The organism is Stenotrophomonas sp. YJH_SMC_135, assembly GCF_059372355.1.
Window position 1 is genome coordinate 222,988 of record NZ_JCAFVN010000001.1, and the last position, 52,821, is coordinate 275,808.

General features: G+C 67.7%; 60 protein-coding genes and 1 pseudogene (2 of these 61 cut by a window edge). 19 read left to right on the plus strand and 42 right to left on the minus strand.

Annotation, left to right across the window (positions count from 1 at the left end):
- Window positions 1–240 carry the start of a YggS family pyridoxal phosphate-dependent enzyme gene (locus tag AC5P98_RS01205; protein ID WP_495229825.1) on the minus strand. The gene continues 438 nt to the left of window position 1, outside the view, so 240 of the gene's 678 nt are visible here — the first part of the coding sequence; it begins with the start codon at window positions 238–240; the stop codon falls past the left edge of the window.
- Between the two features lie 87 nt (window positions 241–327).
- Between AC5P98_RS01205 and AC5P98_RS01210 the strand changes: the two genes are divergently transcribed.
- From AC5P98_RS01210 to AC5P98_RS01220, 3 genes are all read left to right on the plus strand, one after another.
- Window positions 328–1,365: a type IV pilus twitching motility protein PilT gene (locus AC5P98_RS01210; RefSeq protein ID WP_004147099.1), complete on the plus strand. Its 1,038-nt coding sequence runs from the start codon at window positions 328–330 to the stop codon at window positions 1,363–1,365.
- 78 nt (window positions 1,366–1,443) lie between these two features.
- Window positions 1,444–2,607, plus strand: a complete 1,164-nt coding sequence (locus tag AC5P98_RS01215) for a PilT/PilU family type 4a pilus ATPase (RefSeq protein WP_042358565.1) — start codon at window positions 1,444–1,446, stop codon at window positions 2,605–2,607.
- A 121-nt stretch (window positions 2,608–2,728) separates the two neighbouring features.
- The gene (locus AC5P98_RS01220) at window positions 2,729–3,712 is read left to right on the plus strand and encodes an aldo/keto reductase (protein WP_495229826.1); all 984 of its coding nucleotides are present in this window, start codon (window positions 2,729–2,731) and stop codon (window positions 3,710–3,712) included.
- Between the two features lie 59 nt (window positions 3,713–3,771).
- Here the strand turns inward: AC5P98_RS01220 and AC5P98_RS01225 are convergent, their stop codons facing one another.
- A complete protein-coding gene (locus AC5P98_RS01225) occupies window positions 3,772–4,668 on the minus strand; it encodes a LysR family transcriptional regulator (protein ID WP_014646219.1) in 897 nt (298 codons plus the stop codon).
- Window positions 4,669–4,966: 298 nt separating this feature from the next.
- Here AC5P98_RS01225 and AC5P98_RS01230 point away from each other — a divergent pair, with 298 nt between their 5' ends.
- From AC5P98_RS01230 to AC5P98_RS01240, 3 genes are all read left to right on the plus strand, one after another.
- Window positions 4,967–5,179, plus strand: coding sequence for a DUF4287 domain-containing protein (locus AC5P98_RS01230; protein ID WP_014646220.1), 213 nt, complete (start codon window positions 4,967–4,969; stop codon window positions 5,177–5,179).
- Window positions 5,180–5,274: 95 nt separating this feature from the next.
- The gene (locus AC5P98_RS01235) at window positions 5,275–5,724 is read left to right on the plus strand and encodes a GNAT family N-acetyltransferase (protein WP_032958497.1); all 450 of its coding nucleotides are present in this window, start codon (window positions 5,275–5,277) and stop codon (window positions 5,722–5,724) included.
- 92 nt (window positions 5,725–5,816) lie between these two features.
- Window positions 5,817–6,524, plus strand: coding sequence for a YitT family protein (locus AC5P98_RS01240; RefSeq protein ID WP_014036228.1), 708 nt, complete (start codon window positions 5,817–5,819; stop codon window positions 6,522–6,524).
- Between the two features lie 60 nt (window positions 6,525–6,584).
- Here the strand turns inward: AC5P98_RS01240 and AC5P98_RS01245 are convergent, their stop codons facing one another.
- Both AC5P98_RS01245 and AC5P98_RS01250 read right to left on the minus strand, forming a co-directional pair.
- On the minus strand, window positions 6,585–7,130 hold the full coding sequence (locus AC5P98_RS01245) for a DNA-3-methyladenine glycosylase I (protein WP_049405325.1): 546 nt from the start codon (window positions 7,128–7,130) through the stop codon (window positions 6,585–6,587).
- Window positions 7,127–8,914, minus strand: coding sequence for a DUF4153 domain-containing protein (locus AC5P98_RS01250; protein ID WP_032958493.1), 1,788 nt, complete (start codon window positions 8,912–8,914; stop codon window positions 7,127–7,129). Before AC5P98_RS01250 ends, AC5P98_RS01245 begins: the two co-directional genes overlap by 4 nt.
- 91 nt (window positions 8,915–9,005) lie before the next feature.
- On the opposite strand from AC5P98_RS01250, the gene AC5P98_RS01255 reads away from it, so the two are divergent.
- From AC5P98_RS01255 to AC5P98_RS01265, 3 genes are read left to right on the plus strand one after another with little or no spacing between them, the layout of a single operon-like run.
- Window positions 9,006–9,572, plus strand: a complete 567-nt coding sequence (locus AC5P98_RS01255; RefSeq protein WP_014646224.1) for a YqgE/AlgH family protein — start codon at window positions 9,006–9,008, stop codon at window positions 9,570–9,572.
- Window positions 9,565–10,059 (plus strand): Holliday junction resolvase RuvX, encoded by a 495-nt coding sequence (gene ruvX / locus AC5P98_RS01260; RefSeq protein ID WP_046429259.1) that lies wholly within the window; start codon window positions 9,565–9,567, stop codon window positions 10,057–10,059. The genes AC5P98_RS01255 and ruvX overlap by 8 nt, the downstream gene beginning before the upstream one ends.
- Window positions 10,060–10,074: 15 nt before the next feature.
- Window positions 10,075–11,025 (plus strand): aspartate carbamoyltransferase catalytic subunit, encoded by a 951-nt coding sequence (locus AC5P98_RS01265; RefSeq protein WP_014646226.1) that lies wholly within the window; start codon window positions 10,075–10,077, stop codon window positions 11,023–11,025.
- 92 nt (window positions 11,026–11,117) lie between these two features.
- On the opposite strand, the gene AC5P98_RS01270 is transcribed toward AC5P98_RS01265, so the two are convergent.
- The 17 genes from AC5P98_RS01270 to AC5P98_RS01350 all read right to left on the minus strand — a co-directional run bounded on the left by AC5P98_RS01270 (window position 11,118) and on the right by AC5P98_RS01350 (window position 25,094).
- Window positions 11,118–11,609, minus strand: a complete 492-nt coding sequence (locus AC5P98_RS01270) for an REP-associated tyrosine transposase (RefSeq protein ID WP_049405329.1) — start codon at window positions 11,607–11,609, stop codon at window positions 11,118–11,120.
- A gap of 171 nt (window positions 11,610–11,780) precedes the next feature.
- Complete coding sequence (locus tag AC5P98_RS01275) at window positions 11,781–12,581, minus strand: carboxylesterase family protein (RefSeq protein WP_080354503.1); 801 nt, start codon at window positions 12,579–12,581, stop codon at window positions 11,781–11,783.
- A 71-nt stretch (window positions 12,582–12,652) separates the two neighbouring features.
- Window positions 12,653–12,919, minus strand: coding sequence for a hypothetical protein (locus tag AC5P98_RS01280; protein ID WP_049405333.1), 267 nt, complete (start codon window positions 12,917–12,919; stop codon window positions 12,653–12,655).
- Window positions 12,920–13,024: 105 nt separating this feature from the next.
- Window positions 13,025–14,386 (minus strand): magnesium transporter, encoded by a 1,362-nt coding sequence (gene mgtE, locus AC5P98_RS01285; protein ID WP_008266103.1) that lies wholly within the window; start codon window positions 14,384–14,386, stop codon window positions 13,025–13,027.
- Window positions 14,387–14,614: 228 nt separating this feature from the next.
- A complete protein-coding gene (gene ptsP / locus AC5P98_RS01290; RefSeq protein ID WP_032958484.1) occupies window positions 14,615–16,384 on the minus strand; it encodes a phosphoenolpyruvate--protein phosphotransferase in 1,770 nt (589 codons plus the stop codon).
- A 2-nt stretch (window positions 16,385–16,386) separates the two neighbouring features.
- Complete coding sequence (locus AC5P98_RS01295) at window positions 16,387–16,656, minus strand: HPr family phosphocarrier protein (RefSeq protein WP_005408385.1); 270 nt, start codon at window positions 16,654–16,656, stop codon at window positions 16,387–16,389.
- Window positions 16,649–17,041, minus strand: coding sequence for a PTS sugar transporter subunit IIA (locus AC5P98_RS01300; protein WP_032958481.1), 393 nt, complete (start codon window positions 17,039–17,041; stop codon window positions 16,649–16,651). Before AC5P98_RS01300 ends, AC5P98_RS01295 begins: the two co-directional genes overlap by 8 nt.
- A 305-nt stretch (window positions 17,042–17,346) precedes the next feature.
- A complete protein-coding gene (gene rapZ, locus AC5P98_RS01305) occupies window positions 17,347–18,231 on the minus strand; it encodes an RNase adapter RapZ (RefSeq protein WP_049408261.1) in 885 nt (294 codons plus the stop codon).
- 27 nt (window positions 18,232–18,258) lie between these two features.
- A complete protein-coding gene (gene hprK, locus AC5P98_RS01310) occupies window positions 18,259–19,209 on the minus strand; it encodes an HPr(Ser) kinase/phosphatase (protein ID WP_005408388.1) in 951 nt (316 codons plus the stop codon).
- On the minus strand, window positions 19,206–19,658 hold the full coding sequence (locus AC5P98_RS01315) for a PTS sugar transporter subunit IIA (RefSeq protein WP_032130191.1): 453 nt from the start codon (window positions 19,656–19,658) through the stop codon (window positions 19,206–19,208). The genes hprK and AC5P98_RS01315 overlap by 4 nt, the downstream gene beginning before the upstream one ends.
- A 21-nt stretch (window positions 19,659–19,679) precedes the next feature.
- Window positions 19,680–19,997: a ribosome hibernation-promoting factor, HPF/YfiA family gene (gene hpf / locus AC5P98_RS01320; RefSeq protein WP_005415556.1), complete on the minus strand. Its 318-nt coding sequence runs from the start codon at window positions 19,995–19,997 to the stop codon at window positions 19,680–19,682.
- A 58-nt stretch (window positions 19,998–20,055) separates the two neighbouring features.
- Window positions 20,056–21,477: an RNA polymerase factor sigma-54 gene (locus AC5P98_RS01325; protein ID WP_014646233.1), complete on the minus strand. Its 1,422-nt coding sequence runs from the start codon at window positions 21,475–21,477 to the stop codon at window positions 20,056–20,058.
- Window positions 21,478–21,517: 40 nt separating this feature from the next.
- Window positions 21,518–22,237 (minus strand): LPS export ABC transporter ATP-binding protein, encoded by a 720-nt coding sequence (gene lptB, locus AC5P98_RS01330; RefSeq protein WP_005415558.1) that lies wholly within the window; start codon window positions 22,235–22,237, stop codon window positions 21,518–21,520.
- Window positions 22,237–22,803, minus strand: a complete 567-nt coding sequence (lptA, locus tag AC5P98_RS01335; RefSeq protein ID WP_032959333.1) for a lipopolysaccharide transport periplasmic protein LptA — start codon at window positions 22,801–22,803, stop codon at window positions 22,237–22,239. Before lptA ends, lptB begins: the two co-directional genes overlap by 1 nt.
- Window positions 22,804–22,904: 101 nt before the next feature.
- The gene (lptC, locus tag AC5P98_RS01340) at window positions 22,905–23,480 is read right to left on the minus strand and encodes an LPS export ABC transporter periplasmic protein LptC (RefSeq protein ID WP_014646235.1); all 576 of its coding nucleotides are present in this window, start codon (window positions 23,478–23,480) and stop codon (window positions 22,905–22,907) included.
- The gene (locus AC5P98_RS01345; protein ID WP_049405389.1) at window positions 23,477–24,025 is read right to left on the minus strand and encodes a KdsC family phosphatase; all 549 of its coding nucleotides are present in this window, start codon (window positions 24,023–24,025) and stop codon (window positions 23,477–23,479) included. The genes lptC and AC5P98_RS01345 overlap by 4 nt, the downstream gene beginning before the upstream one ends.
- 67 nt (window positions 24,026–24,092) lie before the next feature.
- Entirely contained in the window at window positions 24,093–25,094 is a 1,002-nt protein-coding gene (locus AC5P98_RS01350; protein ID WP_014646236.1) for a KpsF/GutQ family sugar-phosphate isomerase, read from the minus strand.
- Between the two features lie 54 nt (window positions 25,095–25,148).
- On the opposite strand from AC5P98_RS01350, the gene AC5P98_RS01355 reads away from it, so the two are divergent.
- Genes AC5P98_RS01355 through AC5P98_RS01365 form a run of 3 tightly spaced genes read left to right on the plus strand, consistent with a single transcriptional unit; the run spans window position 25,149 to window position 26,986 of the window.
- A complete protein-coding gene (locus AC5P98_RS01355; protein WP_005408396.1) occupies window positions 25,149–25,379 on the plus strand; it encodes a BolA family protein in 231 nt (76 codons plus the stop codon).
- 21 nt (window positions 25,380–25,400) lie between these two features.
- Window positions 25,401–26,672 (plus strand): UDP-N-acetylglucosamine 1-carboxyvinyltransferase, encoded by a 1,272-nt coding sequence (gene murA / locus AC5P98_RS01360; RefSeq protein ID WP_049405387.1) that lies wholly within the window; start codon window positions 25,401–25,403, stop codon window positions 26,670–26,672.
- Complete coding sequence (locus AC5P98_RS01365; RefSeq protein WP_032957609.1) at window positions 26,669–26,986, plus strand: hypothetical protein; 318 nt, start codon at window positions 26,669–26,671, stop codon at window positions 26,984–26,986. Before murA ends, AC5P98_RS01365 begins: the two co-directional genes overlap by 4 nt.
- Before the next feature lie 139 nt (window positions 26,987–27,125).
- On the opposite strand, the gene AC5P98_RS01370 is transcribed toward AC5P98_RS01365, so the two are convergent.
- The 7 genes from AC5P98_RS01370 to purM form a co-directional block, all read right to left on the minus strand.
- The gene (locus tag AC5P98_RS01370) at window positions 27,126–27,809 is read right to left on the minus strand and encodes a DUF3108 domain-containing protein (protein WP_014036249.1); all 684 of its coding nucleotides are present in this window, start codon (window positions 27,807–27,809) and stop codon (window positions 27,126–27,128) included.
- Between the two features lie 2 nt (window positions 27,810–27,811).
- Window positions 27,812–28,639: a DUF3108 domain-containing protein gene (locus AC5P98_RS01375; RefSeq protein WP_049405384.1), complete on the minus strand. Its 828-nt coding sequence runs from the start codon at window positions 28,637–28,639 to the stop codon at window positions 27,812–27,814.
- 68 nt (window positions 28,640–28,707) lie between these two features.
- A complete protein-coding gene (purN, locus tag AC5P98_RS01380; RefSeq protein ID WP_049405382.1) occupies window positions 28,708–29,367 on the minus strand; it encodes a phosphoribosylglycinamide formyltransferase in 660 nt (219 codons plus the stop codon).
- A complete protein-coding gene (locus AC5P98_RS01385) occupies window positions 29,364–30,026 on the minus strand; it encodes a DUF2238 domain-containing protein (protein ID WP_032957613.1) in 663 nt (220 codons plus the stop codon). The genes purN and AC5P98_RS01385 overlap by 4 nt, the downstream gene beginning before the upstream one ends.
- A gap of 41 nt (window positions 30,027–30,067) precedes the next feature.
- Window positions 30,068–30,490: a hypothetical protein gene (locus tag AC5P98_RS01390; RefSeq protein WP_049405380.1), complete on the minus strand. Its 423-nt coding sequence runs from the start codon at window positions 30,488–30,490 to the stop codon at window positions 30,068–30,070.
- Window positions 30,487–30,975, minus strand: coding sequence for a hypothetical protein (locus tag AC5P98_RS01395; RefSeq protein ID WP_032957615.1), 489 nt, complete (start codon window positions 30,973–30,975; stop codon window positions 30,487–30,489). Before AC5P98_RS01395 ends, AC5P98_RS01390 begins: the two co-directional genes overlap by 4 nt.
- A 21-nt stretch (window positions 30,976–30,996) precedes the next feature.
- On the minus strand, window positions 30,997–32,055 hold the full coding sequence (gene purM / locus AC5P98_RS01400; RefSeq protein WP_049405378.1) for a phosphoribosylformylglycinamidine cyclo-ligase: 1,059 nt from the start codon (window positions 32,053–32,055) through the stop codon (window positions 30,997–30,999).
- Window positions 32,056–32,154: 99 nt separating this feature from the next.
- Here purM and AC5P98_RS01405 point away from each other — a divergent pair, with 99 nt between their 5' ends.
- The 3 genes from AC5P98_RS01405 to hda are packed head-to-tail and all read left to right on the plus strand — an operon-like array spanning window position 32,155 to window position 35,167.
- Window positions 32,155–33,294 carry a DUF2066 domain-containing protein gene (locus AC5P98_RS01405; RefSeq protein WP_032957235.1) on the plus strand — a complete coding sequence of 380 codons (1,140 nt, stop codon included), beginning with the start codon at window positions 32,155–32,157 and terminating at the stop codon, window positions 33,292–33,294.
- A complete protein-coding gene (locus AC5P98_RS01410) occupies window positions 33,291–34,460 on the plus strand; it encodes an AI-2E family transporter (RefSeq protein WP_014646246.1) in 1,170 nt (389 codons plus the stop codon). Before AC5P98_RS01405 ends, AC5P98_RS01410 begins: the two co-directional genes overlap by 4 nt.
- Window positions 34,460–35,167, plus strand: a complete 708-nt coding sequence (hda, locus tag AC5P98_RS01415) for a DnaA regulatory inactivator Hda (protein WP_014646247.1) — start codon at window positions 34,460–34,462, stop codon at window positions 35,165–35,167. The genes AC5P98_RS01410 and hda overlap by 1 nt, the downstream gene beginning before the upstream one ends.
- A gap of 551 nt (window positions 35,168–35,718) precedes the next feature.
- Here hda and murU read toward each other — a convergent pair.
- The 4 genes from murU to AC5P98_RS01435 form a co-directional block, all read right to left on the minus strand.
- Window positions 35,719–36,429 carry an N-acetylmuramate alpha-1-phosphate uridylyltransferase MurU gene (gene murU, locus AC5P98_RS01420; RefSeq protein ID WP_049408158.1) on the minus strand — a complete coding sequence of 237 codons (711 nt, stop codon included), beginning with the start codon at window positions 36,427–36,429 and terminating at the stop codon, window positions 35,719–35,721.
- Window positions 36,426–37,451, minus strand: coding sequence for an aminoglycoside phosphotransferase family protein (locus tag AC5P98_RS01425; RefSeq protein ID WP_014646249.1), 1,026 nt, complete (start codon window positions 37,449–37,451; stop codon window positions 36,426–36,428). Before AC5P98_RS01425 ends, murU begins: the two co-directional genes overlap by 4 nt.
- 64 nt (window positions 37,452–37,515) lie before the next feature.
- Window positions 37,516–37,785 (minus strand): GlsB/YeaQ/YmgE family stress response membrane protein, encoded by a 270-nt coding sequence (locus AC5P98_RS01430; protein ID WP_005415577.1) that lies wholly within the window; start codon window positions 37,783–37,785, stop codon window positions 37,516–37,518.
- 69 nt (window positions 37,786–37,854) lie between these two features.
- Window positions 37,855–39,348 carry a M20 family metallopeptidase gene (locus AC5P98_RS01435; RefSeq protein WP_049477321.1) on the minus strand — a complete coding sequence of 498 codons (1,494 nt, stop codon included), beginning with the start codon at window positions 39,346–39,348 and terminating at the stop codon, window positions 37,855–37,857.
- 199 nt (window positions 39,349–39,547) lie between these two features.
- Between AC5P98_RS01435 and AC5P98_RS01440 the strand changes: the two genes are divergently transcribed.
- The 4 genes and pseudogenes from AC5P98_RS01440 (at window position 39,548) to AC5P98_RS01455 (ending at window position 42,693) form a co-directional block, all read left to right on the plus strand.
- A complete protein-coding gene (locus AC5P98_RS01440) occupies window positions 39,548–39,874 on the plus strand; it encodes a ComEA family DNA-binding protein (RefSeq protein ID WP_014036262.1) in 327 nt (108 codons plus the stop codon).
- A 351-nt stretch (window positions 39,875–40,225) separates the two neighbouring features.
- A complete protein-coding gene (locus AC5P98_RS01445; RefSeq protein ID WP_049405600.1) occupies window positions 40,226–41,308 on the plus strand; it encodes a L,D-transpeptidase in 1,083 nt (360 codons plus the stop codon).
- 17 nt (window positions 41,309–41,325) lie between these two features.
- A pseudogene (locus tag AC5P98_RS01450) lies at window positions 41,326–42,050 on the plus strand (murein L,D-transpeptidase catalytic domain family protein).
- Between the two features lie 34 nt (window positions 42,051–42,084).
- On the plus strand, window positions 42,085–42,693 hold the full coding sequence (locus AC5P98_RS01455) for a HutD/Ves family protein (protein ID WP_049405598.1): 609 nt from the start codon (window positions 42,085–42,087) through the stop codon (window positions 42,691–42,693).
- A 147-nt stretch (window positions 42,694–42,840) separates the two neighbouring features.
- On the opposite strand, the gene AC5P98_RS01460 is transcribed toward AC5P98_RS01455, so the two are convergent.
- The 10 genes from AC5P98_RS01460 to AC5P98_RS01505 all read right to left on the minus strand — a co-directional run.
- Window positions 42,841–44,445, minus strand: a complete 1,605-nt coding sequence (locus AC5P98_RS01460) for a sulfite reductase subunit alpha (RefSeq protein WP_049405596.1) — start codon at window positions 44,443–44,445, stop codon at window positions 42,841–42,843.
- Window positions 44,442–45,413 carry an FAD:protein FMN transferase gene (locus AC5P98_RS01465; protein WP_049405604.1) on the minus strand — a complete coding sequence of 324 codons (972 nt, stop codon included), beginning with the start codon at window positions 45,411–45,413 and terminating at the stop codon, window positions 44,442–44,444. Before AC5P98_RS01465 ends, AC5P98_RS01460 begins: the two co-directional genes overlap by 4 nt.
- 52 nt (window positions 45,414–45,465) lie before the next feature.
- Window positions 45,466–46,269, minus strand: coding sequence for a DUF4198 domain-containing protein (locus tag AC5P98_RS01470; protein WP_049405594.1), 804 nt, complete (start codon window positions 46,267–46,269; stop codon window positions 45,466–45,468).
- 122 nt (window positions 46,270–46,391) lie between these two features.
- Entirely contained in the window at window positions 46,392–46,910 is a 519-nt protein-coding gene (locus AC5P98_RS01475) for a DUF2271 domain-containing protein (RefSeq protein WP_005408420.1), read from the minus strand.
- 26 nt (window positions 46,911–46,936) lie between these two features.
- Window positions 46,937–47,575: a PepSY-associated TM helix domain-containing protein gene (locus AC5P98_RS01480; RefSeq protein WP_014646258.1), complete on the minus strand. Its 639-nt coding sequence runs from the start codon at window positions 47,573–47,575 to the stop codon at window positions 46,937–46,939.
- A gap of 191 nt (window positions 47,576–47,766) precedes the next feature.
- Window positions 47,767–50,187, minus strand: coding sequence for a TonB-dependent receptor domain-containing protein (locus tag AC5P98_RS01485; protein WP_049405591.1), 2,421 nt, complete (start codon window positions 50,185–50,187; stop codon window positions 47,767–47,769).
- A gap of 145 nt (window positions 50,188–50,332) precedes the next feature.
- The gene (locus AC5P98_RS01490; protein ID WP_049405589.1) at window positions 50,333–50,734 is read right to left on the minus strand and encodes a hypothetical protein; all 402 of its coding nucleotides are present in this window, start codon (window positions 50,732–50,734) and stop codon (window positions 50,333–50,335) included.
- Between the two features lie 163 nt (window positions 50,735–50,897).
- Complete coding sequence (locus tag AC5P98_RS01495; protein WP_049405587.1) at window positions 50,898–51,575, minus strand: Fe2+-dependent dioxygenase; 678 nt, start codon at window positions 51,573–51,575, stop codon at window positions 50,898–50,900.
- A gap of 10 nt (window positions 51,576–51,585) precedes the next feature.
- The gene (locus AC5P98_RS01500) at window positions 51,586–52,305 is read right to left on the minus strand and encodes a tetratricopeptide repeat protein (RefSeq protein ID WP_014646262.1); all 720 of its coding nucleotides are present in this window, start codon (window positions 52,303–52,305) and stop codon (window positions 51,586–51,588) included.
- 68 nt (window positions 52,306–52,373) lie between these two features.
- Window positions 52,374–52,821: the 3' end of a TonB-dependent receptor gene (locus tag AC5P98_RS01505; protein WP_049405585.1), read on the minus strand. Its footprint extends 1,847 nt past the window's final position; only the last 448 of its 2,295 coding nucleotides appear in the window; its start codon lies off the right edge, out of view — the gene reads right to left on this strand; its stop codon occupies window positions 52,374–52,376.

The following is a 52,821-nucleotide window of genomic DNA, read 5'->3' on the forward strand; positions in this document are numbered from 1 at the left end:
GTTCGACTGCAGGTGGCCGATCAGGTGCCACTCCAGCGCCAGGTGCTGCAGCGCCTGCATCTTCGCCAGCGCTTCCTGCACATAGTTCTCGCCGAAGGCCTGCTGGCCCTGCGCGGCCAGCGCGGCCACGGCCTCGGCCGGTTGGGTCTTGGAAACGGCCAGCAGGCGCGGATCAGGCCGGCCGGCCGCCTCGGCGGCGGCATGCAGGTTGCTCAGGATCTGGGGCAGGGGAGTGGCCACGTAACGCGTTCCGTTGAATCAGGAGGCTATACTGCCGCCCGGGGAAAGATCCTTCCAGTCGAAGCCGTTATTGGGGAGTAGCCGCTCATGGATATCGCCGAACTGCTGGCGTTTTCCGTAAAGAACAAAGCGTCCGACCTGCACCTGTCCGCAGGCCTGCCGCCGATGATCCGCGTGGACGGCGACGTTCGCCGGATCAACATCCCGGCCCTGGACCACAAGCAGGTCCATGCGCTGGTGTACGACATCATGTCCGACAAGCAGCGCCGCGATTACGAGGAATTCCTCGAAGTGGACTTCTCCTTCGAGATCCCGTCGCTGGCGCGCTTCCGTGTGAACGCGTTCAACCAGAACCGTGGCGCCGGTGCGGTGTTCCGTACCATTCCGTCCGAGGTGCTCACCCTCGAGGACCTGGCCTGCCCGCCGCTGTTCCGCGAGGTGATCCAGCAGCCGCAGGGCCTGATCCTGGTGACCGGCCCGACCGGTTCGGGCAAGTCGACCACGCTGGCGGCGATGATCGACTACATCAACAAGAACGAATACGGCCACATCCTCACCGTCGAGGATCCGATCGAATTCGTGCACACCTCGCAGAAGTGCCTGATCAACCAGCGCGAAGTGCACCGCGATACGCATGGTTTCAACGAAGCGCTGCGCTCGGCACTGCGCGAGGACCCGGACATCATCCTGGTCGGCGAACTTCGCGACCTGGAAACCATTCGCCTGGCGCTGACCGCCGCGGAAACCGGCCACCTGGTGTTCGGCACCCTGCACACCAGCTCGGCGGCCAAGACCATCGACCGCATCATCGACGTGTTCCCGGCCGGCGAAAAGCCGATGGTGCGTTCGATGCTGTCCGAGTCGCTGCGTGCGGTGATCTCGCAGGCGCTGCTGAAGAAGGTTGGCGGCGGTCGTACCGCAGCGTGGGAAATCATGGTCGGCACCCCGGCCATCCGCAACCTGATCCGCGAAGACAAGGTGGCGCAGATGTACTCGGCCATCCAGACCGGCCAGCAGTACGGCATGATGACCCTGGACCAGCACCTGCAGGACCTGGTCAAGCGCAGCCTGATCACCCGCAACCAGGCCCGCGAGTACGCCAAGGACAAGCGCCTGTTCGAGTAAGGCGGGACAACCACGGGCGGCGTGCACCAGTGCGGCGCCGTCTCCGTGCCGTTTCCTCCACCGACCGTTTCCTGGTACATGCCCTCTTGGGAGCCCGCCGTGAACAGCACCGCGACCACCATCGATTTCACTTCGTTCCTCAAGCTGATGGCGCACCAGCGCGCCTCGGACCTGTTCATCACGGCCGGCATGCCGCCGGCGATGAAGGTCAACGGCAAGATCTCGCCGATCACCCAGACCCCGCTCACGCCGCAGCAGAGCCGCGACCTGGTCCTCAACGTGATGACCCCGGCGCAGCGCGAGGAATTCGAGAAGACGCACGAATGCAACTTCGCCATCGGCCTGTCCGGCGTCGGCCGCTTCCGCGTCAGCTGCTTCTACCAGCGCAACCAGGTCGGCATGGTGCTGCGTCGCATCGAGACGCGCATTCCGACCGTGGAAGAACTGAGCCTGCCGCCGATCATCAAGACGCTGGCGATGACCAAGCGCGGCATCATCCTGTTCGTCGGCGCCACCGGTACCGGTAAATCGACCTCGCTGGCAGCGATGATCGGTTACCGCAACCAGAACTCGACCGGCCACATCATCACCATCGAAGACCCGATCGAGTTCGTGCACAAGCACGAGGGCTGCATCATCACCCAGCGCGAAGTCGGCATCGATACCGACAGCTGGGAAGCCGCGCTGAAGAACACCCTGCGCCAGGCGCCGGACGTGATCATGATCGGCGAGGTGCGTACCCGCGAAGGCATGGATCACGCCATCGCGTTCGCCGAAACCGGCCACCTGGTGCTGTGCACCCTGCATGCGAACAACGCCAACCAGGCGATGGACCGCATCGTCAACTTCTTCCCGGAAGACCGCCGCAACCAGCTGCTGATGGACCTGTCGCTGAATCTCAAGGGCGTGGTCGCGCAACAGCTGGTGCCATCGCCCGATGGCCGCTCGCGCAAGGTGGCGATGGAGATCCTGCTGGGCACGCCGCTGGTGCAGGACTACATCCGCGACGGCGAGATCCACAAGCTGAAGGAAGTGATGAAGGACTCGGTCCAGCTGGGCATGAAGACCTTCGACCAGAGCCTGTTCGAGCTGTACCAGGCCGGCGAGATCAGCTACGAGGACGCGCTGCGCTACGCCGATTCGCAGAACGAGGTGCGCCTGCGCATCAAGCTCAGCCAGGGCGGCGACGCACGTACCCTGTCGCAGGGGCTGGACGGCGTGGAGATCTCCGAGATCCGTTGACCTGGCCGGCATCGGTCGTGGCTGGATTGATGAATTCCGGTCATGACCGACTGCGGCCGGGCTGGCTCAATCCAGCGCCACGACAGGCGTATCGTCATCACTCCCCCTCTGGAGCACGACGATGCAGACACGCGAACTGGGCCGCAGTGGCCTGAAGGTTTCCGCCCTCGGCCTGGGCTGCATGGGCCTGACCCATGCCTACGGTCAGCCGGTGGAGCAGGGCCAGGGCATCGCCCTGCTGCAGGCCGCCGTCGAGCGCGGCGTGACCTTCTTCGACACCGCCGAGGTGTATGGTCCGTACACCAACGAAGACCTGCTCGGCCGCGCGCTGGCGCCCTACCGCGACAGGCTGGTGATTGCCACCAAGTTCGGATTCAAGGGCGCGCGCACCGATGATGGCCTGGACAGCCGTCCCGAGAATATCCGTGCCGTTGCCGAAGCCAGCCTCAAGCGCCTGCGCACCGACCATATCGACCTGTTCTACCAGCACCGCGTCGACCCGAACGTGCCGATCGAGGATGTGGCTGGCACCGTGCGCGACCTGATCGCCGAAGGCAAGGTCGGCCACTTCGGGCTGTCCGAGGCGAGCGCTGCCACCGTGCGTCGCGCGCATGCGGTGCAGCCGGTTGCCGCCGTGCAGAGTGAGTACTCGCTATGGTGGCGCGAACCGGAGCGCGAGTTGTTGCCGACGCTGCAGGAGCTGGGCATCGGCTTCGTGCCATTCAGCCCGCTTGGCCGCGGCTTCCTCACCGGCACGATCAACGCCGACACCACCTTCGACGCCAACGATTTCCGCAACAGCGTTCCGCGTTTCGAAGTGGAGGCGCGCCGCGCCAACCAGGCGCTGGTGGATCGCATCAGTACGATTGCCGCAACACGGGACGCGACGCCGGCGCAGGTGGCGCTGGCCTGGCTGCTGGCACAGGCGCCGTGGATCGTGCCGATCCCAGGCACCACCAAGATCCATCGCCTGGAAGAAAACCTGGGCGCGGCCGACCTGCAGCTGGCACCGGAGGAGCTGCAACGCATCGCACAAGCGCTGGACGAAGTGTCGATCGTCGGCGAGCGCTACAACGCGCAGCGCGCCGCCCAGGCCAAGGGCTGATCACCAGCTGGGTGCGGACCGTTGGTGGGTGCGCACCGTTGGTCCGCACGCCTTGCCCCTCACCCCAGCGGCCCGCGCAGCGCATCAAGCACCGTGCGCATCGCCACGGTGACGTGGCGGCGCGACGGGTAGTACGCGTAGTAGCCATCGAAGTGCGGGCACCAGTCGTCCAGCACCGACTGCAGGCGGCCATCGTCCAGCATCGGCTGCACCTGGTCTTCCGGCAGCCAGGCCAGTCCGCTGCCGGCCAGCGCAGCGGCGCGGGTCATGCCCATGGTGTTGAACGTCCATTGCCCGCCAACGCGCACACTCAGTTCGTTGCCATCCTGGCCGAAATCCCACGGCATCAGTCCCCCATGCGTAGGCAGGCGCAGGGTCACGCAGTTGTGCTTGGCCAGGTCGTCCGGATGCTGCGGCACCACGTGCTGGCGGAAGTAGCTGGGTGCACCGACCACGCGCATGCGCAGCGGCGGGCTGATCGGCACCGCGACCATGTCGCGCGCCAGGCGCTCGCCGAGGCGGATGCCGATGTCGTAGCGCTCGGCGACGATGTCGGCCAGGCCGTAGTCGGTGGTCAGTTCCACCTTCAGGTCCGGATAACGCTGCAACAACGGCGCCAGCCGCGGCCAGGCGATGTACTCGGCGGCATGGCCGGTGGCATTGATGCGGATGGTGCCGGCCGGGCGTTCGCGGTACTCGGCCAGTGCGGCCAGCCCGTCCTCGATCTCGGCCAGGCGTGGGCCCAGGGTGTCGAGCAGGCGGGCACCGGCTTCGGTGGTCGATACGCTGCGGGTGGTACGGGTCAGCAGGCGCACGCCCAGGCGCTGTTCCAGGCCGCGCATGGCATGGCTGAGCGCGGACTGGGACACGCCCAGCTGGGCGGCGGCCCGGGTGAAGCTGCCCTCGCGGGCAACGTGGACGAAGGCCTGCAGGTCGTTGAGGTTTTCGCGGGGCATGCTGGAATGATACGGCCGGGCTGCGCCCGGCACCTGCCGAAGCAACGTCAACGGCCACGTCAACTTCAAAAACTGGCTATCCGTGAGATGGCGGGGTGGGCCCGGTTGAGGGGGACGCCGTAAACCCATCCATGGGGGCTTGGTCGCGGCATCCATGCCGCTCACACCCCCTCAACCGGACCCACCCCGCCTTCGACAGTTGGCTGCGGCCTGTCGGGCGAGGCGGGGTCGGACGTTTGGGTGTGTCGATTTCTGCGTCTGTGGTTCGTCGAATGAATGACTTCAACGGGAGCTGCACATGAGCACTGACACCAAGCCGAAAGGCCCGGCCTCGTATTTCCCCTCCATCGAGAAGACCTACGGGCAGCCGGTGGCGCACTGGTTCGGGTTGCTGGCCGGGAAGAAGGGCCTGAAACACATGGAACTGGTCAGCTTCCTGAAGAGTGAACATGGCTTGGGCCATGGCCATGCCAACGCACTGGTGGCTCACCATCTGGCCGGCAAGGGCTGAGCAGGCAACCCCGCGCTGAACGGTTGTCGGCGGCCTTGCTCCACCGGATGCAGGGGCGGGCAGACTGGGCGTCCATCCCCAGGCAGGACGCCCGCATGCAGGTCACGCTGGAAGCGATCACCCCCGACAACTACGAAGCGGTGTGCGACCTCGACGTCAGCGATGCGCAGCAGGGCTTCGTGGCCAGCAATACCTGGTCGCTGGTGCAGGCGGCGTTTCATCCCGGCTACCAGACCCGCGCCATCCAGGCCGATGGCGAGCTGGTCGGGTTCTTCATGTGGGTGCCGGAGACGCCGCAGCGGATGTCGATCTGGCGCTTCATGGTCGATCAACACTGGCAGGGCCGTGGCATCGGTCGACGCGCGCTGGAACTCGCGCTGGCGCAGATCCGGGCCACGCCCGGTCTGGCCGAGATCGAGATCTGCTACAACCCGCGCAATCCGGTGGCCGGCGCCTTCTACGGCAGCTTCGGGTTCGTCGAGACCGGGATGGACGACGACGGAGAGGACATGCTGGCCGTGCTGCCTGTAGCGGTCCCGGGATAACCTGAATGGGCGAATCTGACTGAACGATTTCATCTGCAACTGTCATGCAGATCGTGTCTAATACCGCTCCCCACCCGCTGTTCCCCACCCGCATGTCCCTTCCTTCCCATGGCCCCGCGCCGTGCGACGACGCTGACGGCCACCTGGTCACCGCCGGTCCGCTGACCCCGCCGCCCGACAGTGCTGGCACCACCGCCGACGAAAAAGCGCTGCGTCACTCGATCGCCGAGGACGTGCAGGGCATGGTGCTGGCCACGATGGTGGCCTCGCTGGGCTTGGCCATCTTCGCCAAGGGCGGGCTGATGATCGGCGGCATGGCGGGCATGGCCTTCCTGCTGCACTACGCGATGGGCTGGAACTTCGGCCTGGTGTTCGTGCTGGTCAACCTGCCGTTCTACTGGGTGGCGCTGCGGCGCATGGGCTGGGAATTCACCCTGAAGACCTTCGCCGCGGTCACCGCCTGTGGCGTGCTGACCGACCTGCTGCCGCGCTGGATCGACTTCTCGCACATCAACCCGCTGTATTCGGCGATCGTCGGCGGTGCGTTGTCCGGCCTGGGTATCCTGTTCTTCATCCGCCATCGTGCCAGTCTCGGCGGCATCGGCATCCTGGCGGTGTACCTGCAGCGCACCCGCGGCTGGAGCGCGGGCAAGGTGCAGATGTCCTACGACGCCTGCCTGATGGTGGCCGCGTTCTTCGTGTTGTCGCCGTCGAAGGTGCTGTACTCGGCCATCGGCGCGGTGGTGCTCAGCCTGGTGCTGATGTTCAACCACCGCCCCGGCCGCTACATGGGCGTGTGACCGTTCAACGGGGTTGCCGGCCAGCGGCCGGCACTACCGGCATCCACGCGCGGAGATCCCTCAGCGGACGGCGGCCTGCAACCACGGCGGCGACAGCTTCAGCAGCCGCGCATGCACCGGGCAATCCTCGGCGTGCGCGCCGGGCAGGTAGCCCAGGCTCATCAGGAACTCGCCGGTGATCTCGCCACCGGTGAAGCGGAAGGTCTTCTTGAACAGCTTCACCCAGTCGGCCTTGCTGCGCGGGTGATGCGCATCCAGCCACGCCGCGAAGCTGCCATGACTGGCCCGCAGCTGCTGGATCACCTGCGCGTTGTGGATGGCGGCCAGTACCTTCAGCCGGTTGCGGATGATGCCCGCGTCCGATAGCAGGCGCTCGATGTCCTGCTCGGCATAGGCCGCCACGCGGTCGACATCGAAGCCGTCATAGGCCGCGCGGAAGCCCTCGCGCTTTTTCAGGATCGTCTCCCAGCTCAGCCCGGCCTGGTTGATTTCCAGCACCAGCCGCTCGAACAGTTCGCGCTCGTCACGCTGCGGGAAGCCGTACTCGTTGGCGTGGTAGTAGTCGTGCACCGGATGGCCCGGGGCGATGAGGCAGTAGCCGCTCATGGGGAAGACTCGCTGGATTCGGGTTCGGGATCGATGGCCACTGCGGGGCGCCCACCGATGGACAGCATCGGCCAGCGTGGCGGTTCGAGAGTGAGTTTGCCATCACGCAGCGCCTGGTTGATCGCCTCGGCCTGGCCGCTGGCGGTGCCGAACAGCGAACCGGCCCGGCGCCAGTGGTTGTCCCTGCCACGTGCGTACAGCACGCAGTCCGGCCCACGGATGGTGTACAGCTCGCACAGCAGCACTTCGCCGGTACCATCGCCGTCCAGGTCGCGATGCACGATCAGGCAGTCGCGCTCGCTCTGGGCGCAGGATTCGCCATCGATCGCGCGCGTGGCCAGTGCCTGCCACCAGTCGTCCGGTGGTGAGCTGGATCCCTTGGCCAGCTTCAGCGCGCGCTGCAGGGCCACGACGTCCTGCGGCCCCTTGTCGAGGCGCTGGCCGTCATCCCAGCGCGAGGTACGTGCCAGCGCGGCCGCGATCACCTGTGGCGCGTTGGCATCGGCGGTGATGGCTGGATCACGCTGCAGCTCGCGCAGCGCCCGCACGCCGCGGTGGCCAAGATCGAAGCGCAGCACGTTGACGTCACTGCTGGTGATCGCGGGCGGGTCCGCACGCAGGCGCGCCAGCTGGCTGGACAGGGTCAGCCGCACCGGGTCCAGCAGCGGCGAGTTGCCCAGCAATGCCAGTGCCAGCACCGCCCAGCACATCCAGCGGTTGACCGGCTCCAGCATCTGCAACCAGCGGCGCTGCCGGCGCAGCACCGCCAGCGCGTAGCCCACGGCATAGCCGGCCACGGCCACTGCGACGAGTACCGCCCAGAACCGGTCCACGGTCCAGCCGTACTGCACCACGCGCAGCCCCAGTGCGTACAGCGCCAGTGCGGCGTAGACCGGCAGCGCCAGCAGGCTGGCTTCAACCAGACGGCGCAGCACGACGGGGTAGGGCGCGGTGTCGTCCCCCTGCTGGTAGACCGCATTGGTGAACGTCACCAGCAACAGCGACAGCACCAGCAGCAGGCTGGCGGCCGAGCGGGTCTTCCACAGCGGTTCCAGCCCGGTAAGCGGCAGGCTCAGCACGAACAATACGGCGATGAACGAGAGCAGCGGCAGCAGTCCGCGGCAGATCGCGAACAGCACCTGGCGGGTGATCTGGATCGCGCGGTGCTGGGTGCGCCCGATCAGCACGCCGAACCCGGCCAGGCTGCCGGTAGCCAGCGCAATGAAGGCATCCTGTCGGAACAGGTCGCGGAAGACGGTGACCTCCAGCAGCTGGAACAGCGCCGCCCACAGCCACAGCAGCAGCCAGGTCAGCCCGGTGAACAGCGCCGCCAGGGCGAGGGTCAAACCGTTCTGCCAGGCGCGCTCGAACAGCTCGGGGTAGCTGGCGCGCCAATGCCCGTGCTGCAGCTGGAACTGCCACCAGGGCAGGGCCACGAACACCGCCACGGCGATGCCCAGGGTCAGTGGAAACTGCAGCGCGCTCGACTCCAGCGCGGTCTCGCCAGTGAGGTTCCAGCCGATCCAGGCGGCCAGCGCCAGCACCACCGCCGAGCCGAGCACGGCCTGCAGCCACAGGCGGCGCTGGCCCAGCTCGACCAGGCTCAGCGCCACCGCGCTGGGAATGGCCAGCACCCAGGCGTACCAGCAGTAGCGCCAGCCGATATCGCGGAACGGCCACGCATCGGACAGTTCCTGCGCGGCATACAGCATCAGACCCTGCAGCAGGGCAATCAGGACGATGGCGCCGCGTGCCGGCAGGGTCAGGGGCGATGAAGACTGCATCGATGACCTTCCATGGCAAAGCACCATCCTAGCCCATCGCGGTTCGCCGCCTTTGCGCGACCATCCCGCCCCCAGCAGGTAGAATGGGACCATGCCTGTAACGCCGACCTCCCTCGCCGATCACCTCCTCGTCGCGCTGCCGTCGCTGCTCGACGCGACCTTTGCCCGCAGCGTCGCGCTGATCTGCCAGCACGACGAGAACGGGGCGATGGGCGTGCTGGTCAACCAGCCTTCCGAGTACACGCTGGGTGAAGTGCTTGCACAGATGGACATCACCACCGGTGACGGCGACCTGCAGGCGCGCATGGTGCTCAACGGCGGCCCGGTGCATCCCGAGCGCGGCTTCGTCATCCATGACGACGCGCGGGCGTGGGATTCCAGCCTGATCGTGGGTGACGGCCTGTACCTGACCACTTCGCGCGACATCCTTGAAGCGATGGCGCGTGGCGAAGGCCCGGCCAATGCCGTGGTCACCCTCGGGTGTGCCGGTTGGGGCGCAGGGCAGCTGGAAAGCGAGCTGTCCGAGAACAGCTGGCTGACCGTGCCGGCCGATGCCGAGCTGGTGTTCCAGCTGCCACTGGAGCAGCGCTGGCAGGGTGCGGCCTCGCGCATCGGCGTGGACCTGTTCCGGCTGACCGACTACAGCGGCCATGTCTGAGCCGGCCACGCCCGTACCGGCTCCTGCTGTCCCGGCGATCCGCCGTGACGGCACCGTTCTGGGTTTCGACGTCGGCTCGCGGCGGATCGGCGTGGCCATCGGCAGTGCCTTCGCTGCGCATGCGCGCGCGGTGGCGGTGGTCGATGTGCACGGCAATGGCCCGGACTGGACCGCGATCGAACGCCTGCTCAAGGAATGGAAGCCCGACGGCCTGGTGGTCGGCGACCCGCTGACCCTGGACGGCCAGGACCAACCCAACCGCAAGCGCGCGCAGGGCTTCGCCCGCCAGCTGCGGGAACGTTTCAAACTGCCGGTGGTGATGATCGACGAGCGTTCCAGCTCGGTCGAGGCCGCCCGCCGCTTCGCCGTCGAGCGCGCCGAAGGGCGCAAGCGCCGCCGTGATGCGGCCGCCCTCGATGCCGTGGCCGCGGCGGTGATCATCGACCGCTGGCTGTCGTCTCCCGACGACGCCACCCCCATTCCCTGACTGCCCGACACCGCCATGACCGCCCAGCAAATCGATGCCTCCGGACGCCTGCGCCACCTGCTGACCCTGGAGGGCCTGCCGCGCGGGACCCTGCTGCAGCTGCTTGACCGGGCAGGTCAGATCCGCGATGCCGCAGTCGGCCGCGTCGGCAACAAGCGCCACGTGCTGGCCGGTTCGGCGGTGTGCACGCTGTTCTTCGAGCCGTCCACGCGCACCCGCAGCTCGTTCCAGCTGGCCGCGCAGCGCCTGGGCGCCGATGTGCTCAACTTCGATGCCTCGACCTCGTCCACCCGCAAGGGCGAAACCGCCTGCGATACGCTGCGCAACCTGGAAGCGATGGGCGTGCGCGGCTTCGTGGTGCGCCACCCGGAGGATGGCGCGGTAGCCGCACTGGCAGAAGCGGCGGGCGAGGGCACCGCACTGATCAACGCCGGTGACGGTCGCAGCGCGCACCCGACCCAGGGCCTGCTGGACATGCTGACCCTGCGCCAGGCCAAGGGCCCGGATTTCTCGAAGATGAAAGTGGTGATCGTCGGCGACGTGAAGCACTCGCGCGTGGCCCGCACCGACCTGCATGCGCTGCGCACGCTTGGCGTGGGTGAGATCCGCGTGTGCGGCCCGCAGTCGTTGCTGCCGGACGATGAGACCCTGAAGGGCTGCGTGGTCGGCGATGATTTCGACGCGATGCTGGAAGGCGTCGACGCGCTGATGATGCTGCGCCTGCAGCGCGAGCGAATGGAAGAAGGCCTGGTGCCGTCGCTGGAGCAGTACCACGCCCAGTACGGCCTGACCCGCGAGCGCCTGGCGCGCGCCGGCAAGGATGCCGCGGTGCTGCACCCGGGCCCGATCAACCGCGGCGTGGAAGTGACCGACGACGTGGCCGACGGCCCGCAGTCGTGGGTGCTGCGCCAGGTCGCCAACGGCGTCGCCGTGCGCATGGCCGTGCTGGAAACCCTGCTGGGCTGACCACCCGCTCTGGTAGGTGTCAACCTTGGTTGACACACTTGCCGCGCGGCTTGTCCGCGCACCGCTCTGGTAGATGCCAACCTTGGTTGGCACTATCCATCCGCGCCCAAGTTGTCGAGCGGATCACACGAAGCCCCAAGCTCCCATTCGCACCATGCATGGGGATATTGCCCAAGCCGCGTCGCCAGTCCGGCCCTGATCGGATTTCCCATCAGGCACATCGCATGCCGGTGCAACGATTCGTCAGAGCGGATCGCATGATCGTGATAGCAGGCCTGCCAGAAGCGCCCGACTCGCCCCAGCAACCGGTTTGCCTGCTGGGCTGTGCGCGACTTGAAACGCTTCATGACGGTTTCCAGCGTTCCCGCACGTAGTTCGACCAGCCAGTGGATGTGGTCGGGCATGACCACGTACGCAATCGAGCGGGTGAAGCCTTCCTGATCCAGTCGCTGGAATTCGCGGACTGCCAAGGCGGCCGCTGCGGCGTTGGTGAAGAGCGGCGCGCGGTCATGGACGACGGTGGTGAGGATATAGCTGAGGCCGATGCTGGAGCGACGACCGAGCAGGAGACGTGTGTTCTGCATGGAGCAAGCATGGACGGGCCTGCTTCCAGTGAACATCGGGGAATGGGTTGGTTTCAGGTAGGCCAGTGCCAACCAAGGTTGGCAACTACCAGAGCAGTCAGTGCCAACCAAGGTTGGCAACTACCAGGGCAGTCAATGCCAACCAAGGTTGGCAACTACTGAAGCTGCGGCTCAGCGCTTCTGCGCGAACAGCCATGCCCACATCGCCGGGTCGGCATAGGTGGCGTCCCAGGCGTTGTGGTTGCCGTCCGGGTACTCGGTGTAGCGCACGTCGCGTGCAGCGGCGCTCCGGAATGCGGCGTGCAGTCTGCGATCGTCGTCCGGTGGCACCACATCATCCAGCGCACCGTGGAAGATCCAGATCGGCGTGCCTCTCAGGCGCTGGGCGATGGCCGCATACGGATCGGTTTCCTGGGCGACCTGCTCGACGAACAGGGTCGGGCGCACCGCGCGCGGCGCCAGCACCGCGCCGCACACGGGCACGATCGCGGCGAAGCGCCCGGGGTCATCCAGCGCGATGTTCCAGCTCCCATAGCCGCCCATCGACATCCCGGTCAGGTACTGCCGTGAGGGATCGGCACCGAACTCGGCGATGGTGGCGTCCAGGGCGGCCAGCGCAACGCGGTTGTTGCGCCCGCTCCATTCCTGGTGGCCCGGCACCTGGGGGAAGACGGCCAATGCGGGGAAGTCGGCCGCGTGCCTGCGCAGGTGCGGCCCCAGCCCCGCATGGGTCTGCTTGACACCGTCGCCGCCACGCTCGCCGGAGCCGTGCAGGAACAGGATGACCGGGAGTCTGGTGGGAGCGGTGGCCTGAACGCCGGCCGGAATGAACACCTGGTAGTAGGCGGTCTCGCCGTCCACCTTCACTGCGCGGCCCTCGAAGCGGCCGCGCGCGCTGTCCGGCAGCGAAGTGCAACCGCTCATCATCAGAAAGGCCAGCAGCGGCAGCCAGCGCGACATCGATCGGACCATGGGATTTCCCGGGGCGGCAGGGTCAGCTGCATCCTAGCCCGCCGCAGGTCAACGCGGCATCGTGCGGCGCGTCACTCCGGTCGCGGGAAACTGGCAATGATGTCCAGCTGCTCCTGCGCTTCGGCATTGCCGTCGGCGGCGGCCGCCTGCACCTGCGCGATGTCCGGATGCAGCACCACCAGCAGCGGGTTCTCGCAGACCGGGCAGGCGTACTCGGTGGCGTCCTCGTCCAGCTCCATCTCCATGGCACGCGAGCTGCCCTTCCATTCGCAGGCCGGGCAGGTGTGCTGCTGGTCGCGCCAGCCGGGCTGGAAATAGTTTTCGATCGTGGTGGCCATGGGTGTCCAGTTGGAAACGGGTCAGAGCCCCGCGCAGCGGAGATCCGACCCTGGGTTTTGGCGTGGGTCGGAACTCCGCGCGGCGGGGATCGGACCCTGCAGGGTTCAGTGCAGCAGCACCAGCGTGGCAAGGCCGAGGAAGGTGAAGAAGCCCATCGAGTCGGTCACGGCGGTCAGGAAGATGCCGCTGGCCAGCGCCGGGTCGAAGCCGAAGCGTTTCAGGGTCAGTGGCACCAGCACGCCGGCCAGTGCGGCGAACAGCAGGTTGCAGGTCAGCGCGATGGCGATCACCGCCGACAGCCCGGGTGAGTGGAACCAGGCCAGCACGATCAGCCCCAGCACGGAACCCAGCATCACGCCGTTCAACAAGGCGACCCGCACCTCCTTCCACAGCAGCGTGCGCGCGTTGGACGCGCCCACCTGGCCCAGTGCCAGGCCGCGCACCATCAGCGCCAGCACCTGGGTACCGGCATTGCCGCCCAGGCCCGCCACGATCGGCATCAGCACGGCCAGCGCCACCAGCTTGTCGATGGTGCCTTCGAAGTGGCCGACCACGCTGGAGGCCAGGAAGGCGGTGCACAGGTTCACCGACAGCCACATCAAGCGTCGGCGCATGGCGCGCCAGACCGGGCTGAACAGGTCTTCGTCCTCGTCCAGGCCGGCGGCGCCCAGTGCCTGGTGCTCGGCCTGGCCACGGATGATGTCGACCACGTCATCGATGGTGATGCGGCCGATCAGGATGTTGTTGTCGTCCACCACCGGCGCGGAGATCCAGTCATGGTCGGAGAACTGGCGGGCGACCTCCTGGTCGCTCTCGCCGACGTCAATGGCCGGCTGCTCGTCGTCGATCAGGCGGTTGATCGGGGTGGTGTCCTCGTGGGTCACCAGTGCCGCCAGCGACACCCGGCCGAGGTACTGATGGCGCCGGCTGACCACGAACAGGTGATCGGTATGGTCCGGCAGTTCGCCGCGCAGGCGCAGGTAGCGCAGCACCACGTCGACATTGACGTCGGCGCGCACGGTCACCACGTCCGGGTTCATCAGGCGGCCGGCGCTGTCCTCGGGATAGGACAGCACCTGCTCCAGGCGCTCGCGGTTCTCGCGGTCCATCGACTTGAGGACCTCGTCGATGACCGTATCGGGCAGGTCTTCGACCAGGTCGGCCAGGTCGTCGATGTCCAGGTCTTCGACCGCGGCGATGATCTCGTCCGGGTCCATGTCCGCGAGCAGGCTCTCGCGCACGTCTTCGCCGACGTGGACCAGCACCTCGCCGTCATCTTCCGGATCAACCAGGCCCCACACCACCTCGCGCTTGCCCGGCGGCAGCGATTCAAGCAGGTTGCCGATCTCGGCCGGGGCCAGGGTGTTGACCAGCCGACGTACCGGGCCCAGCCGGCCGCTGTCCAGTGCATCGGACAACATCCGCAGTTGGCGCGCAGTCTTGTCGTGGCGTACAGCTTCAGCCATCGCAGCTCCCGCGGGATAAGAAAAGCCGCGATCCCGGCAAGGATGCGGCAACAGGGGTGTTCAGCGCGTCATTATCGCAAGGGGATGTTTCAGCGCATAGCCGCCGGGTGGCGGTAGTGCCGGCCGCTGGCCGGCAACCTCTTGGCCTTCAACGAGACGGGGCCAGATCCCTTTTCCCGCGGAAAAGGGATCTGACCCCAGGCGTGCATGCCCGGCGAGCGGGTGGTGTCAGGGCGTATCGGCCACCAGCGCCAGCCAGCGTTCGATGGCGCGGCGGTCGCGCGCGGCCAGCAGCTTCGGGGCACGGGCGCGCAGCGCACCCAGATCGGCTTCGCGGATGGCGCGGCGCACCTCCAGCAACGTACCGGGATGCAGGCTGAACTCGCTCAGGCCCAGCGCCAGCAGCAACGGGGTCATCCGCGCATCACCGGCCATCTCGCCACAGACCGCCACCGGAATGCGGTGGCGTGCGCCGGTCTCGATCACCATCTGCAACAGCCGCAGCACCGCCGGGTGCAACGGTGAATACAACTCACCCAGCGCCTCGTTGTTGCGGTCGGCGGCCAGCAGGTACTGCACCAGATCGTTGGTGCCGATCGACAGGAAATCGACCAGATCGATGAAGCTCTCCAGCGCCAATGCCGCCGCCGGGACTTCGATCATCGCGCCCAGCGGCACGTGCTCGGACACCATATGGCCTTCGCTGCGCAGCTGTTCGCTCAGCTTGAGCATGCGCCGGCGCACCGCCAGCAGTTCCTCGCGGGTGCTGACCATCGGCACCAGCACGCGCAGCTTGCCGTAGGCCGAGGCGCGCAGGATCGCGCGCAGCTGGGTGTCGGCCACCTTGGGCCGTGCCAGCGACAGGCGCACGCCGCGCAGGCCCAGTGCCGGGTTCTCTTCGTTGCTCAGGGTCAGGCCGGTACGATCAGCCTTGTCCGCACCCAGGTCGAGCGTGCGGATGGTCACCGGCCGGCCGCTCATGCCCAGTGCGGCATCACGGTAGGTCTGGAACTGTTCTTCTTCGTCCGGCAGCTCGTTGCGCTGCAGGAACAGGAATTCGGTGCGGTACAGGCCCAGCCCCTGCGCGCCCAGCGCATGCGCCTGGGTGACGTCCTCCAGCGATTCGGCATTGGCCAGCAAGGCAATGTCGACCTGGTCGCGGGTACGGCTGGGCTTGCTGCGCAGGCGGCCAAGCTCGCGCTGCTCGCGCGCGTGTTCCTTCAGGCGTGCGCGGTAGTCACGCAGGTTGTCGGCCAGCGGGTTGACGGTGATGCTGCCGTCGGCACCGTCGATGATCAGCACGTCGCCGTCGGCGACGCGGCTGAGCAGTTGCGGCACATTGACGATCAGGGGCAGGTGCAGGCTGCGCGCCAGGATCGCGCTGTGCGACAGCGCGCTGCCGGCGGCGGTGACGATGCCGACCACGCCCTGCGCCTGCAGCTGCGCCAGTTCGGATGGGGCGATGTTGTCGCAGACCAGGATCTCGCCGGCCAGGCCCTTCATCACCGGCGGGCGTTCGGGTTGCAGGAAGGCGTGGATGCGGCCGATCACATGGTCGAGATCGTCCATGCGGCTCTTCAGGTAGGCATCGTCCATGCCATCGAAGACCTTGGCCAGGCGGTCACGCTGCAGGCGCAGCGCGTAGCCGGCACTGTACGGGCCGCTGCGGATCAGTTCGTCCAGGCCATACAGCAGCTCGGGGTCGTCCAGCAGCAACGCGTGCAGGTCGAGGAACTCGCCCACTTCCTGGTTCAGTGCGCCATGCAGGCGCTGACGCAGTTCGTGCATTTCCGTACGCGCGGCATCCAGCGCACGGTGCAGGCGGGCCAGTTCGGCCTCGACCTGGTGGGCGGCCACGCGTTGCTCGGCCACTTCCAGTGCATGCGGCAGCCGCACGCGCGCCCGGCCCATCGCCGTTCCGCGCGCCGCGCCATGGCCGGCCAACAGCTGTACCGGCCGTTGGCCGGAAGGGAGCTGGCCAGCGCGTGCGCGTGGCACGCTCAGCTGTCCTCGTCGAAGCGGCGTTCGAACAGGCCCACCACCGCCTCCATCGCGGCGGCTTCATCTTCGCCGTTGATGCGCACGGTGACCGGAGTGCCCTGGCCGGCGGCCAGCAGCATCACGCCCATGATGCTCTTGGCGTTGATCTCACGGCCCTTGGCGGCCATGGTCACGTTGCAGCGGAACGGCGCCAGGGTCTGCACCAGCTTGGCGGTGGCCCGGGCATGCAGGCCCAGGCGGTTGCTGACGGTGAGTTCTCGTTCAAGCATCGTCGACTATCGCTCCATTACGGGTACCCGCCGCGGCTGTGGCGGGCAGTTGATCCAGTCCCTGTTCCGGATAATTCATCACCCGCAGCAACATCGGCAGGCTCAGCGCCGACACCCGGCGAACCGGGGTTCCCAGCCGGGCCAGCTGCCCTGCAAGGTTGGCGGGGCTGGCGCCGTACAGGTCGGTCAGGATCAGCACGCCCTCACCACTGTCGACCCGCCGCAGGGCGGCCGAGGCGAGCGGGAGCAGGGCGTCCATGTCTGCGTCGAACGGTACTTCGAAAGCTTCGGTTTTCAGCGGCAATTGCCGCAGGAGCCGGGTCGCCACGTCAAGCAGGGCGGTCCCGACCCCGGGATGTGTTACGAGGAGAATGCCACAGGTCATTACTGCACGTTAACAGGTCAAGGTGAATCGGCGATAGCAGCAGATGAGGGGCACTGTGTCCCGTATTCAGCGCTATCGGGGTCAGAGCCCTTTTCCCCTGGAAAAGGGATCCGACCCCATGCGTTTTTCGATGCCTGGCAGCGATTCATCCACGCATGGTGTGGATCCATCGTGTCGACCAAGGTCGACACCTACCCACACCGCCCCGCCATCCCACGGAATGCCGCTTTTGCTGTTGCTGTTGCTGTTGCCGGCCAGCGGCCGGCACTACCGACGGGTGCCGGGCGCAGCCCGGCCGGCCACCCTCAATCCTGTTCGCGGTGGTACGTCGCCACGTCCTGCCAGCCCATCTCGCGGGCATGCCGGGCCATGCGCTCGGCCAGGAACACCGAGCGGTGCTTGCCGCCGGTGCAGCCGAACGCCACGGTCACGTAGCTGCGGGTGCCATCCCCCAGTTTCGGCAGCCAGGTATCGAGGAAATCCATCAGCTGGGCCAGGTAGCGCTGCACGTCCGGTTGCGCTTCCAGGTAGTCGCGTACACCCGGTTCGCGGCCGCTGAGCGCACGCAGGTCCGGATCCCAGTGTGGATTGGGCAGCACCCGCGCATCGAACACGAAGTCCGCTTCGGCGGGTACACCGCGCTTGTAGGCGAATGATTCGAACAGCAGCGACAGGCCGGTGGCATGGTCCATCGCGAACTCGGTGATGATCCGCCGCCGCAGTTGGTGCACGTTGAGGTTGCTGGTATCGATCACCGCATCGGCCTCGCGGCGCAATGGCGCGGTCAGCTCGCGCTCGCGGGCGATCGCCTCGGGCAATGACAGGCCCAGCTGGCTCAGCGGATGGCGGCGGCGGGTGTCGGCATAGCGCTTGAGCACCGTTTCGTCGCTGGCCTCGAAGAACAGCACCTTCACTTCCACGCCGGCGTCGATGGCCAGCTGCCGCCAGTCGCCCAGCTGGCTCAGGTCGGCCTGGCCGCGCACGTCGATGCCCACCGCCAGCCGGCGCGGCGCGCTGCCATCGTGGTTGGCCAGCAGGCTGCGCACGAAGTCCGGCAGCAGGTGGATCGGCAGGTTGTCCGAGCAGTAGTAGTCCTGATCCTCGAAGGTCTTCAGGGCGACGGATTTACCCGAGCCGGACAGGCCGCTGACGATGATCAGGGTCGGGGCGGAGGGGGTGGCGGTGCTCATGGACAGGCTCTTCGAGGGGCAGGGGAATCAGGGTGTTCGCCGTTCCAGCAGATTGCTGTGGCGGGCGATGAACATCGCTGCCGGATCAATGCCCTTGGTGCGCAGGATGTGCAGGCGGGTGGCGGCTTCGGTCAGCACGGCCAGGTTGCGGCCGGGCATCACCGGCAGGGTGATCAGCGGAACGTCGAGGTCCAGCACATGGCGGGTGCCCGAGTCGCCGGTCAGGCGCTCGTAGCCATGCGGGGTGGGTTCGGTCATCGGCTTGGTCAGGTGGACGATCAGCCGAAGGTACTTGTTCTTCTTTACAGCCGTGTCGCCGAACATCTCGCGCACATTCAGCACGCCCAGGCCGCGCACTTCCAGCAGGTCCTGCAGCAGTTCGGGGCAGGTGCCGTCGAGCACGTCCGGGGCGATCTGGGTGAATTCGGGCGCATCGTCGGCCACCAGGCGATGGCCGCGGCTTAGCAGCTCCAGCGCCAGCTCGCTCTTGCCCGACCCGGCCTCACCGGTGATCAGCACGCCGATGGAATAGATCTCCATGAACACGCCATGCAGGATCACCCGCGGCGCCAGCGTGCGCGCCAGGTGGTAGGACAGGTGGTTGAGCAGTTCGTGGCCGCGCTTGGGCGACAGCCACAGCGGTGTACCGGATTCATCGGCGGCCGCGCGCAGGTCTTCCGGGCACGCCTGGTTGCGGGTCAGCACCAGCGCCAGCGGATGCGACTGCATGATCTTCTCGATGGTCTCCCAACGCTGGCGGGGTTCCAGCGCGTCCAGCCAGGACAGTTCCTCGGTGCCCAGGATCTGCACCTTGTTGGGATAGATCGCATTGAGGTAGCCGGCCAGCGACGGACGCCGCGAGACCGTGTTGCCGGCCTCCAGCTCGCGTTTCTCACCGGATTTGCCAGCGGCCCAGCGCAGCCCCAGCCGCTCGCGCTGCTGTTCGAACAGTTCACGGGCGGTGATGCTGGTATTCATGCGGCACTCGCAGGTGGGGTCATGTCCAGCGCCTCGCGCAGCGCCCGGGCATCGCCGGCTTCGCGCAGGGCCTGGCGGATGTCCGGTGCGGAAAACAGCTCGGCCAGCTCGGACAGCAGCATCAGGTGCTGGTGGGTGTAGTGGGCGGGGACGGCCATCGCGAACACCAGGTCCACCGGTTCGTCGCCGCCGAAATCGACCGGGGTCGCCAGTCGCAGCAGGGCGCCACGGGGGCGGTCCAGGGTCGGCGCGCGGCCGTGGGGGATGGCGATGCCGTGGCCGATCGCGGTGCTGCCCAGGGCTTCGCGCTGGCACAGGTTCAGATAGATCTGTTCGGCGTTGGCCTGGCGGCAGGCCAGCAACCCGGCGGCGGCCTGCAGGACGCTGTCACGGTCGGTGGCCGTGCAGAGCTGGGTCTGCACGGCCGCCAGGAGGTCAGTCAGGGGCATGTCTGCGGGGAACGGTGGCGATCAGCCACCATTGTCGCCCACCGGCAGCGGTGCGTGCTGCTGTTTTTTCTCCTTGTGCTTGATGACCAGGCGGTCAAGCTTGTCCGCGAGCAGGTCGATCGCGGCATACATGGTCTGGCCGCCGGCCTCGGCGTGCAGGGTCTGCCCCGGAATGTTGAGGCTCGCGTCGACGTGGTGTTCGGTCTTCTGCAGCTTGAGGGTCACCCGCGCTTCGCAGTGCTGGTCGAAGTGTTTTCCGATCCGGGCCAGCTTCTCCTCTACATAGGACTGCAGGGCCGGGGTGACTTCGACGTCTTTGCCAAACGTTTCGATGCGCATCGGGTTTCTCCTGTGTTCGGATGTGCCAATGAACCTCTCCGCCGGGCGCGGCGGCGCGTCAAGCGATTCTGACCCTTTCGTGCGAGGCGGAAATGTTCATGGCTTCACGATACTTCGCCACGGTGCGTCGCGCTACTGGAATTCCCGACGATTTGAGCAGGTCAGCCAGCTTGGCGTCAGAAAGCGGCTTGCGCGGGTTCTCGTCGTCGATCAGGCGGCGGATCATCGCCTGGATGGCCGTGCTGGACGCCTCGCCACCGCCTTCGGTATCGATGCCCGAGGCGAAGAAGGCGCGCAGCGGCAGGGTGCCGCGCGGCGTGCGCACGTGCTTGCGGGCGATCGCGCGCGACACCGTGGATTCGTGCAGGCCCAGCTCGGCGGCGATCTCGCGCAGGGTCAGCGGGCGCAGCGCCTGCTCGCCGAATTCGAGGAAGCCGGCCTGTTGCAGGATCAGGCTGCGCACCACCCGCAGCAGGGTTTCGCCGCGCTGCTGCAGGCCCTTCAGCAGCCAGCGCGCCTCCTGCAGCTGGCCGCGCAGGTAGCCGGCGTCGGCCTCGCCACAGCGGCGGATCAGCTGTTCGTAGCCACGGTGGATCACCACCTTCGGCCCGGCATGGGCCGCCAGCGCTGCGCGCCAGATGCCGTTCTGCCGCCACACCACCACGTCGGGCACCACATAGGTGTCCTGCGACAGCGGCGCGATCTGCGTGCCCGGACGCGGGTCCAGCGAGCGCAGCAGCGCGACCGCCGTCTCGACCTCGTCCAGCGGCTGTTTCAGTTCATGCGCCAGCCCGGAGACGCCACTGCGCGGCAGCCGTTCCAGCGGGCCTGCGGCAATCTGTCGCGCCAGCGCCAGCCCCGGCGTGTCGGCAGGCAACACGTCCAGCTGCAGCTGCAGGCACTCGCCGAGCGTGCGCGCGGCAACGCCGACCGGGTCGAAACGCTGGATGCGATGCAGCACCGCGAGGATTTCATCCTCACCGGCATGGACCGCCGGCAGCAGGGTTTCGGCGATGGTGGCCAGCGGTTCGCGCAGGTAACCATCGTCGTCCAGCGCATCGATCAGTGCAGCGCCGATGCTGCGGTCATGCGTGGAAAGATGCGACAGGTGCAGCTGCCACAGCAGGTGGTCGGCCAGCGTTTCGGTTTCCGCCACGCGCTCGGCGGCACTGCCGGTGTCATCGTCATCGTCGAAGCTGCCACCACTGCCGGCGGCACTCCAGTCGAGTTCGGCCGGCGCCCAGTCGTCGCCGTTGTCGGTGCGTTCGGCGGGCGCGTCGGCATCGGTGCTGTCGCTGGCCTCATTGGCGGCACTGCTGTCGTTGCTGTCGGCCCAGTCCAGCAGCGGATTGCTCTCCACGGCCTGGGCGATTTCAAGCTCCAGCTCGGTCGTGGACATCTGCAGCAGCTTGATCGCCTGCTGCAGCTGGGGCGTGAGCACCAGCTGTTGTCCCAACGATGTCTGCAGCCGAGTCTTCATGCCTGTGCCGAACGGAAGGAAAGGGACCCGGCGCCTGCGGTCACAGCTTGAAGGAATCCCCAAGGTAGACGCGACGTACGTCGGCGTTGTCCAGGATCGCCTCCGGCGAGCCCTGGGCCAGCACGGTGCCCTCGGCGAGGATATACGCGCGGTCGCAGATTCCCAAGGTCTCGCGCACGTTGTGGTCGGTGATCAGCACGCCGATGCCACGCTGCTTGAGATGGGTGACGATGCGCTGGATTTCACCCACCGAGATCGGGTCGACACCGGCAAACGGTTCGTCGAGCAGGATCAGGCGCGGCTGCGCGGCCAGTGCGCGGGCGATCTCGCAGCGACGACGTTCGCCACCGGACAGGCTGGCGCCGAGCTGGTCGGCCACATGGCCCAGCTGCAGCTCGTCGAGCAGGCTGTTCAATTCGCGTTCGCGGCCGGCCGAATCCAGGTCTTCGCGAAGCTCCAGTACCAGGCGGAGGTTGTCGGCCACCGTCAGCTTGCGGAACACCGACGGCTCCTGCGGCAGGTAGCCCACGCCCTGCTTGGCACGGGTGTACATCGGATCGCTGGTGATGTCCTTGCCGTCGAGCACGATGCTGCCGGCATCGGCGGCGACCAGGCCGACGATCATGTAGAAGCAGGTGGTCTTGCCGGCACCGTTGGGGCCGAGCAGGCCCACCACTTCACCGGCGTCGAGGGTCAGCCCGAAGTCCTTCACGACTTCGCGCTGCTTGTAGCGCTTGCGCAGGCCCTTGGCGACGAGCATTACTTCTTGCTCCCGGCCGGCTTGGCCGACGTGCTGGCCGGCGCCGCCGCCTTGGGCGTGGCCGCCGGCTGTGCCGCCGCGTTCTTGTTCTTCGGCGGAATGACGGTGCGCACGCGGCTGCCATCGCCACCGGAATTCATTTCGCCGCTACGGGTGTTGTAGACCATGCGCTGGCCGGCATTGGTGCCGCGCGCGCTGGTGACCTTGTAGTTGCCGGTCAGGGTGATGATCTCGGTCTTGATGTCGTAGTCGATGCGATCAGCCACCGCGTCCATCCAGGTGCCATCGTCGAGCTGCTGCTTCATCGTGGCCTGCTTGCCGGTGAACACCGCACGCACGGCCTCGCCGTCCTTCAGGTAGATCTCGGCTTCGGACGAGCGGATGTCCAGCGAGCCCTGGGTGACGGTCACGCCCTGCGAGAGCACGGTCTTGCCATCGCCGGTGAGCACGCCCGACTGCGCGCCGGAGTCGATGTTCATGTTCTCGTTGCGGTCGGTGGACTTGGCAAAGGCAGCGCTGGGAACAAGGAGACCGAGCGCGAGTACGGCTGCAAAGGGAATCTTCATCGGGGTCCGTTCTACCGGTGGGGCCGCCCGGGAAACCGGGGGCGGATGGGTGGGCTGCCTGCCTTGCGCCTGTCCGGGGACGTCGCAGGAGGGCGGCGGAATCAGCGTCGGGGCGTGTAACGGCCCTTGGACTGGCTGAGGAAATGATACGTGTTGTTCTTCGAATCCACCTCGAAGCCAACGCCGGACTGTTCCATGCCGGGGCGGGTCATGGTGACCAGCGCATCGGTGCGGGCACGGTTCTCCTTCGGGAACACGTCCAGGTGGTCGGTGCGGAAGGTGGTCGGCACCACGCCCGGATCGGCCGGGCTGTCGCCGGCGACATTGCCGCGCAGCTTCATCTGGTCGCCCTTGGCGCTGAGCCAGCCCGTCTCGGCACGCAGGGTCCAGTGCTTGCCATCCTTGTCCGGCATCTCGAACAGCGGCGTGGCGATGTTGATGGTCTGGTCGCCACGCTGGCGCTCCAGCAACGGTGCGCGCAGGGTGGTCGATTCCTTGCCGTGCTCATCCAGGGCGACGACCTGGAAGTCGTGCAGGACGTAGTCCACGCCGACATCCTGGCCGGCAGTGGCCGGACCCTTGTCGCGGTTGCGCAGGGCCGCCCAGCTGCTGAGCAGGGCCGCCAGCAGCAGGCCGATGCCGAGCAGGGTGCGCCAGTTCAGGCTCGGCAGGTTCATGCGCCGAACCTCGCCAGGACCGCGTCCACATGTCCCTGCGCGGCCAGCAGGATGTCACACAGCTCACGGGCTGCACCACGTCCGCCATCGGCGCGGGTCTGCCAATGCACGCGCTCGGCGATCCACGGGTGGGCGTTGGCCGGCGCCACCGCCAGGCCGACCGCGCCCAGCGGTGCCAGGTCAGGCAGGTCGTCGCCCATGAAGGCCACCTGCTCCAGGCCGATGCCGTGCTGCGCACACAGCGCCTGCACGCTGGCCAGCTTGTCGCCCACGGCGATCTGGGTATCGATGCCGAGGTCGGCGCCGCGCCTGAGCGCGGACTGGCTGTTGCGCGCGGTGATCAGCACGGGGTGGATGCCGTGCTGCTGCAGCAGTTTCAGGCCCAGGCCATCCTGCACGAAGTACGCCTTGCTCTCGTTGCCGTCCTTGTCGTAGTACAGCCGACCGTCGGTGAGGGTGCCGTCCACGTCGAAGCAGGCCAGGTGGACGCGGGCCGCGGCGGCATGCAGGTGGGCGGGGAAGGCGGGCAGGGGGGACCAGGGCATCAGGGGGGCAGGCTCGGTGGATTCGGGTTGGGACGGTACAGACTGAATGGGGTCTACGGACTGTCGGTTAAACCACCCGCGCCCGCAACAGGTCATGAATGTTCAGGGCACCGACCGCCCGGCCCTGGTCGTCGACCACGATCAGGCCCGTGATCTTGTGGGTCTCCATCAGCCGGGCAGCCTCCACCGCCAACTGGTCGGCGCCGATGGTACGTGGGTTGCGGGTCATCACATCGGCGATCTTCGCGGTGCGCACGTCCAGCGCGCTGTCCAGCGCCCGGCGCAGGTCACCGTCGGTGAACAGGCCGATCAGCACACCGTCGGCATCGACCACGGCGGTCATGCCCAGCCGCTTGCGGCTCATTTCGACCAGCGCCTCGCTGAGGCTGGCGTCGGCCCCCACGCTGGGCAGGTCCTCCCCGGTGTGCATGACGTCGGTGATATGCAGCAGCAGGCGGCGGCCGAGGCTGCCGGCCGGGTGCGAGCGGGCGAAATCGTCGGCGGTGAAGCCGCGTGCGTCGAGCAGGGCCACGGCCAGCGCATCGCCCATCGCCAGCGAGGCGGTGGTGCTGGAGGTCGGCGCCAGCGCCAGCGGGCAGGCCTCGGCCGGCACGCTGACGTCCAGGTGGATATCGGCGGCGGTGGCCAGGCTGGACTGCGGGCGGCCGGTCATGGAAATCAGCACGTTGCCCTGGCGCTTGAGCACCGGCAGCAGCATCAGCACTTCGTCCGATTCGCCCGAATAGGACAGGGCCAGCACCACGTCGGCCTCGGTGATCATGCCCAGGTCACCATGGCCGGCTTCGCCCGGATGCACGTAGAACGCGGGAGTGCCGGTGGAGGCCAGCGTAGCGGCGATCTTGCGGGCGATGTGCCCGGACTTGCCCATGCCGGTGGCGACCACCCGGCCGCGGCTGGCCAGGATCGCCTGGCAAGCCTGCTGGAAGGCCTCGCCGAGGCGGTCGGCCACGGCATCAAGCGCCTGCCGCTCGATCTCGAAGACGCGGCGGCCGCTGGCGACCAGGCCGGCAGGGTCGACGGAACGGGGGGGCAACAGGGATTCGGCCATGCGGACGCCACGCAGCGGAAGTAGAATGGAGGCACATTTTATTAGGAAAGCCCGTTGGACGCCGACACCATCCGCAACCTGATCGAAACCGGCCTGCCCGGCGCCCGCGCCGACGTGCAGGGCGACGATGGCGTGCATTTCGAAGCGACCGTGGTCTGCGAGGCCTTTGCCGGCAAGATGCCGCTGGCCCGCCACCGGATGGTCTATGCCACCCTGGGCGACCTGATGGGCGGCGCGATCCACGCGCTGGCGCTGAAAACCGTGACCCCGGCCGAAGCCGGCTGAACCGCAGAAGATCCCGAATACATGGCCAAGATCGTTGTGACCGGCGGCGCTGCGCTGCACGGTGAAGTGAGCATCTCCGGCGCCAAGAACGCCGTCCTCCCCATTCTCTGCGCGACCCTGCTGGCCGATGCGCCGGTGGAGATCACCAACGTGCCGCACCTGCACGATGTGGTCACCACGGTGAAGCTGCTGGGTGAACTGGGTGCCAAGGTCACCATCGACCAGGGCACGCTGTCGCGCGGCAGTGCGATCGTGGTCGACCCGCGTCCGGTCAACCAGCATGTCGCCCCGTACGAGCTGGTCAAGACCATGCGCGCCTCGATCCTGGTGCTGGGCCCGCTGCTGGCCCGCTTCGGCGCGGCGGAAGTGTCGCTGCCCGGCGGCTGCGCGATCGGCTCGCGTCCGGTCGACCAGCACATCAAGGGCCTGCAGGCGCTGGGCGCCGAGATCGTGGTCGAGAACGGCTTCATCAAGGCCACGGCCAAGCGCCTGAAGGGCGGCCATTTCACCTTCGACATGGTCAGCGTTACCGGCACCGAGAACGTGCTGATGGGCGCGGTACTGGCCGAAGGCACCACCATCCTCGACAACTGTGCGATGGAACCGGAAGTGACCGATCTGGCGCATTGCCTGATCGCGCTGGGCGCGAAGATCGAAGGCCTGGGCACTGCCCGCCTGGTCATCGAAGGCGTCGAGCGCCTGTCCGGCGGCCGCCATGAAGTGCTGCCCGACCGCATCGAGACCGGCACCTTCCTGGTGGCTGCGGCGATGACCGGCGGCAAGGTCACGGTCAACCGTGCGCGCCCGAACACCATGGACGCGGTGCTGTCCAAGCTGGTCGAAGCCGGTGCGAAGATCGAGACCACCGACCACACCATCACCCTGGACATGCAGGGCAAGCGGCCGAAGGCGGTCAACCTGACCACTGCGCCGTACCCGGCGTTCCCGACCGACATGCAGGCGCAGTTCATGGCGCTCAACTGCGTGGCCGACGGCGTCGGCGTGATCAACGAAACGATCTTCGAAAACCGTTTCATGCACGTCAACGAGTTGCTGCGCCTGGGCGCGGACATCCAGGTCGAAGGCCACACCGCCATCGTGCGGGGCAGCGAGCACCTGAGTGGCGCACCGGTGATGGCCACCGACCTGCGTGCCTCGGCCTCGCTGATCCTGGCCGGCCTGATGGCCAGCGGCGAGACCACCATCGACCGCATCTACCACCTTGACCGTGGCTACGAGAACATCGAAGAGAAGCTGTCTTCGCTCGGTGCCACCATCCGGCGCGTGCCATGATCCTGCGCGGCAAGTTCAGCCCGCGTCGCAAGGCGCTGCTGGCGCTGGTGCTGATCGTGCTGGCGTGGCTGGGCTACGCCTGGTACGCCAACATCGCCATCACCCAGGGCATCGAGCAGAAGGACATGGACTGGAATGGCGATGGCACGGTCTCGCGCGACGAGATCATCGAGTCGTTCTATGCGGTTGCGGTGAATGACAGCCAGGACGGCAACCGCCATTGCCGCACCTTCGTCTGGCGCAGCACCGGCGAGCAGATCCGCGTGGACTGCCGTACCGAGTTCAAGCCGGCGGCGGCCGAAGAAAAGAAGTAAGAAAAACGCCCGCGAAAGCGGGCGTTTTCTTTTCGCGGGGCCCGGGGTCGGATCCCTTTCCGTCGGAGAGGGCTCCGGCCCCAGCCACACAACCGGGGTCGGATCCCATCCCCGAGGGGATGGGATCCGACCCCGGCACTCAGTTCATCGCCTTGATGGTCAGGTCCAGTGCATCGCGGTCGTTCTCCCGCTGCAGCATGCGCGCCGGCACAGGGAACTCCGGCACGATCCAGGCGATCAGCTCCTTGTTGCCGTCGGCACGCGAGACCTTGGTCGCTTCGTAGCTCTTGCCGCCCACGGTGATCGACTCCTTGCCGATCACGCGGTAGGTCATGTTCTTGATGCGGCCTTCGTCGACCATGCGATAGGTCAGCGGCTTGCCGGCGGCGAGGTCACGGGCGATCGCCAGGTTGATCAGCAGCGCGTCCATGTCACCGGATTTCAGTGCGATAGGTCCAGCGCGGTCCGGCTTGATGTCGCCGGTCCAGGTGGCCTGGTTGCTGGTCCAGTTGTAGTTGGCCTGCACGTTGCGCTTCTTCACCAGCAGCGCCGAACGGTCCTGGCTGCTGAGCGGGCGCAGCTGGCCGCGCACTTCTTCGAACACGGTGCTCTGGCTCAGGTCGGCCAGCTGGTTCTTCACCTGCAGCGTGTAGCGCCACTTGTTGGCACCCTCGCTGCTCAGCGTCATGCTGCCATTGGCCTGCATGCCCATGTAGCTGGCCAGGTAATCGGCCTTGAACGGCTGCAGGGCCATGGCCGGCAGGCTGGCCACCGACAGCGCGGCGGCAGCGATCCAGGTGAGGGGGCGGGTCAGGGTGCTCATGCTCAGACTCCTTGGTATTCGATCAGGCGCAGATCGACGCGGTCTTCGCCGTCTTCGCGTTGCAGGATGCGCACCGGGGTGGGGACACCGTTGGCGATCCAGAGGATGGTTTCGTTGTTGCCGCCGTTGGTCCGGTAGACCCGCAGCGCGTTGTAGGACAGGTCGCCGACCTCGACGTTCTCGGTCTGCGGCGCGGCCTGGTAGTCGTGCTGGCGGACCTTGCCCATGTCCACGTAGCGGTAGTGCATGGTGGCACCCGGACGGGCATCCCGCATGATCGCCAGGTTGATCAGCAGGGCGCTCTGGTCGCCCGGCTGCAGCGGAATCGGCTGCGCACGCTTCTTCTCGACGTCGCCGGTCCACTGCGCGGTACCGGCCTGCCAGTTGTACGTGCCGACCGCCTTCTTGCCCAGGAACAGGCCCTTGCGCACCGTGCTCTGGCTCAGCGGTGCATAGGCGCCGGCGCGCTCCTCGAACACCGTGCTCTGCTCGATGTTCAGGCCCAGCACGCTGGCAAAGCCGCGGCGGCCGACCACCTGCATGTCGACCCGCCACTGGTTGCCGCCGGTATGGGTGACCTGCATGCTGGCGTCGCCGGCCTCCTTGCCTTTGTAGAAGGCCTGGTAGGTGGCGCTGAACGGCTGCAGCGGCGGCGGTTCCCACGCCAAGGCCGGCAGGGCCGGGGCCGCCGCTTCGGCCGGCGGTTGCACCGCTGGCACCGGCGCCGGAGCCGGCGAGGCGGCAGGCGCCTGCGCCTGGCCCCAACCCACGCCGGGGAGCACGACAAGCGACAGCAGCAGCGAAGTGGACAGCAGGGTCGTGGTCTTCATGGAAGAGAGGAGCCGCAGGAGGTGGGCAGGATGCCAGCCCCGCAGTCAGCGGGGCGTGTGCGTGGGCGTTACCGGTTCAGGCTCCCGGCGGAATCTAGGGCCAGCGGGCTAAACAGGGGGTGACCGTCCAGTTGCGGCTGGCCCTCCCGTTCAGTCAGGCGGCCGGCGCACAGCAGCTGCAGCGTGGCGATCAGCAGGGGATGCTCCACCGCCAGCACACGCGCGGCCAGGGTGTCGGCGTCATCGCCGCGCAGCACCGGTACCCGCACCTGGGCCAGCACGGCGCCGGCGTCCAGCTCGGGTACGACCAGGTGCACGCTGGCACCGTGCTCGGCATCGCCTGCATCCAGTGCCCGCGCATGCGTGTCCAGCCCCTTGTGCAGCGGCAGCAGTGACGGGTGGATGTTGACCAGGCGGCCATTGAAGCGCTGCACGAAGGCGGCGCCGAGTATGCGCATGTAGCCGGCGCAGACGATCCAGTCCGGTGCGACCGCGGCCAGTGCGTCGCCCAGTGCCTGCTCGTAGGCGGCGCGGTCCTGGAATTCCTTCGGCGCATGCGCCCAGCGCAGGTTGGCGCTGACCCGCTGCAGCGCGGCGGCGGCCGGGCGGTCGGAAAATACGCCGACGACCTCGGCGCGCAGGCGTCCCGCAGCGATGGCATCGAGGATGGCCTGCAGGTTGCTGCCGCGGCCGGAGGCAAGCACGGCAATGCGGGTGGGCGCGGTCATTGCGGGGTACTCCGGCGGATCAGCGGCCAGGTCAGCAGGCTGCCCACGGTGGCCATCAGCATATCGGCATGGGCGTCCCACATGTCGCCCTGCTGCCCGTTGTAGGCCTCGGCGGCGTCCGGCGACAGGGCGAGCGCGATGGCCCATTCGAACCACTCGTAGACCAGGCTGGCGCACATCACCGTCATCACCGCCAAGGTGAAGGCCTGGCCGCGGCGCAGCGCCGGCCAGGCGTGACGTGCCAGCTGCAGCAGTGCCGGCGTGAAACAGACGCCGAACAGGAAGTGGATGAGGCGGTCGAAATGATTGCGCTGCCAGCCGAACGCCGCATTCGGCGACCAGCCGATCAGCGCCTGCGTCCACGCGTCGTAGGGAACGTTCGAGTACAGCCAGCGGGCGGCCACACAGTGCAGCGCGATGAAGCCGCAGATCGCGATGAAGGCACCGTTGCCCAGCCAGCCACCCCGGCGGTCGACCCACAGCAGGGCGCCCAGGCCGATCACGGTCAGCGTGCTGTGCAGCGCCTGCTCGGTGGGCCACAGCGGCTGGATCCAGCTGACCGCGAATACCGCCAGTACGGCAGCGAAGGCCAGCTTCTTGGGGCGCGAGAAACGGAAGGCGCTGGGCGAAGCGGTCGTGGGGAGGGCAGGCGCGGACATGGGAAGTCGATCAGGAAAGGGCGGGGCGTCTGCCGGCAAGTTCAGACGCGGAGATGGTCGCCGCGGTCGAACAGGGCGGCCATGTCAGGCTTGGACAGGAACACCCAGGCATAGGCGGTCAGGGCCATGCCCAGCGGGCCGGCCAGCACCGCCAGCCAGGCCGCGCGCTGGCACCAGGCCAGCCCGGTGCGGCGCGACAGCAGGCGCGCGGTGTGCAGCTGCACGAAGCCCAGCGCGGCAGCCAGCACTGAAACGACGCCGTACACGGTGGCCAGTACCGCGCCATCGTCCAGCCCGCGCGAGCTGGCAACCAGGCCGATGAAACCGAGGAAGGCCAGCGCGGCCATCCAGTGGAAAACCGCCAGCGCGTAGAACAGCACCTTCAGCGTCTGCAGGTGGCTGCCCAGCTGAAGGTGCGCCAGGGTCTGCTGCGGCAGCGGCGGCGGTGCGCCCGGGCTCGTCATGCCGCCGTGCCCGCTGTGTCGAACGCGGCCTTGACCTGCGGACGCAGCAGCGTGATCAGGCTGAGTACTCCCAGCACGGTACCGATCGGCGTGAACAGACAGGCCAGCCCGGCCACGATCAGGCACAGCAGGTAGCGGCGGCGGCGGGCCAGGCAACGGCCGGCGTAGGCCACGAACGCGCCCAGGGTGACGCCACCGAACACGATGACACAGCCGATCACGACGAACATCCAGCCGAACACGCGCTGTTCGGCCGGCGACGAGGGCTGGCCGCCGGAGTTCATCGGCAGGTTGCCGGTGAGCGCGGTGACGCCGAGCACGATGTGGACGATGAAGATCAGCGAGAACAGCGCGATCAGGCCGCCGACCACGTAGTGCGCGATTGACAGCATGCGCAGGTGGTCGGCGTCCTGGGGGCTGAACGCCGGTACCGCCGTCGTTGGCGGCGGCACGGGGGTAGGGGGCAGCGGGGGCATTGCGTCCATGCGGGCTCCTCGGGGCCGGGTTCAGCCGATGCGGACGCGCTCGGCGCCTTCAGCAGTGACCACCTGGCCGATGGTCCAGTGGTCCAGGCCCTGCGCCTTGACCGCCTCGGACACGGCGGCGACCTGGTCGGCTGCCACGATCAGCACGAAGCCGATGCCGCAGTTGAAGGTGCGCCACATCTCGCTGTCGGCCACGGCGCCTTCCTTCTGCAGCCACTGGAACACCGGCGGCAGGGTCCAGGACGATGCCTGGATGTCCAGGCCGAGGCCGTCGGGCACCACGCGGATGATGTTCTCGGTCAGGCCGCCACCGGTGATGTGGGCCATGCCGTGGATGGCCTCGCCGTGCGACTTCAGCAGTGCCAGGATCGGCTTCACGTACAGGCGGGTCGGTGCCATCAGCGCGTCGACCAGCTTCACGCCGCCCTCCAGCTCCAGGTCGGCCGGGCGGCCGGCGCGGTCGTAGATGCGGCGCACCAGCGAGTAGCCGTTGGAGTGCGGGCCGGACGAGGCGATGCCGATCAGCACGTCGCCGGCGGCCACGCTGGCGCCGTCCTTCAGCTCGCTCTTCTCGACCGCGGCGACCGTGAAGCCGGCCAGGTCGTACTCGCCCGGGGCATACATGTCGGGCATTTCAGCGGTTTCGCCGCCGATCAGCGCGCAGCCGGCCTCGGTGCAGCCGTTGGCGATGCCGCCCACGACCGCTGCGGCGGTGTCGATGTCCAGCTTGCCGGTGGCGAAGTAGTCCAGGAAGAACAGCGGCTCGGCACCCTGCACCAGCACGTCGTTCACGCACATGGCGACCAGGTCGATGCCGATCGTATCGTGGCGGTTCAGCTGGTGGGCCAGCTTCAGCTTGGTGCCCACGCCATCGGTACCCGACACCAGCACCGGCTCGCGGTACTTGTTGGACAGGTCGAACAGGGCGCCGAAGCCGCCCAGGCCGCCCATCACTTCCGGGCGGAAGCTGCGCTTGACCAGGGGCTTGATCCGCTCGACCAGCGCGTTGCCGGCGTCGATGTCGACACCCGCGTCACGGTAGGTGAGGGGGGAAGGGGCGGAAGACGGGGTGTTGGTCACGGGCGTCGGCGCTGGCAGGGGTTGAATGAGCGATTTTAACAGGCCGCATTGGCGCAAAGGCCGTATTCGGGCAACAATTCCCCCGGATTCGTCGAGCCAATGGATGTCCTGATGCGCCGCAGCCTGATTCTGACCCTGCTCCTTGCACTGAGCCTGCCGGTGGCCACGATGGCCCAGAGCGGCCTGCGCACCGAGGGAGATGTCGCCACCGCTTCGGGGGCCTACGAGGCCGAAGTGCCCGTCAACAGCCAGGCCGAGGCCGATCGCAACGGTGCCCTGGCCCGTGCCCTGAGCGTGGTGCTGGGCAAGCTGTCCGGCGACCGCAACGTGATGTCACGCCCCGGCGTGGTGCAGGCGCTGCGCAATGCCAAGGACTACGTGGCCAGCTACGACTACAAGCAGGACCAGAGCGTGGGTGCCAGCGGCGCACCGAGCTTCCGGACCCTGCTGGTGGCCCGCTTCCGCGAGGATGACGTCGATTCGCTGGTCTCGGCGCTGGGCCTGCCGCTCTGGCCGCAGCCGCGACCGAAGCCGGTGCTGTGGCTGGCCGTCGACGACGGCAGCGGCCCGCGCCTGGTCAGCGTGCAGCAGGCCAATGCCGCCCGCCCGCTGCTGAACCGCGCCATCGAGCGGGGTTACAAGCTGGGCCTGCCCAGCGGCGGTGCTGCCGAACAGGCCCTGGCCGGTGCCATCTGGCGCCAGGACAGCGCCGCCGTGGCCCGTGCCTCCTCGCGCTACTCGCCGCCGATGCAGCTGATCGGCAAGCTGTACCGCGCCAACGGTGGCTGGCAGGCGGACTGGGTGTTCGTCGACAACGGCCGCGAACTGAACAAGTGGACCAGCAAGGACGCCAACGCCATGCGCGCGATGGCCGCCGGTGCCGACGGTGCCGCCGATGCGCTGGTCAAGCGCTACGCCAAGGCTGGCGTGGCCGTCGGCCAGGCCGGCACCTACCGCCTGGTGGTGACCGGCATCAACAGCGCCGATGACTACCTGCGGCTGGCCGCTGGCCTGCGCGAGGTGCCGGTGGTGCGCAACGTCACCCCGCTGCACGCCTCGGCCGGCCAACTGGAGCTGAGCGTGGAGATGACCACCGGCCTGGCCGGCTTCAACCGCATGCTTGGCGACAATGGCGTGCTGGTGCCAAGCGCGCCGCTGCCGGCCCTGCCGACCCCGATCGATGACACCACCGGTGCCCCGGTGGCCGCGCCGGTCAGCAACGAGTACCGCCTGCGATGATCCTGAGCCCGGAAGCTGAAATCGCGCAGTTCCTGCGCCGGCTGAAGTACATCCTGTTCGCCGGCCTGATCGGCTGGGTGGTGTGGCTGCTGGCGCCGATCCTGACCCCGTTCGTGCTGGCACTGGCGCTGGCCTGGCTGGGTGACCCGCTGGTGGACCGCATCGAGGCCACCGGCCGCTCGCGCATGACCGGCGTGGTGCTGGTGTTCGCAGCGATGGTGCTGGTGATCGTGGCATTGCTGCTGGTGCTGGTGCCGATGATCGAGCGCCAGATCACCACCCTGATCGCGGCCGCCCCGCAGGCGCAGGCGTGGCTGATGCAGACCGGCATCCCCTGGTTCGAGCACAAGACCGGCCTGGAAGTGATGCAGTGGCTGGACCCGGACCGCCTGATCGAATGGGTGCGCAGCCATTGGCAGCAGGCCGGCGGCTTCGCCACCACGTTCATGGGCTACGTCTCGCGTTCGGGCTTTGCGATGGTGACCTGGGTGGTCAACATCCTGCTGCTGCCGATCCTGGCGTTCTACTTCCTGCGCGACTGGGACAAGCTGGTCGAGCGGGTGGCCTCGGTGATTCCGCGCAACCAGATCGGCACCATCAGCGCGCTGGCGCGTGAATCCAACGAGGTGCTGGGTGCGTTCATCCGTGGCCAGTTCCTGGTGATGCTGGCGCTGGGCGTGATCTACGCCGGTGGCCTGTCGCTGGTCGGCCTCAAGCTGGGCCTGCTGATCGGCCTGATTGCCGGCCTGATCAGCTTCATCCCGTACCTGGGCGCGACCACCGGCGTGCTGATGGCGGTGATCGCCGCGCTGGTGCAGGCGCAGGGCTTCGACCTGAAGCTGCTGATCCTGGTCGGCGTGGTGTTCACCGTGGGCCAGCTGCTGGAAAGCTACGTGCTGACCCCGCGCATCGTCGGCGACAAGATCGGCCTGCACCCGGTGGCGGTGATCTTCGCGGTGATGGCCGGCGGCCAGCTGTTCGGCTTCCTCGGCATGCTGCTGGCGCTGCCGGTAGCGGCGGTGACCAACGTGCTGCTGCGCTATGCCCACCAGCGCTATCGGCAGAGCGAACTGTACGTGGGCGAGAAGCCGGCGATCGTGCTTGATGGCGTGGTCGACGCGCCCCATATCATCGTTCCGGACGACAAGGGCCCCGACCTGAAGTGATGGGTGTGCCGCAACTGCCGCTGGCCCTGCATTACCCGCGGGACCAGCGCCTGGAGACCTTCATCGGCGCGCCGGATGGCGCGCTGGCGCAGCTGCGCGCGATCGCGGTTGGCGCCAGCCACGACTGGGTTTACCTGGAAGGTGCGGCGGGAACCGGCAAGACCCACCAGGCGCTGGCGATGTGCTCCAGCGCCGAGCAGGCCGGACGGTTGCCGACGTACGTGCCGCTGGCCAGCGCCGCCGGCCGTGTCCGTGCGGCGCTTGATGGGCTGGAAGCGCGCGAACTGGTGGCGCTGGACGGCCTGGACGAGGTTGCCGGCAACCGCGAGGATGAGATCGCGCTGTTCGATTTCCACAACCGTGCGCGCGCTGCGGGCGTGACCGTGCTGTACACGGCACAGAAGGCGCCGGGCGAACTGGGCCTGGTGCTGCCGGACCTGCGCTCGCGGCTGGGCCAGTGCGTGCGCGTGCTGCTGCAGCCGCTGGATGAGGAAGGGCGGGCGGCGGTGCTGCGCGAGCGTGCACTGCGACGCGGCCTGGCCATCGACGAAGCGGCCATCGAGTGGCTGCTGTCGCACACCGGCCGTGAGCTGGGTGGATTGATCACCCTGCTGGACTGGCTGGACCGCGAATCGCTGGCGGCGAAGCGGCGGATCACCGTGCCGTTCCTGCGCCAGGTGCTGGAAGAAGGCCGGCCTCGTTACTGAGGGATGTTGTTCGGCAGGGCTGCGCCCTGCACCCGCGGTAGTGCCGGCCGCTGGCCGGCAACTTCAACAGCAACGTCAAAAGCTGGCTTCCTGAGGGGAGGCGGGGTGGCTCAGGTTGCGGGGGACGGCGCAAGTACGTCCCTGTAGCCTCGATCGCGCCATCCATGGCGCTCACGCCCCCGCAACCTGAGCCACCCCGCCTTCGACAGGTTCCCGCGATCTGCCTGGTCTCTGTACTGCACTGCTGTTGGTGGGTGTCGACCTTGGTCGATACGTGTCTTGCTTATGGTGGGTGACGACCGTTGGTCGTCACCAGAGCGAGCGCAGCGAAGCGATCCGCTTTTGATTTTCTTTCTTTCTTCCGTGGCTGGACGCGCACGGAAACTGTCAGGGGCCGGGCGGGGTGGATTCGCGGGGGTGTCCGCGGCATGGATGCCGCGGCCAAGCCCCCAGGGACGGGTTCACGGCGTCCCCCGCGAATCCACCCCGCCCGGCCAGCTCACAATGCCAGTCGACTAACAGTCGACTCTACGCGTCCAGCCACGAGGGGCTCAGCCGTTCGCCGCCAACTCAGCATCCAGCGCACGCAGGCGATCCACGGTGCCGACGTCGGTCCAGCGCCCGCGATGGTGCTGCCCGGTCATCAACCCCTGCGCCATGAAGTGCTTCTGCAGCGGTACCACCGAGAACTTCGGTGGCAGCCGCTCGCTGCCCGGCGCATCGCCGATCACCGCGCGCCAGTCGGCCACGATCGAAGGACGGTACACGCCGATGCCGGCATAGGTCAGGCATGGTCCTTCGCGGTCGTGGTGCAGGAACCCCTGTGCATCCAGGCGGTAGTCACCATTCGGGTGCTGAACCGGATTGTCGACCAGCACCAGGTGCGCCTGGCCCTGCGGCTCGCGCGGCAGCGTGGCGAAATCGAAATCGGTCCAGATGTCGCCGTTCACTACCAGAAACGGGGCATCGCCCAGCACCGGCAGGGCGTTGAGGATGCCGCCGCCGGTTTCCAGCGGGGTCTGCCCTTCGTACAGGAAATGCAGGCGCAGGCCCCACTGGCTGCCATCGCCAAGCGTCGCCGGGAACTGTTCGGCCAACCATGCGGTGTTGACCACCACCTCGCGCACGCCGAGTGCGGCCAGGCGTTCCAGGTGCCAGACGATCAACGGCTTGCCAGCCACTTCCAGCAGCGGCTTGGGCGTGTGCAGGGTCAAAGGGCGCATGCGCTCGCCGAGGCCGGCGGCAAAGACCAGTGCCTTCATCGGGCTACGCGCATCGGTGCACCCAGCTCGGCCAGCGCCGGCTTGATGCGGTCGTCCAGCAGCTGCTGCAGCGGTGCCAGCTCGCGGTAGCGCGGCAGCACTTCATCCAGATAGGTGATGAAGCGCGGTGCGTCGTCGAGGTAATGGCCCTTGTTGTCGCGGTAACGCAGCCGGCAGAACAGGCCCAGGATCTTCACGTGGCGCTGGATGCCCATCCAGTCGGCATCGCGCAGGAAGGTGGCGCGGTCGGGCACCGGCAGGCCGGTGTCGCGGGCGCGCTCGTGATACTGCGCCAGCCATTCGTCCACGCGTTGCAGTGGCCAGCTCAGGAAGGCGTCCTTGAACAGGCTCACCGCATCGTAGGCGATCGGGCCGCGCACCAGGTCCTGGAAATCCAGGACCGCGGGGCCGTCGTCGACCGGCATCAGGTTGCGCGGCATGTAGTCGCGGTGGGTCATCAGCTGGGCCTGGCCCAGCGCGTTGTCCATCAGGCGGCGATGCACCAGCTGCAGGCCTTCGATCTCGCCGCAGTCCAGTTCAAGGTTCAGGTGGCGCTGCAGGAACCATTCGTCGAACAGGCCGGCATCGCGCTGCAGCAGTGCTTCGCCGAACTGGCCGAAGTCGGCCGGCACCGGGATCGCCTGCAGGCGCAGCAGCTGCTCGATCGAACGACCGAACCATTCGTCAGCGTTGCGCTCGTCGAGGATCCTGGCCAGGGTCGGGCCGCCGAGATCTTCCAGCAGCAGGAAGCCGGCATCCAGGTCCTGCGCGAGCAGCATGGGCACGCGCAGACCGTTGTCGTGCAGCAGGCCGCGCATGCGCAGCCACGGCCGCGGATCTTCCAGCCCCGGCGGGGCGTCCATCACGATGTGGCTGCCGCGCGTGCTGGTGGTGCGCCAGTAGCTGCGCATGCCGGCGTCAACCGAAGCGCGTTCGACCACCGCGTTGGCATCATCGAGCTGGGTACGGGCCCACTGCAGGCGCTGCGCGCTGCGCTGGGGATCGGAGGCGGGTTCGGTCATGCGGGCATATCCGGGCGCGCCGGGCGCGCCAACGTCGGCAACAGGAAGGGAAGGGGGAGCGGCGTCAGCGGCGACCGCTGAACAGGCGCAGGACGGCCAGCACGGCCACCGCGCCCACCACCGCGCCGAGGAAACCGGCCGGTTCGCCGGGGGCGTACCAGCCCATGTACTGGCCGAACCAACCGGCCAGCAGGGCACCAAGGATGCCCAGCACGATGGTCAGCAGGCAGCCCATGCGGTTGTTGCCGGGCATGAAGAAACGCCCGAGCAGGCCGACGAAGAAGCCGACCAGCAGGATGTACAGCCAGCTGCTGCTGCCGAACAGACCATTCATGCGCGCGGATTCCGCTTGAGTGTGGACGCAGCCTAGCAAGGCCAGGCTGCGTCCGTCACGAGTGCCGGATCAGCAGCAGCCGTGGTCGCCGTGGCGGGTGCCGCTGTCGGCAGCCACCGGCGAGCCGCTGGTCTCGCCGCGCAGGCTGGCGGCGTAGTGCTCGCTGATCACCTTGGACACGCAGGCGGTGACCTTCTTGCCCATCGGGATGTGCAGGAACTCGTTCGGGCCATGCGCATTGGAGTGCGGGCCGAGCACGCCGGTGATCATGAACTGCGCGCCCGGGAACTTCTCGCCCAGCATGCCCATGAACGGGATCGAGCCGCCCTCGCCCATGTACATCGCCGGCTTGCCGAAGAAGGCCTGGCTGGCGTCGTCGATGGCCTGGGTCAGCCACGGCGCCATCGCCGGGGCATTCCAGCCGGTGGAGGCCTTTTCCAGGTCCAGGGTGACCTGCGCGCCGTTCGGCGGGTCGCGCAGCAGTGCTTCCTTCAGCAGCTCGCCGCAGGTCTTGCCATCGGCGGTCGGCGGCAGGCGCAGCGACAGCTTCACCGAGGTCTGCGGACGCAGCACGTTGCCGGCCGATTCCAGCGGCGGCATGCCACCGACGCCGGTGACCGACAGCGCCGGGCGCCAGGTGCGGTTGAGCACCAGCTCGGTCAGGTCCTCGTTCATGGGGCGCAGGCCGTCGACCATCGGGAACTTCTCGAAGATCTCGGTATCCACCACTTCGGCGGCACGCCTGGCCTGTTCCAGGCGCTCGGCCGGGATCTCCACGTTCATGCCGTCGATCAGGATGCGGCCGGTGTCCTGGTCCTCGATGCGCGAAAGGATCTGGCGCAGCAGGCGGAAGCTGGACGGGATCACGCCGGAGGCATCGCCGGAATGCACGCCTTCGTTGAGCACCTTCACGGTGAAATTGCCGCCGGTCAGGCCGCGCAGCGAGGTGGTGCACCACAGCTGGTCGTAGTTGGCGCAGCCCGAATCCAGGCAGACCACCAGCGACGGCTTGCCGATGCGGTCGGCCAGGTGGTCGACGTAGGCCGGCAGGTCATAGCTGCCGGACTCTTCACACGCTTCGATCAGCACCACGCAGCGGGCGTGCGGCAGGCCCTGGGCCTGCAGTGCCAGTACCGCAGCCAGCGAGCCGAAGATCGCGTAGCCGTCGTCCGCACCGCCGCGGCCATACAGCTTGTCGCCGCGCAGGACAGGGGTCCACGGGCCGAGGTCGTCGTCCCAGCCGGTCATTTCCGGCTGCTTGTCCAGGTGGCCATAGAGCAGGATGGTGTCGTCGCCGGTTTCGGCGCCGGTAGCCGGAATTTCCAGGAAGATCAGCGGGGTACGGCCTTCCAGGCGCACCACCTCAACCTTCAGGCCGGGCAGCTGCTGGGCCTTGGCCCAGTTCTCCATCAGGGTGACCGCCTGTTCCATGTAGCCGTTCTGCACCCAATTGGCGTCGAACATCGGCGACTTGTTGGGAATGCGGATGTAGTCGACCAACTGCGGGACGATTTCGCTGTCCCACTTGTCATTGACGAATTGGCCGAGCTTGGCGCTGTCCATCTGAAACTCCGGTTGCATGGGCTGATCCGGCCATTCTACGCCTGTGCCGCGGGTAGGGTTTTTCCTACATCACGTCGGGTATTTGGCTGGCTTACGGAAATCCGGGAAACCGATAGGCTGTGCACATGTGGTGACGGACACTGTTCCTGCCGACGGGATTGCCGGTCGGGGCGGCCAGAATCACAGGGAGATACACGTCGTGCCTTGGTTTGTCGTGTTGAGGGCGCTGGTGCTGGTAGTGGGGATCGCTGGGGCGCATGCCGCCGAACCGATCGACATCAACCGCGCCGATGCCCAGGCGCTGCAGCAGGGATTGACGATGGTCGGAGCCGCCAAGGCCGAGGCGATCGTCGAGCACCGGCGCAGACACGGCCCGTTTCATCGCGTCGAGGACCTGACGCAGGTGAAGGGGATAGGGAAAGCGATCGTCGAACGGAATCGACAGCGGATCACCGTAGGCAACAGGTTGTTGCCGGCGGATCCGGTACCCGGATCGGTACCGGTGCGGACCGTACCCAGGCGCTGACAGCAGGAATCGTCGGAACCGGCAGGAGGCTGGTTCACCGGTCACGGACAGGAAGGCCGTGACCACCGACCGCCGCAGGACGCGGCACCAATCACCAGGATGGTGGCATCACAGACCTGTGGAAGGGGCTGAGATACAAACAGGACAGACGCGGCCGCGTGCAGGATGCAACGCTACCCCCACAGCGCAGGATGCGAGGGGGCGGCAGCAGGCCGACAAGGACGTAACGATTGCCCGGTACGACACATGGCTGTGTCGCCGGGCAATTTCATTTCCGGCGCCTGGTTTTGCCGCGGCCACCACGGGCCGATGGTGTACGGTGGCCGCTCCGCATGGAAAGGACCCCGCTGGATGCTTGCGCACCGCCCCACGACCTTGATGCTCGCCCTGGCACTGACCCTGCCACTGCTGGCCCATGCCGCTGCGCCGACGCCGACAGCCAAGCCTGCGGCCGAAGCCAGCACCGCTGAAGTGCGCGGACCGACCGACCTGAAGCCGGGCGAGTACCTGTGGCATCCGGAAATCTCGCCGACCGGCCCGATCGTGCTGGTGGTCAGCCTCGATGAGCAGCGTGCCTACGTGTACCGCAACGGCATCGCCATCGGCCTGACCACGATCAGCTCGGGCAAGGCCGGGCACGAGACGCCGACCGGCGTGTTCACCATCCTGCAGAAGGACAAGGACCACAGGTCCAACCTCTACAACAGCGCGCCGATGCCCTACATGCAGCGGCTGACCTGGGATGGCATCGCCCTGCATGGCGGCAGCCTGCCCGGGCATCCGGCCTCGCATGGCTGCGTGCGCCTGCCGCAGGCGTTCGCGCAGAAGCTGTTCAGCGAAACCCAGCGCGGCGATACGGTGGTGGTGGCCGACGCCAAGAGTTCGCCGATGACCCTGGCCTATCCTTCGGTGCTGGCCCCGGTCAACGCGCGCGGCCAGGCTTTGCCGGAAACCGAGGGCGGGGCCCCGGCGCAGGCCTGGTGGGACGACAGCGCAGCCCCGGCCGGGCAGGTCGGCATCCTGGTCAGCCTGCATGACCAGCGCCTGTACGTGCTGCGCGATGGCGTGATGATCGGCGAGTCGCCGCTGAAGGCCGACGCCCTGCCCGCATTCCAGGGCACCACGCTGTTCGTGATGGGGCAGGGCTACAGCGATACGCCCAGCCCGCTGGACGTGAACCAGCGCCTGCACCAGTGGACGGCCTATCCGCTGCTGGGCCAGGATCGTGCCCAGGCCACCCCGGACCTGCTGGCCACGCCCTCGTTGCCAATGGCGCTGCCGGCCGATTTTGCCCGCCAGCTGTACCAGGTGCTGGTGCCGGGCACGACCCTGCTGGTGACCTCGTTGCCGGCGGTCCGCCCAAGCCCGGCTGAATCCGGAATGCAGCCGGTCTTGGAATCCGAGCCGCCAGGGTCCACCCTCAAGGGCAACTGAGTCCCCTCGTTGTGCCCATGACTGCATCCCGCCTGTGCCGGCTGGCCGCGTTCGGCCTGCTGGCGACCTCGGCCAGCGCCCCGGCGCTGGCACAGACGCCCGCCCTTGCCACCAGCGCTGATGATCTGGCTGCCTTGCTGTCGCGCAGTGCGCCCAAGGCTGACCGCCACGTGTTGCAGCTGGCGGCGCACGCCATGCGCTGTGCGTTGCAGCGTCCGGAGCTGGGCATCAACGGTGATCGTCTCAGCGTGATCGATTATTCGCGGCCGTCCACCGAGCCGCGCCTGTGGGTGTTCGACCTGGCCCACCAGCGCCTGCTGTTCGAGGAATGGGTGGCGCATGGCCGCAACAGCGGCGAGAACCGCACCCAGCACTTTTCCAACCGCGATGGGAGTTTCATGTCCAGCCTCGGCGCGTTCACCGCGCAGGAGACCTACATGGGCGGTAATGGATATTCGCTGCGCCTGGCCGGGCTGGAGCCGGGCTTCAACGACCGTGCGCGCGAACGCGCGATCGTCATCCACGGTGCGCCGTACGTGAACCCGGCCACCGCGCAGCTGCAGGGCGCTTGGGTCGCAGCCTGGGTTGCCCGGCGGTGCGCCTTTCGGTGGCCAAGCCGCTGATCGATGCGTTGCGTGGCGGCACGATGGTGTTTGCTTACTACCCCGACCAGGATTGGCTGAAGCACTCGCAGCTGCTGGCCGGCGGATGCGGTGGCCAGGGCACGCTCGCTACGCGGTGATGCACGATGGCGCGTGGCGTGATGCAATGCGCCGATGAACGTCGACTCCCTGTTGCACACTCCGAGCCAGGTGATCTCCCACCTGGACTATCGCCGCGAACGCTGGCGGAATGGACTTGGCTGGACCCGCGAGATCCTGCGCCTTCCTGCGCAGGGTGATGACTGGGCGCTGCGCCTGTCGGTGGCCGAGATCGAGCAGGACGCTGCGTTCTCCACCTTCCCCGGCGTGGAGCGAGAACTGGTGCTGCTGCAGGGCAATGGCGTGCGCCTGCGTTTCGAGGATGGCCGCGTGGCCCAGGTGCTGCCGCCGCACGGGCGGGTGCGCTTTGCCGGTGAAGAAGCGCTGCACGGTGAACTGGTCGATGGCACCACCCACGACTTCAACCTGATGTGGAAGCGCGAGCTGCTGCAGGCCGAACTGCTGCACCGGCCGCTGGTGGGGTCGATGTTCTTCTTCTGCGAACCGGGCGTTGCGTGGGCACTGCATCTGCTGGCCGGACAGGCGCAGTTCGGTGCCGATAGTGGCCTGCCGGCGCTGCAGGCGGGAGACACCGCGTGGTTGGCGGCGGGCGAGAGGCAACGGCATGCGCTCAGCGGTGGTGGCGAGTTGTTGGCGATACGGGTGAGCGCGGCGGGGGCATGATTCCTGGGCGCCGGTGGGCGCCATCCACGCATGGCGTGGATCTACTGCTGTGCGGTTGCCACCATGCCTGGGCACGCCGTCATGGTGCGGCTGTGGTTGGGGTCAGAGCCCTTTCCTGCGGAAAGGGATCCGACCCCGAAGGTTCGTTCAATACACATCGCGCCGGTAACGACCGGCCAGCAGCAGCGCTTCCTTGCCTGCGGTACCCAGCACCCGCTCGATCACTGCATCCACGCCCGGGGCCATGCCCTGCAGGCTGCCGCAGACCAGGATCGTCGCGCCTTCATCGACCCACTGCCGCAGCGTCGCCGCTTCGGCCTGCAGCCGGTCCTGCACATAGCGATGCGCGCCGCCGTCGCGGCTGAACACTGCATCCAGCCGTGCCAGCGTGCCGCTGGCCAGCATCGCCTGCAGTTCTTCGCCGAAATGGAAGTCGTGCGCGGCGGTGCGCTCGCCGAACAGCAGCCAGGTGCGGCGCGCGCCACGCTGGGCACGTTCGTGCAGGTGCGCGCGCAGGCCGGCGATGCCGGTGCCGTTGCCGATCAGCAGCAGCGGTACATCGGCGGGCACGCCATGAAAATTGTCGTTGCGGCGCAGCCGCAGTTGCACCGGTTCGCCGATGGCCGCGTGGTCGCACAGCCAGCCGCTGCCGATGCCGGGTGTACCGTCGGCGCGCAGTTGGCGGCGCACCAGCAGCTCCACCGCGCCGTCGGCCATCACCGAGGCGATCGAGTACTCGCGATGCGGCAGCGGTTGCAGGGTTGCCAGCAGTGCGGGCAGATCACCCGGGGGAACCAGCGAGGGCAGATGCGAGCGCTCGATACGGGCCAGTAACGCCTGCCCGTCATCCAGCACGGTGTCTGCATTGAAGCCCTGTGCATCGAGCCAGGCGCGCGCGCTGTGGCGTGGGTGCTGCGGGCCGATCTCGGCGATGTCGCCGGCCTGCCACTGCACATCGACGCCAGGCGGTGGCTGCAGGCGCACCCGGTACACCGGGCCGCCGGGGCTGCCCGGATTCAGATGCTGGCGTTGCAGCAACGTCCACGGCTGATACTCGGCCGGGCTCCAGTCAGGCAGTTCAGTGGCGCCTCCGCCAAGTTGTCCCAGCAACTGCTGCCAATGTCGCAGCGCCGCCGGATCGGCATTGTCGACCTCGATCGCATCGAACAGCGGGTGCGCGCCATGCTGGCGCAGCCACTGGTCCAGCTGGTGGCCGAATCCGCAGAAGTGGCCATAGCTGCGGTCGCCCAGCGCGAGCACGCCGTACTGCAGATGCTGCAACGGAGGCGGCGTGGCCATCACCCCGCGCAGGAACGGCAGGGCGTGGTCGGGCGGATCGCCTTCGCCGGTGGTGCTGGCAATGAACAGCGCGCGCTGGCTGTCGGCCAGCAATGCGGCGTCGACCTCATGCAGCCCGCGCACACGCACCGGCACGCCGGCACCACGCAGGGCCTCGGCACTGCGTTCGGCCAGTTCGCGGGCAAAGCCGGTCTGGCTGGACCAGACCAGCAGGAGCGGTGCGGTATCGGCGGACGCCGCATCATCGCGCGGACGAGTGCGCCACCACAGGGCCGCGCAGGCCAGCGCGTACAGCGCGGTGGCGATGATGGCGATCTGCGATTGCCGTGCCGGCGGTGCGCCCTGCCACCAGGCTTCGCCGAGGTGCAGGCGCAGCAGCGCCCAGGCGATCAGCGCCAGTACGATCAGTACAAGTGTGTTGCCGAGCCACGCACGCGATGGCCGAGTGCTCATGCGTCCTGCCCGTCGAGCAGGCGCTGGAAGGCGCTGCTGAGAAATTCCTGCGGGCCGTCTGCGGTGCGTTGCAGGTAGCGCGCGGCCAGTCCTTCGCGCTCGGCCAGCGCCATGCCCTGTTCGCGACCCAGCACGGTCAGTGCGGTAGCCCAGGCATCGGCGTGCATGGCGTCGTCGGCCACGACGGTGACCGCTGCGGCGACCTGCTGCACCGGCCTGCCCGTACGCGGGTCGAGGCTGTGGCTGTAGGCCTCGCCATCGGCCTGGTACTGGTGCCAGCGATCGCCCGAAGTGGCCACCGCCTTGCCGTCCAGCGCCAGCACCCGTGGCGGGGTTTCGGTGTGCACATCCTCTTCCGGTGCGGATTCCACCAGCACGCGCCACGGTTGGCCGTCCGGTTTTCTGCCGTAGCCGGCCAGTTCGCCACCCACTTCGATCAGCGCTGCAGCAATGCCTTGTCCACGCAACCAGGCGGCTACGTGATCGACGCCGAAGCCCTTGGCGATCGCAGAGAGATCCAGTTCCAGCCGGCCCGGTTGCAGCAGCGCATCATCCTGCCACTGCAGGCGCTGCCAACCGCAACGCTCACGGGTGGCCTGCAGGGTAGCGGCGTCGGGCTGGCGGCGTTCGCCGGCATGTGCACCGAAGCCCCACAGTGCAACCAGCGGACCGATGGTGGGATCGAAGGCGCCGTCACTGGCGGCAGCGATGGCCTGTGCAGAGGCCAGAACGTGGCGGGTCTCCGCCGGCAGCACGCACCATTGGCCAGCGTCGGCGCGGTTGTAGCGGCTCAGATCCGAGCCGGGCTCCCAGGTGCTCATCTGCGCGACCACGTCGTCCAACCGCGCCTGGATGCCGGCGTGCAGCGGGTGCAGGTCGCGCTGGCGCGACGCGACCAGCGACACGCTCCAGGTGGTGCCCATGGTGGTGCCACCGAGGCGGGCGATGTCGAGATGGGAATCGGTCATGGTGATGCGTTGCGGTGGCGATGCCGGGGAATGCCCGGCATCGCGGTCCACATTACTGCGGCAGCACTTCCAGCGTGGCGACGTAGCTCAGGCGGCGCTTGGCGGCCTGCTTCACCGACGTCTTGTTGTCCTCGGTGCCGGTCTCCAGCCAGTACATGCCGGCTTCCGGCCAGGTCACCTTGATCTCGCCCTTGGCATCGCTGGTCAGCTTCAGCTCGTCCTGCGCGTTGCGGTAGCGGGTGGCGCCACGCACGATCTCGAACTGCAGGCCGGCGGTCGGCTTGCCATCGACCAGCACGCGGAACGTGGCTTCCTCGCCGGCGAACAGGTCATTCGGGTGGCCGACGGCGACCAGCTCGATGCCACGGTTGGTCGGCTTCAGCGCGGTGTCGTTCGGCGCACCGTTGGTGACAAAGGTCTCCACGCGGCCGATCGACTGGCTCACTTCCAGCTTCTTCGCATCCTTCGGCAGTTCACCGAAGGTAGCCACGCTGCCGCGCCAGCGCTTGCGCTCGCCGTTCTGCTCGTACGTGGCGAACAGGCCGTCATTGACCGACGCGATGCGGTAAGTGCCCGACTGCTTCAGTTCGATGTCGAACACGCTGCGGTACTTGCCGGTCGACGCGTTCTGCGGCTGCACGGTGCTGCCGTCCGGCGCGGTGATCACCAGCGATTCCAGGCGCAGCGGCACGTGGTTGAAGTAGAACAGATCGTTGGAGACCGCACCGTCGACGGTGATCCACGGCGCGTTGCCGGCGATCACGGTCTGCGAGGGCAGCAGCCAGGCCTTGTGGGCCAGGGCGGAGAAGGGAAGGGCAGCGGCCAGGGCGGCGGCGAGGACGAGCGTGCGCTTCATGCGGAAGACTCCAGTTGGAAGGGGTCGGATCCCTTTCCAGCGGAAAGGGCTCTGACCCCGAGGGATAGGGCGATGGGGTCAGAGCCCTTCCTGCGGAAGGGATCCGACCCCGGCTCAGGCAGTTATGGTTTGACGGCGAGGGTGACCTGGCCCAGTTCGGTGGCGCCCTGCGCCTTGCCGTTCTGCGCGGCGGTGGCCGGCCAGGTGAAGGGGATCTTCAGCAGTTCGCGGCCACCGACTTCGCGCACCGCTTCCACCACCAGGGTGTAGTTGCCCGGGGCCAGTTGCTTCAGTGCCGGCTGCCTGTCGTTGAACGACAGCGCGTGCTTGCCGGCCGGGCGGGTCGGGCCGGTCACGCCGTCCACCGGCACCTGCAGGGTGCGGCCGCTCTTGCGCCACCACTGGCGCAGGTCCGGCAGCCATTTGGTGCCGTGGCCTTCGCTGTTGCTGGTCTGCTGGTACCAGACCGACAGGTTGGCCGCGACCTTCTGGTCGGCGCCTTCCAGCCACACCGCCACGTACGGGCGGTGGTACTCGGCCACGTTGAGCTTGGGCACTTCGACGTTGATGTCGAGGGTGGTGGCGTACGCCGGCGAGGTGGCCAGCAGGCCGCTGAGGGCGATGGTCAGGGTGACGCGCATGGGGCGGCTCCGGAAACGAAGGAAAGTCAGTGGATCAGCAGCAGGGCGATCAGCAGCGGAATCATCAGGCCCAGGCCGACCAGCGGCCAGGTCATGCGCCGCTGCCGTGCATGCAGGTGCAGCAGGAACAGGCCGGTGATGCAGAACACCAGGCAGGCCACGGCGAACAGGTCCAGGAACCAGCCCCACGCCGGGCCCGCGTTGCGGCCCTTGTGCAGGTCGTTGAGGTAGGACACCGCGCCGCGCGAGGTTGATTCGTACTCCACCGCGCCGGTCCCGCGATCGATGCTCAGCCAGGCGTCGCCGCCGGGGCGCGGCAGCGACAGGTAGATCTCCTCGGCCGACCACTCGGCCGGGCGCCCGCCGATGGCGATGCCCAGCTGCGTGTCCAGCCAGTGCCGGGCCGGGCGCGGAATCGGTGCATTGCCGTTTTCGCGCGTGCCGAGCTGGCCGAGCAGATCGGCCGGCAGTTCCAGATGCTGGTTCTGCACCTGGGGTTTGGCTTCGATCTTCGCCGCGTGGTTGAGGGTCAGGCCGGTCACCGCGAACAGCAGCATGCCGATCAGGCACACCGCCGAGCTGATCCAGTGCCACTGGTGCAGCGTCCGCAGCCAGAAGCCACGGTTCTGTTGCTGCGCCACGGTGGAAGAGGCAGGACGGCTCACGGCACGGTTCGAGGCGGACGGGGACTGCCCATTACATCATTGATGAGAATAGCTCGCAATTGCGTGTCGTTCTGTATCGCTGGAGGGCGATTGCCGGCCAGCGGCCGGCACTACCGATCGGTAGATCCACGCCACGCGTGGATGAAGCGGTGCCGACCAAGGTCGGCACCCACCGGGGCCGGGCGCGGCGATCAGAACTTCGCGTTCAACGAGATCCAGTAGCTGCGGCGCTGGTCCTTGGTCGCGTAGTCGTCCACGCAGTTGAACTCGCTCTGGCTGATCAGGAGGCACGACTGCGAAACGAAGTCCTTGTCGAACAGGTTGTTGACCCGCGCGTTCACCGTCAGCCATGGCGTGGCCTTCCAGCTGCCACCGAGATGGAAGATGGTGTAGTCCTCGTAGTAGCGGGTGTGGCTGGCGCCGTTGGCGTCCAGCAGCGTGTCGCGGTAGCGGTCGTAGCGGCCTTCGCCGATCAGCGACAGGCTGATCGCTTCGTTGACCTGCCAGTTGAGGCTTGCATTGGCCATGTGCCTGGCCGGCATCGTGCCGCTGATCGGCAGGCCCTTCTGCGCGCCGCTGGTCTGCTCGCTCCTGGTCCAGGTGTAGTTGCCGCGCAGCTGCAGGGTGTCGAGCAGGTCGACATGCGCGGCCAGTTCGGCACCGCGGGTCTCGGCCTTGTCGATGTTCACGCTCTGGGTGAACGTGCTGTAGCCCAGTGCCGCCCAGCCCGGGCCGATGTCCACGCAGTAGCCGCTGCCGGCGCGGGCCACTTCGCAGTTCGCAAAGGTGCCGCCGCTGGCGATCTTGTCCTCGAACGTGTTGAAGAAGCCGGTGACGTTGAAGCCCCAGCGCTGGCCTTCGTAGTAAGCGGCCAGCTCGTAGTTGGTGCTGGTTTCCGGCTTGAGGTTCGGCGAACCGACCAGTGGCAGCACGCCCTGGCCACCGAAGCCGGTGATGCCCGGGAACAGCTGGTCCGGACGCGGGGTCTTGTAGCCGGTGCTGACGCCGCCCTTGAAGGTCCACGCATCGCTGGCATTCCACACCAGGTAGCCACGCGGACTGACATGGCTGCCGAATACGTTGTGGTTGTCGTAGCGCAGGCCGAAGGTGGCGGTGAGGGTGTCGGTCAGCGCCCAGTTGTCCTCGGCGAACAGCGCCCACATGCGGTGCGTCTGCTTGACGTTGCTGCGGTAGCCGGCGCCATCCATGCCGAACACACCGTCGACCATGTCAGTGTCGTTGTACTGGCCGCCCACGGTCAGCGTGTGCGCGCCGAAGTCCAGGTCGAGCATCGTGTCGAGCACGTAGCCTTCCAGTTCCATGGTGCGCAGCGGGCGCGGCAGGAACGCCTGCAGGCGCGCCATCTCGCTCGGGTTGAGGGCAACCAGGGCGTTGCCGCGGCCGGCCGCACAGTTGTTGGCAGCACCGGTGCGGCGGCAGACGTCATTCCAAAGCGTCTGCAGGTTGGCGCGCTCTTCCAGGGTCAGCGGCAGCGAACGGCCCAGGTTGCTGCTCTTGCTGTGGGTCAGCGAGGTCTGCCAGGTACCGAAGCTGTAGCGGCCCTGATGGGTCAGCGACAACTGGTCGCGTTCGTAGCGCTGGTAGGCGGTGTAGCCCACGCGCGGCTGCACCACGCGACGGGTGACGGTACCGCTGCCGTTCGGGTTGGGAATGACGGCATTGCCGACGCGCCACAGGCTGGCCAGGCTGTCGAGGGTGCCGGTCTGGCCTTCGCTGTTGTCGAACTTCTGCCGCGACACGTCGTAGTCCAGCCACAGTTCGTGATCGTCGTTGATGCGGACGTCCAACCGCACGCCGCTGTTCCAGTTGGTGTTGGCCACCGACTTGCCACCACCGCCGAAGCCGATGCTGCGCTCCCACAGGGTGCCGTCGGGCAGGGACAACGCATCCCATTCCGGGTTGGAAGCCTTCGCGTCGTAGTAGCTGCCGCGTACTGCCAGGCTGAGGCGCTCCTTCAGCAAAGGGTCGCTGAGGTAGAGGTCGGTGGTGCGTGCATCGCCGAACTGGTCGTCCTGCTGCACGGTGAAGCCCTGGCTGACCGAACCGTGCCAGCTGTCCTGGTTGCGGCGGGTGATGATGTTGATGACACCGCCCATCGCGTCCGAACCGTACAGCGTGGACATCGGCCCGCGCACGACTTCGATGCGTTCGATCGCATCCAGCGGCGGCAGGTAGGCGAACTGGCCGCCACCGAAGTTGTTCGGATAGATCTGGCCGACATTGCTCTGGCGGCGGCCGTCGATCAGCACCAGGGTGTACTCGGACGGCAGGCCGCGCATCGACACGGTGGCGCGGCCGTTCTTGTCGGTCGCTTCCAGGCCGACGTCGATGCCTTCGACGTCGCGCAGCGCATCGACCAGGCTGGTGTACGGGCGCTTGCTCAGTTCCTCGCGGCTGACCACGCTGATGCTGGCCGGGGCGTCGATCACCTTCTGCTCGAAGCCGGCGGCGGTGACCACCACCTTGTCCAGCGTCTGCGGCGCGCCTGCGGCGTCACCGTGGGCGAAGGCGGGGCTGGCGCAAGCCGCCAGCACGGCGCTGGTCAGCAGGGTACGGGACAGGGACGAACGGACACGATGGCGCTGGGCCATGGCAGTTACCTCGAAGGATGCAGGGTGGCGCGGTGCCGTGCGCGAAGGGCGCGGCAGGCACGGAAGGGCCGGTCAGGGGCGGCAGGGATGAAGCAGGCAGCGGCGTGCAGGCGCGACCGCGCAGGCGGTCACGTCGGGCCGTGGATCAGGCGAGCGGCGGCGCCTGGCCGCGTTGCTGACGGCGCCCGGGCGCATCGGCCCAGGGCGTGTCCGGAGCGGCCAGCGGCCAGTCCGCGCGCACGCCGGGCATGGCCGGCATGGGGGGTACGAGGTCGAGCTCAGTGCGCAGCCAGTGGCTGACCAGCAGCAACGGCGGGCGTGCCTTCTCGGCCGACTTCACCGGAGCGGAGGCGCAGCGGCGCAGCTTGGCCGGCGCCTCTTCCTGCAGGGGCGCTTCGCCTCCGCGCTCCTCCAACGGCACCTGCACGGCGATGCCGGCGTGGGCCTGTGGCAGCAGCGGCAGGGTGCCCAGCAGCAACGCCAGCATTGCCACCCACGCCAGCAGGCTGGCCAGCGCAGGACGCTGGCCGCGCATGGCGGTGCCCATCTTGCGATGGATGAGTGGGCGAGGGCGAAGCGGGCGCAGCAAGCGGGGGTTCCCTGGGGCTGCCGGCAGCGGCCGGCATCAACGGGGCGTGATTGTAATGAGAGCTGTTAGCTGTTGCAAATGAGAATGATTGCCAAAATGTCGCAGACCGGCCCGGCAAGGCTCAGACTTCGCTCCAGCGCCGCAGCAGGTTGTGGTACACGCCGGTCAGCTGCAGGATCGCCTCGGCGTCGCCGCCGGTCTGCCGCAGGCGCTCGATCGCGCCATCCATTTCCCACAGCAGGCGGCGCTGCACATCGTCGCGGATCATGCTCTGCACCCAGAAGAACGAGGCCACGCGCGCGCCGCGGGTGACCGGCCGCACCTGGTGCAGGCTGCTGGACGGGTACACGATCAGGTCGCCGGCCGGCAGCTTCACTTCGTGCTCGCCGTAGGTGTCGCTGATGATCAGCTCGCCGCCTTCGTACTCCTCGGGCGCGGACAGGAACAGGGTGCAGGAGATGTCCGAGCGCAGCTGCTCGCCATTGGCCAGGTTCATCACCGCGCCATCGACGTGGTAGCCATAGGTGCCGCCACCGCTGTAGCGGTTGAAGCGTGGTGGCAGGTACTTCAGCGGCAGCGCGGCACTGAAGAACAGCGGATGCCGGGCCAGCGCGACGAGGATGATCTCGCCCAGTTCGCGGCGCAGCGGCGAAGCCTCGGGCAGCTGCTGGTTGTGCTTGGCCTGTGCGCCCAGATGCCCCACGGTTTCGCGGCCATCGGTCCAGTCGGCGGCGTCGAGGCGGCGGCGGAAGTCGGCGACCTGGTCGGCGCTGAGAATGTCGGGGATGTGCAGCAGCATGCGGGACTCCTCAGAGGGACGGCGGTGCGACCAGGGCGCGCACCTGTGGATGCGGTGACGCGGCCAGCTCCGGCACGATGTGCGCCATGAATGCCGGGCTGCCGTGCGCCAGTGCGAGCCGCAGCCAGTGCACGGCCTGCTCGACCTGGCCGGCCTGCAGCAGGATCGAGGCGTAGTTGGCCTGGCCGCGGAAATCACCGGCCTCGGCCGCGCGCTGGTACCAGGCCAGCGCCGCCTGCGGATCGGGTGCGGTATCCAGCCCGTCTTCGAGGTGGCGGGCCAGCAGGTTCATCGATTTGGCGTGGCCCAGGTGCGCGGCACGGGTGTACAGGGCCAGTGCCTGCGCGCGGTCCTGCGCAATGCCGCGGCCGGTGGCCAGCAGGTTGGCCAGGTTGTACAGGCCCCAGTCCAGGCCGGTATCGGCCGCGCGCCGGTACCACACCGCCGCCAGCGCCAGGTTGACCGCCGTGCCGTGGCCCAGCTCATGGCAGCGGCCGAGCATGTTCATCGCCATCGGCGCGCCGTTGTTGGCGGCGGTTTCGTACCAGAGCAGCGCCGCCGAAGCGTCCTGTGCGGTCCCTTTGCCTTCCATGTGCATCTGCGCGAGCAGCAGTTGTGCATCGACCTGCCCAGCCTGTGCGGCGTCGCGCACGCGTGCGAACGCGGCCTGCGGATCGTGCTGCAGCAGCTCGGCCAGGGCGTCGCTGTCGATGGGGGTACGGGTTGCCATGGGGTGAGTATCGCCGGAAACAAAAACGGCGGCAGGAGAGCCTGCCGCCGTGGTGGAGCGAAGCTACATCAGAACTTCACGTTCAGTGCCAGGGTGGCCGAGCGACCCGGGGCGATGCTCGCGTAGTGCGAGGCATAGGCCTTGGTGAAGTAGGTCTTGTCGGTCAGGTTCTGCACGTTGAGCTGCAGGCTGATGTTGTCCTGGATCGCGTAGCTGGCCATTGCGTCGAAGCGGGTGTAGCTGGCGATCCACTTGCTGTTGGCGACGTCACCGTACTGCTTGTCCGAGTAGAACGCACCGGCACCGACGGTCAGGCCGATGGGGAAGCGGTAGGTGGTCCACAGGTTGGCGCTGTGCTTGGCGGTGTTCGGGAATACGTTGCCGTTGTACGGCGAGGGCACGTAGACGTTGGACGGGCAGGTGCGGCCGACCGGTGCACCACAGACGAAGCCGTTGTCCTTCAGTTCCGAGTCCAGGTAGGTGTAGCCGCCGTACAGGCTCCAGGCGTCGGTCAGC

Excerpts from the sequence above, each read along its gene's own strand:
- AC5P98_RS01210 (WP_004147099.1), top strand. The coding sequence starts at position 328 with ATGGATATCGCCGAACTGCTGGCGTTTTCCGTAAAGAACAAAGCGTCC.
- AC5P98_RS01215 (WP_042358565.1), top strand. The coding sequence starts at position 1,444 with ATGCCCTCTTGGGAGCCCGCCGTGAACAGCACCGCGACCACCATCGAT.
- AC5P98_RS01220 (WP_495229826.1), top strand. The coding sequence starts at position 2,729 with ATGCAGACACGCGAACTGGGCCGCAGTGGCCTGAAGGTTTCCGCCCTC.
- AC5P98_RS01225 (WP_014646219.1), bottom strand. The coding sequence starts at position 4,668 with ATGCCCCGCGAAAACCTCAACGACCTGCAGGCCTTCGTCCACGTTGCC.
- AC5P98_RS01230 (WP_014646220.1), top strand. The coding sequence starts at position 4,967 with ATGAGCACTGACACCAAGCCGAAAGGCCCGGCCTCGTATTTCCCCTCC.
- AC5P98_RS01235 (WP_032958497.1), top strand. The coding sequence starts at position 5,275 with ATGCAGGTCACGCTGGAAGCGATCACCCCCGACAACTACGAAGCGGTG.
- AC5P98_RS01240 (WP_014036228.1), top strand. The coding sequence starts at position 5,817 with ATGTCCCTTCCTTCCCATGGCCCCGCGCCGTGCGACGACGCTGACGGC.
- AC5P98_RS01245 (WP_049405325.1), bottom strand. The coding sequence starts at position 7,130 with ATGAGCGGCTACTGCCTCATCGCCCCGGGCCATCCGGTGCACGACTAC.
- AC5P98_RS01250 (WP_032958493.1), bottom strand. The coding sequence starts at position 8,914 with ATGCAGTCTTCATCGCCCCTGACCCTGCCGGCACGCGGCGCCATCGTC.
- AC5P98_RS01255 (WP_014646224.1), top strand. The coding sequence starts at position 9,006 with ATGCCTGTAACGCCGACCTCCCTCGCCGATCACCTCCTCGTCGCGCTG.
- ruvX (WP_046429259.1), top strand. The coding sequence starts at position 9,565 with ATGTCTGAGCCGGCCACGCCCGTACCGGCTCCTGCTGTCCCGGCGATC.
- AC5P98_RS01265 (WP_014646226.1), top strand. The coding sequence starts at position 10,075 with ATGACCGCCCAGCAAATCGATGCCTCCGGACGCCTGCGCCACCTGCTG.
- AC5P98_RS01270 (WP_049405329.1), bottom strand. The coding sequence starts at position 11,609 with ATGCAGAACACACGTCTCCTGCTCGGTCGTCGCTCCAGCATCGGCCTC.
- AC5P98_RS01275 (WP_080354503.1), bottom strand. The coding sequence starts at position 12,581 with ATGGTCCGATCGATGTCGCGCTGGCTGCCGCTGCTGGCCTTTCTGATG.
- AC5P98_RS01280 (WP_049405333.1), bottom strand. The coding sequence starts at position 12,919 with ATGGCCACCACGATCGAAAACTATTTCCAGCCCGGCTGGCGCGACCAG.
- mgtE (WP_008266103.1), bottom strand. The coding sequence starts at position 14,386 with ATGGCTGAAGCTGTACGCCACGACAAGACTGCGCGCCAACTGCGGATG.
- AC5P98_RS01295 (WP_005408385.1), bottom strand. The coding sequence starts at position 16,656 with ATGCTTGAACGAGAACTCACCGTCAGCAACCGCCTGGGCCTGCATGCC.
- AC5P98_RS01300 (WP_032958481.1), bottom strand. The coding sequence starts at position 17,041 with ATGACCTGTGGCATTCTCCTCGTAACACATCCCGGGGTCGGGACCGCC.
- rapZ (WP_049408261.1), bottom strand. The coding sequence starts at position 18,231 with ATGAGCACCGCCACCCCCTCCGCCCCGACCCTGATCATCGTCAGCGGC.
- hprK (WP_005408388.1), bottom strand. The coding sequence starts at position 19,209 with ATGAATACCAGCATCACCGCCCGTGAACTGTTCGAACAGCAGCGCGAG.
- AC5P98_RS01315 (WP_032130191.1), bottom strand. The coding sequence starts at position 19,658 with ATGCCCCTGACTGACCTCCTGGCGGCCGTGCAGACCCAGCTCTGCACG.
- hpf (WP_005415556.1), bottom strand. The coding sequence starts at position 19,997 with ATGCGCATCGAAACGTTTGGCAAAGACGTCGAAGTCACCCCGGCCCTG.
- AC5P98_RS01325 (WP_014646233.1), bottom strand. The coding sequence starts at position 21,477 with ATGAAGACTCGGCTGCAGACATCGTTGGGACAACAGCTGGTGCTCACG.
- lptB (WP_005415558.1), bottom strand. The coding sequence starts at position 22,237 with ATGCTCGTCGCCAAGGGCCTGCGCAAGCGCTACAAGCAGCGCGAAGTC.
- lptA (WP_032959333.1), bottom strand. The coding sequence starts at position 22,803 with ATGAAGATTCCCTTTGCAGCCGTACTCGCGCTCGGTCTCCTTGTTCCC.
- lptC (WP_014646235.1), bottom strand. The coding sequence starts at position 23,480 with ATGAACCTGCCGAGCCTGAACTGGCGCACCCTGCTCGGCATCGGCCTG.
- AC5P98_RS01345 (WP_049405389.1), bottom strand. The coding sequence starts at position 24,025 with ATGCCCTGGTCCCCCCTGCCCGCCTTCCCCGCCCACCTGCATGCCGCC.
- AC5P98_RS01350 (WP_014646236.1), bottom strand. The coding sequence starts at position 25,094 with ATGGCCGAATCCCTGTTGCCCCCCCGTTCCGTCGACCCTGCCGGCCTG.
- murA (WP_049405387.1), top strand. The coding sequence starts at position 25,401 with ATGGCCAAGATCGTTGTGACCGGCGGCGCTGCGCTGCACGGTGAAGTG.
- AC5P98_RS01365 (WP_032957609.1), top strand. The coding sequence starts at position 26,669 with ATGATCCTGCGCGGCAAGTTCAGCCCGCGTCGCAAGGCGCTGCTGGCG.
- AC5P98_RS01370 (WP_014036249.1), bottom strand. The coding sequence starts at position 27,809 with ATGAGCACCCTGACCCGCCCCCTCACCTGGATCGCTGCCGCCGCGCTG.
- AC5P98_RS01375 (WP_049405384.1), bottom strand. The coding sequence starts at position 28,639 with ATGAAGACCACGACCCTGCTGTCCACTTCGCTGCTGCTGTCGCTTGTC.
- purN (WP_049405382.1), bottom strand. The coding sequence starts at position 29,367 with ATGACCGCGCCCACCCGCATTGCCGTGCTTGCCTCCGGCCGCGGCAGC.
- AC5P98_RS01385 (WP_032957613.1), bottom strand. The coding sequence starts at position 30,026 with ATGTCCGCGCCTGCCCTCCCCACGACCGCTTCGCCCAGCGCCTTCCGT.
- AC5P98_RS01390 (WP_049405380.1), bottom strand. The coding sequence starts at position 30,490 with ATGACGAGCCCGGGCGCACCGCCGCCGCTGCCGCAGCAGACCCTGGCG.
- AC5P98_RS01395 (WP_032957615.1), bottom strand. The coding sequence starts at position 30,975 with ATGGACGCAATGCCCCCGCTGCCCCCTACCCCCGTGCCGCCGCCAACG.
- AC5P98_RS01405 (WP_032957235.1), top strand. The coding sequence starts at position 32,155 with ATGGATGTCCTGATGCGCCGCAGCCTGATTCTGACCCTGCTCCTTGCA.
- AC5P98_RS01410 (WP_014646246.1), top strand. The coding sequence starts at position 33,291 with ATGATCCTGAGCCCGGAAGCTGAAATCGCGCAGTTCCTGCGCCGGCTG.
- hda (WP_014646247.1), top strand. The coding sequence starts at position 34,460 with ATGGGTGTGCCGCAACTGCCGCTGGCCCTGCATTACCCGCGGGACCAG.
- murU (WP_049408158.1), bottom strand. The coding sequence starts at position 36,429 with ATGAAGGCACTGGTCTTTGCCGCCGGCCTCGGCGAGCGCATGCGCCCT.
- AC5P98_RS01425 (WP_014646249.1), bottom strand. The coding sequence starts at position 37,451 with ATGACCGAACCCGCCTCCGATCCCCAGCGCAGCGCGCAGCGCCTGCAG.
- AC5P98_RS01430 (WP_005415577.1), bottom strand. The coding sequence starts at position 37,785 with ATGAATGGTCTGTTCGGCAGCAGCAGCTGGCTGTACATCCTGCTGGTC.
- AC5P98_RS01435 (WP_049477321.1), bottom strand. The coding sequence starts at position 39,348 with ATGGACAGCGCCAAGCTCGGCCAATTCGTCAATGACAAGTGGGACAGC.
- AC5P98_RS01445 (WP_049405600.1), top strand. The coding sequence starts at position 40,226 with ATGCTTGCGCACCGCCCCACGACCTTGATGCTCGCCCTGGCACTGACC.
- AC5P98_RS01455 (WP_049405598.1), top strand. The coding sequence starts at position 42,085 with ATGAACGTCGACTCCCTGTTGCACACTCCGAGCCAGGTGATCTCCCAC.
- AC5P98_RS01460 (WP_049405596.1), bottom strand. The coding sequence starts at position 44,445 with ATGAGCACTCGGCCATCGCGTGCGTGGCTCGGCAACACACTTGTACTG.
- AC5P98_RS01465 (WP_049405604.1), bottom strand. The coding sequence starts at position 45,413 with ATGACCGATTCCCATCTCGACATCGCCCGCCTCGGTGGCACCACCATG.
- AC5P98_RS01470 (WP_049405594.1), bottom strand. The coding sequence starts at position 46,269 with ATGAAGCGCACGCTCGTCCTCGCCGCCGCCCTGGCCGCTGCCCTTCCC.
- AC5P98_RS01475 (WP_005408420.1), bottom strand. The coding sequence starts at position 46,910 with ATGCGCGTCACCCTGACCATCGCCCTCAGCGGCCTGCTGGCCACCTCG.
- AC5P98_RS01485 (WP_049405591.1), bottom strand. The coding sequence starts at position 50,187 with ATGGCCCAGCGCCATCGTGTCCGTTCGTCCCTGTCCCGTACCCTGCTG.
- AC5P98_RS01490 (WP_049405589.1), bottom strand. The coding sequence starts at position 50,734 with ATGGGCACCGCCATGCGCGGCCAGCGTCCTGCGCTGGCCAGCCTGCTG.
- AC5P98_RS01495 (WP_049405587.1), bottom strand. The coding sequence starts at position 51,575 with ATGCTGCTGCACATCCCCGACATTCTCAGCGCCGACCAGGTCGCCGAC.
- AC5P98_RS01500 (WP_014646262.1), bottom strand. The coding sequence starts at position 52,305 with ATGGCAACCCGTACCCCCATCGACAGCGACGCCCTGGCCGAGCTGCTG.